This is a genomic window from Actinomadura sp. WAC 06369 (genome assembly GCF_003947565.1).
Lineage (GTDB): Bacteria > Actinomycetota > Actinomycetes > Streptosporangiales > Streptosporangiaceae > Spirillospora > Spirillospora rifamycini.
The window spans coordinates 1-47,926 of record NZ_QHJN01000050.1; the positions used below are offsets into that span (position 1 = coordinate 1).

At 75.6% G+C, this 47,926-nt stretch carries 38 protein-coding genes and 1 pseudogene; 18 read left to right on the forward strand and 21 right to left on the reverse strand.

Annotated elements, in window-relative coordinates; genetic code table 11:
• The 4 genes and pseudogenes from DMH08_RS40150 to DMH08_RS15875 all read left to right on the forward strand — a co-directional run.
• Positions 1-1,262 (forward strand): annotated as a pseudogene (locus DMH08_RS40150) (hypothetical protein); the annotation flags it as partial.
• 147 nt (positions 1,263-1,409) lie between these two features.
• Positions 1,410-1,991: an RNA polymerase sigma factor gene (locus DMH08_RS15865; RefSeq protein ID WP_125615187.1), complete on the forward strand. Its 582-nt coding sequence runs from the start codon at positions 1,410-1,412 to the stop codon at positions 1,989-1,991.
• A gap of 11 nt (positions 1,992-2,002) precedes the next feature.
• Positions 2,003-2,980, forward strand: coding sequence for an LCP family protein (locus tag DMH08_RS15870; RefSeq protein WP_233617629.1), 978 nt, complete (start codon positions 2,003-2,005; stop codon positions 2,978-2,980).
• Between the two features lie 64 nt (positions 2,981-3,044).
• Positions 3,045-3,464, forward strand: a complete 420-nt coding sequence (locus DMH08_RS15875) for a CBS domain-containing protein (RefSeq protein WP_026402363.1) — start codon at positions 3,045-3,047, stop codon at positions 3,462-3,464.
• A gap of 58 nt (positions 3,465-3,522) precedes the next feature.
• Here the strand turns inward: DMH08_RS15875 and DMH08_RS15880 are convergent, their stop codons facing one another.
• Entirely contained in the window at positions 3,523-4,677 is a 1,155-nt protein-coding gene (locus DMH08_RS15880; RefSeq protein ID WP_125615193.1) for an aminotransferase class V-fold PLP-dependent enzyme, read from the reverse strand.
• Positions 4,678-4,803: 126 nt separating this feature from the next.
• On the opposite strand from DMH08_RS15880, the gene DMH08_RS15885 reads away from it, so the two are divergent.
• The 3 genes from DMH08_RS15885 to DMH08_RS15895 all read left to right on the forward strand — a co-directional run bounded on the left by DMH08_RS15885 (position 4,804) and on the right by DMH08_RS15895 (position 9,096).
• Positions 4,804-6,690, forward strand: coding sequence for an ABC transporter ATP-binding protein (locus tag DMH08_RS15885; protein ID WP_125615196.1), 1,887 nt, complete (start codon positions 4,804-4,806; stop codon positions 6,688-6,690).
• A gap of 254 nt (positions 6,691-6,944) precedes the next feature.
• Positions 6,945-8,090 carry a serine hydrolase domain-containing protein gene (locus DMH08_RS15890; protein WP_199747819.1) on the forward strand — a complete coding sequence of 382 codons (1,146 nt, stop codon included), beginning with the start codon at positions 6,945-6,947 and terminating at the stop codon, positions 8,088-8,090.
• A 73-nt stretch (positions 8,091-8,163) separates the two neighbouring features.
• Complete coding sequence (locus DMH08_RS15895) at positions 8,164-9,096, forward strand: DUF5996 family protein (protein ID WP_125615199.1); 933 nt, start codon at positions 8,164-8,166, stop codon at positions 9,094-9,096.
• A 25-nt stretch (positions 9,097-9,121) separates the two neighbouring features.
• Here DMH08_RS15895 and DMH08_RS15900 read toward each other — a convergent pair whose 3' ends face one another.
• From DMH08_RS15900 to DMH08_RS15920, 6 genes are all read right to left on the reverse strand, one after another.
• Positions 9,122-10,873, reverse strand: coding sequence for an ATP-binding cassette domain-containing protein (locus DMH08_RS15900; RefSeq protein ID WP_199747820.1), 1,752 nt, complete (start codon positions 10,871-10,873; stop codon positions 9,122-9,124).
• An 8-nt stretch (positions 10,874-10,881) separates the two neighbouring features.
• Positions 10,882-12,660 (reverse strand): ATP-binding cassette domain-containing protein, encoded by a 1,779-nt coding sequence (locus tag DMH08_RS15905; RefSeq protein ID WP_125615202.1) that lies wholly within the window; start codon positions 12,658-12,660, stop codon positions 10,882-10,884.
• Positions 12,661-12,810: 150 nt separating this feature from the next.
• The gene (locus DMH08_RS41010; RefSeq protein WP_169528823.1) at positions 12,811-12,966 is read right to left on the reverse strand and encodes a VenA family class IV lanthipeptide; all 156 of its coding nucleotides are present in this window, start codon (positions 12,964-12,966) and stop codon (positions 12,811-12,813) included.
• 6 nt (positions 12,967-12,972) lie between these two features.
• The gene (locus DMH08_RS15910; RefSeq protein ID WP_125615205.1) at positions 12,973-14,814 is read right to left on the reverse strand and encodes a S9 family peptidase; all 1,842 of its coding nucleotides are present in this window, start codon (positions 14,812-14,814) and stop codon (positions 12,973-12,975) included.
• Positions 14,811-17,519 carry a class IV lanthionine synthetase LanL gene (gene lanL, locus DMH08_RS15915; protein WP_199747821.1) on the reverse strand — a complete coding sequence of 903 codons (2,709 nt, stop codon included), beginning with the start codon at positions 17,517-17,519 and terminating at the stop codon, positions 14,811-14,813. The genes DMH08_RS15910 and lanL overlap by 4 nt, the downstream gene beginning before the upstream one ends.
• Positions 17,520-18,043: 524 nt before the next feature.
• Positions 18,044-20,869 (reverse strand): helix-turn-helix transcriptional regulator, encoded by a 2,826-nt coding sequence (locus tag DMH08_RS15920; RefSeq protein WP_233617625.1) that lies wholly within the window; start codon positions 20,867-20,869, stop codon positions 18,044-18,046.
• Between the two features lie 202 nt (positions 20,870-21,071).
• Here DMH08_RS15920 and DMH08_RS15925 point away from each other — a divergent pair, with 202 nt between their 5' ends.
• On the forward strand, positions 21,072-22,376 hold the full coding sequence (locus tag DMH08_RS15925) for a PucR family transcriptional regulator (RefSeq protein WP_125615211.1): 1,305 nt from the start codon (positions 21,072-21,074) through the stop codon (positions 22,374-22,376).
• Between the two features lie 17 nt (positions 22,377-22,393).
• Here the strand turns inward: DMH08_RS15925 and DMH08_RS15930 are convergent, their stop codons facing one another.
• From DMH08_RS15930 to DMH08_RS15940, 3 genes are all read right to left on the reverse strand, one after another.
• Positions 22,394-23,233: a dienelactone hydrolase family protein gene (locus DMH08_RS15930; protein WP_233617630.1), complete on the reverse strand. Its 840-nt coding sequence runs from the start codon at positions 23,231-23,233 to the stop codon at positions 22,394-22,396.
• 195 nt (positions 23,234-23,428) lie between these two features.
• On the reverse strand, positions 23,429-24,289 hold the full coding sequence (locus tag DMH08_RS15935; protein ID WP_125615215.1) for a class I SAM-dependent methyltransferase: 861 nt from the start codon (positions 24,287-24,289) through the stop codon (positions 23,429-23,431).
• A gap of 92 nt (positions 24,290-24,381) precedes the next feature.
• The gene (locus tag DMH08_RS15940; RefSeq protein WP_125615218.1) at positions 24,382-25,551 is read right to left on the reverse strand and encodes an FAD-dependent oxidoreductase; all 1,170 of its coding nucleotides are present in this window, start codon (positions 25,549-25,551) and stop codon (positions 24,382-24,384) included.
• 326 nt (positions 25,552-25,877) lie between these two features.
• Between DMH08_RS15940 and DMH08_RS15945 the strand changes: the two genes are divergently transcribed.
• Genes DMH08_RS15945 through DMH08_RS15965 form a run of 5 tightly spaced genes read left to right on the forward strand, consistent with a single transcriptional unit; the run spans position 25,878 to position 30,588 of the window.
• Positions 25,878-27,854, forward strand: a complete 1,977-nt coding sequence (locus tag DMH08_RS15945) for an ATP-binding protein (RefSeq protein WP_125615221.1) — start codon at positions 25,878-25,880, stop codon at positions 27,852-27,854.
• The gene (locus DMH08_RS15950) at positions 27,851-28,270 is read left to right on the forward strand and encodes a roadblock/LC7 domain-containing protein (RefSeq protein ID WP_026402372.1); all 420 of its coding nucleotides are present in this window, start codon (positions 27,851-27,853) and stop codon (positions 28,268-28,270) included. Before DMH08_RS15945 ends, DMH08_RS15950 begins: the two co-directional genes overlap by 4 nt.
• Positions 28,267-28,701 carry a DUF742 domain-containing protein gene (locus tag DMH08_RS15955; RefSeq protein WP_125615224.1) on the forward strand — a complete coding sequence of 145 codons (435 nt, stop codon included), beginning with the start codon at positions 28,267-28,269 and terminating at the stop codon, positions 28,699-28,701. Before DMH08_RS15950 ends, DMH08_RS15955 begins: the two co-directional genes overlap by 4 nt.
• Positions 28,682-29,317, forward strand: coding sequence for a GTP-binding protein (locus tag DMH08_RS15960; RefSeq protein ID WP_125615227.1), 636 nt, complete (start codon positions 28,682-28,684; stop codon positions 29,315-29,317). Before DMH08_RS15955 ends, DMH08_RS15960 begins: the two co-directional genes overlap by 20 nt.
• Positions 29,314-30,588, forward strand: a complete 1,275-nt coding sequence (locus DMH08_RS15965) for a cytochrome P450 (RefSeq protein ID WP_026402375.1) — start codon at positions 29,314-29,316, stop codon at positions 30,586-30,588. Before DMH08_RS15960 ends, DMH08_RS15965 begins: the two co-directional genes overlap by 4 nt.
• On the opposite strand, the gene DMH08_RS15970 is transcribed toward DMH08_RS15965, so the two are convergent.
• The 3 genes from DMH08_RS15970 to DMH08_RS15980 form a co-directional block, all read right to left on the reverse strand.
• Positions 30,572-31,774: a cytochrome P450 gene (locus DMH08_RS15970; RefSeq protein ID WP_125615230.1), complete on the reverse strand. Its 1,203-nt coding sequence runs from the start codon at positions 31,772-31,774 to the stop codon at positions 30,572-30,574. The genes DMH08_RS15965 and DMH08_RS15970 overlap by 17 nt on opposite strands.
• Before the next feature lie 172 nt (positions 31,775-31,946).
• Positions 31,947-32,618 carry an SDR family NAD(P)-dependent oxidoreductase gene (locus DMH08_RS15975; RefSeq protein ID WP_026402377.1) on the reverse strand — a complete coding sequence of 224 codons (672 nt, stop codon included), beginning with the start codon at positions 32,616-32,618 and terminating at the stop codon, positions 31,947-31,949.
• Positions 32,618-33,313 carry an SDR family NAD(P)-dependent oxidoreductase gene (locus DMH08_RS15980; protein ID WP_125615232.1) on the reverse strand — a complete coding sequence of 232 codons (696 nt, stop codon included), beginning with the start codon at positions 33,311-33,313 and terminating at the stop codon, positions 32,618-32,620. Before DMH08_RS15980 ends, DMH08_RS15975 begins: the two co-directional genes overlap by 1 nt.
• Positions 33,314-33,468: 155 nt before the next feature.
• Between DMH08_RS15980 and DMH08_RS15985 the strand changes: the two genes are divergently transcribed.
• The gene (locus DMH08_RS15985; protein ID WP_158642323.1) at positions 33,469-35,094 is read left to right on the forward strand and encodes a family 20 glycosylhydrolase; all 1,626 of its coding nucleotides are present in this window, start codon (positions 33,469-33,471) and stop codon (positions 35,092-35,094) included.
• 43 nt (positions 35,095-35,137) lie between these two features.
• On the opposite strand, the gene DMH08_RS15990 is transcribed toward DMH08_RS15985, so the two are convergent.
• From DMH08_RS15990 to DMH08_RS16005, 5 genes are all read right to left on the reverse strand, one after another.
• Positions 35,138-35,971 (reverse strand): ATP-binding cassette domain-containing protein, encoded by an 834-nt coding sequence (locus tag DMH08_RS15990; RefSeq protein ID WP_233617626.1) that lies wholly within the window; start codon positions 35,969-35,971, stop codon positions 35,138-35,140.
• The gene (locus DMH08_RS41635) at positions 35,968-36,501 is read right to left on the reverse strand and encodes an ATP-binding cassette domain-containing protein (RefSeq protein ID WP_233617627.1); all 534 of its coding nucleotides are present in this window, start codon (positions 36,499-36,501) and stop codon (positions 35,968-35,970) included. The genes DMH08_RS15990 and DMH08_RS41635 overlap by 4 nt, the downstream gene beginning before the upstream one ends.
• Positions 36,498-37,388 (reverse strand): ABC transporter permease, encoded by an 891-nt coding sequence (locus DMH08_RS41640; RefSeq protein WP_233617628.1) that lies wholly within the window; start codon positions 37,386-37,388, stop codon positions 36,498-36,500. Before DMH08_RS41640 ends, DMH08_RS41635 begins: the two co-directional genes overlap by 4 nt.
• Positions 37,385-38,326 carry an ABC transporter permease gene (locus tag DMH08_RS16000; RefSeq protein WP_026402381.1) on the reverse strand — a complete coding sequence of 314 codons (942 nt, stop codon included), beginning with the start codon at positions 38,324-38,326 and terminating at the stop codon, positions 37,385-37,387. The genes DMH08_RS41640 and DMH08_RS16000 overlap by 4 nt, the downstream gene beginning before the upstream one ends.
• A gap of 75 nt (positions 38,327-38,401) precedes the next feature.
• The gene (locus DMH08_RS16005) at positions 38,402-39,934 is read right to left on the reverse strand and encodes an ABC transporter substrate-binding protein (RefSeq protein ID WP_125615240.1); all 1,533 of its coding nucleotides are present in this window, start codon (positions 39,932-39,934) and stop codon (positions 38,402-38,404) included.
• Positions 39,935-40,107: 173 nt separating this feature from the next.
• On the opposite strand from DMH08_RS16005, the gene DMH08_RS16010 reads away from it, so the two are divergent.
• Entirely contained in the window at positions 40,108-40,923 is an 816-nt protein-coding gene (locus tag DMH08_RS16010) for a TetR/AcrR family transcriptional regulator (protein ID WP_125615243.1), read from the forward strand.
• Positions 40,904-43,114: a glycoside hydrolase family 3 C-terminal domain-containing protein gene (locus DMH08_RS16015; RefSeq protein ID WP_026402383.1), complete on the forward strand. Its 2,211-nt coding sequence runs from the start codon at positions 40,904-40,906 to the stop codon at positions 43,112-43,114. The genes DMH08_RS16010 and DMH08_RS16015 overlap by 20 nt, the downstream gene beginning before the upstream one ends.
• 58 nt (positions 43,115-43,172) lie before the next feature.
• Here DMH08_RS16015 and DMH08_RS16020 read toward each other — a convergent pair whose 3' ends face one another.
• Together DMH08_RS16020 and DMH08_RS16025 are read right to left on the reverse strand one after the other, a co-directional pair.
• Entirely contained in the window at positions 43,173-44,333 is a 1,161-nt protein-coding gene (locus DMH08_RS16020; protein ID WP_125615246.1) for a glycoside hydrolase family 1 protein, read from the reverse strand.
• A 57-nt stretch (positions 44,334-44,390) separates the two neighbouring features.
• Positions 44,391-44,969 carry a hypothetical protein gene (locus tag DMH08_RS16025; protein WP_125615249.1) on the reverse strand — a complete coding sequence of 193 codons (579 nt, stop codon included), beginning with the start codon at positions 44,967-44,969 and terminating at the stop codon, positions 44,391-44,393.
• A gap of 176 nt (positions 44,970-45,145) precedes the next feature.
• Between DMH08_RS16025 and DMH08_RS16030 the strand changes: the two genes are divergently transcribed.
• Positions 45,146-46,738: an FAD-binding oxidoreductase gene (locus DMH08_RS16030; protein WP_125615252.1), complete on the forward strand. Its 1,593-nt coding sequence runs from the start codon at positions 45,146-45,148 to the stop codon at positions 46,736-46,738.
• Positions 46,739-46,922: 184 nt separating this feature from the next.
• On the opposite strand, the gene DMH08_RS16035 is transcribed toward DMH08_RS16030, so the two are convergent.
• The gene (locus DMH08_RS16035; RefSeq protein ID WP_125615254.1) at positions 46,923-47,261 is read right to left on the reverse strand and encodes an alpha/beta fold hydrolase; all 339 of its coding nucleotides are present in this window, start codon (positions 47,259-47,261) and stop codon (positions 46,923-46,925) included.
• Here DMH08_RS16035 and DMH08_RS16040 point away from each other — a divergent pair.
• A complete protein-coding gene (locus DMH08_RS16040) occupies positions 47,260-47,865 on the forward strand; it encodes a TetR/AcrR family transcriptional regulator C-terminal domain-containing protein (RefSeq protein WP_125615257.1) in 606 nt (201 codons plus the stop codon). The genes DMH08_RS16035 and DMH08_RS16040 overlap by 2 nt on opposite strands.
• Positions 47,866-47,926 lie beyond the last annotated feature (61 nt).

Sequence of the window (47,926 nt, forward strand, 5' to 3'; positions counted from 1 at the left end):
AGACCGCCCCCGAGCAGCCCAACGACCAGGAAGCCGAACGCCAAGAAGAGGTCGCCCCCACCCCCGAGCCGTCCGAGCCCACCAACGACACCGCACCGACCGACGACCAGCCAAAGCAGTCGGACGAGACCGCAAACCCCAAGGCGGCCCCGCAGGCACCGAGCAAGCCCGAGCAGAGCACCCCCGACACGGCCGCCCCCACCGACGAAACGGCACCGGCCAACGACGAGCCCGGCGACGACACGGGAGCCGCACAGCCCGGCAGCGGCACGGCACCCAGCGCACCCGAGCGACGCACCCACGACACGTCCGGCCCCACCAACGACCAGCCCGACGACAACGCGGCGGCCGCGCGGCATGACGGACCGCCGAAGCGCACGGACGACACCAAGCAGCGCACGGCCAGCACACCCGAGCGGCGCACCCCCGACACGGCCGAACCCGCCGACGGGACGGCGACGCCCAGCGACCGGACGGACGACAACTCGGCCCCCGCACAACGCGAGACCCCGGCACAGGGGCCGGACCAAACCGGGCAACGCACCACCGACACATCCAAACCCGACAACGACACGGCGGGCGCACGGTCCGAAAGCCAGCCGAAACGCGCGGCCGAGACCAGGCAGCGCGCGGCGAGCACTCCCGGTAGCGGCACGGCGCCTCGCGGACCCGAGCGGCGCACCCCCGGCACGGCCGAACCCGCAGACGGGACGGCGACGCCCAGCGACCGGACGGACGACAACTCGGCCCCCGCACAACGCGAGACCCCGGCACAGGGGCCGGACCAAACCGGGCAACGCACCACCGACACGTCCAAACCCGACAACGACGCGGCGCGCGCACGGTCCGACGGCCCGCCAAAGCAGGCGCACGAGACCAAGCAGCGCGCGGCCAGCACGCCCGAAGGCGGCACGGCACCCAGCGGACCCGCACGACGCACCCCCGACACAGCCGAACCCGCAGACGGGACGGCGGCGCCCAGCGGCCGGACGGACGACGACGCGGCCCCCGCACAACGCGAGGCCCCAACGCGGCGGACGGACGAGGGCGGGCAGCGCGGCGCCGGGGCGGCGGACGGCTATGTCGTCGCGGGTCTTCGTGACGTCCGGGACGCGGAACTCGGCCGTGGGCGTGCGGGCGGGCGCGCGGTCGGCCGGTTCGTCGGTCTTGGGCGCGTCCGGGGTGTCGGTCACGAGCCGCTCCTCCTTGAGTTGTGTTCCGGCGTGCGGGCGGAGCGGACGATCGCCGATGCCCCCGTGTAGTCATGAGGATGCCCGGACGAGCCGGAAGGTTCGGACGCGTTACGGATTAGTGATCGAGAACCGTGAACTCCTTTGCGGGGGTGCGGAGAGACGTCGTCGACAGAGCCCCCGCACGGGAAGGCCGGCATACATGTCATGGTTGCCGCGATGACCGCACCTCCAGCGGTTCAGAAGATCGACAGCGAGCTCATCGAGTCTTCGCTCACCGAGCCGGAATCGTTCGCTCTCCTCTTCGACCGCTACTCCGCGATGCTCTACCGGTACGTGTCCCGGCGGCTCGGGCCGCAGGCCGCCGAGGACGTGGTGGGGGAGACGTTCCTGGCCGCGTTCGGCAAGCGGCACCGCTACGACCTGTCGCGGCCGGACGCGCGCCCCTGGCTGTTCGGGATCGCGACGAAGCTGGTCGCGCGGCACCACCGGGCGGAGGCGGCGCGGTACCGGGCGCTGCGGCGGGCGCCGGTGGACGGGCCCGCGGAGGGGCCCGCGGAGCGGGTCGCGGACGGGGTGACGGCGCTGGCGGCGCGGCCGGCGCTGGCGGCGGCGCTGGCCGCGCTGCCGCGCCGGGACCGGGACGTCCTGCTGCTGGTGGCGTGGGGCGATCTCGAGTACGGGCAGGTCGCGCAGGCGCTGGGGGTGCCGGTGGGGACGGTGCGGTCGCGGCTGTTCCGGGCGCGGCGCAAGGTCCGCGCGGCGCTCGGCGACACCAACCCGATGCACGAGGAGGAGTGACCGTGGACGACATGGAGCTGATCCGCGGCCTCGGCCGGGATCTGGAGCACGAGCCGCCGGCGTCGCTGGTGCGGCAGCGGGAGCGGCTGCTGCGGGCCGGGGAGCGGCGGCGGCCGGTCCGGTGGGCGCTGCTCGGCGTGGTGGCGGCGGTGACGGCGGCGGCGGTGCTGGTGCCGGTGCTGTTCCTGCGGGGCGGCGACCCGGCGGCGCCGGCGGCGGAGCCGCCGGGGGCCGGGAAGGGCGCGTTCAACGTCCTGCTGGTCGGGTCGGACGGGCGGGGCGACGGGCGCCCGGCGAGGTCGGACACGCTGATGCTGCTGCACGTGCCGGAGGGGCGCGGCTCGGCGCGGGTCGTGAGTTTCCCGCGCGACATGCTGGTGGATCTCCCGCAGTGCGCCGGGGGCGCGCGGGGGCTGATCAACACGGCGTTCGGCGCCGGGGGCGCGGCGTGCAGCCGGCGGACGGTCGAGGAGCTGGCGGGCGTCCGGATCGACCGGACCGCGACGGTCGGGTTCGACGGGTTCCGGACGCTCGTGGACGCGCTCGGCGGCGTCGAGATGGTGATCCCGCGGGCGGTCGAGGACCCGAAGGCGGGGCTGTCGCTGCGGGCGGGCAGGCAGAAGCTGGGCGGACGGGACGCGCTCGCGTACGTCCGGTCCCGGTACGCCTTCGGGGACGGCTCGGACCTGCAGCGGATCGAGCGGCAGCAGGCGTTCCTGAAGGCGATGGCGGGGCAGGTGGCGGAGCTGCGGAAGGACCCGGTGCGGCTCGCGCGGTTCCTGGCGGCGGTCGCGGGCGCGGTCGAGACGGAGCCGCGGCTGGACGTCCGGGGCCTGGTGGGGCTCGCGGACAGCATGGCCGGGATCGGGGCGGACGACGTCGTGTTCGGCACGGTTCCGGTGGCGGCGGCGCCCGGCGATCCGGCCCGGGTGGTCGCGGACGGGGAGCGGGCGGAGCGGCTGTTCGCCCAGCTCAGGCCCGATGAGTGAGCCCGGTTCTTGCGGGTAGGGGCCGAATCGTCCCGGATACGCGCGAGGTTCGAGGAGTAGAGGGATGGCCAGGAAGATTCGCGACATCATGACCGGTTCGCCGACCTCGGTGTCGCCGGAGCTCGACATCGTCACCGTGGCCCGTGCGATGCGCGACGAGGACATCGGCGCCGTGCTGGTCGCGGAGGGCGACGAGATGAAGGGCCTCGTCACCGACCGCGACCTGGTGGTCCGGGGGCTCGCCGCGGGCGGCGACCCGCGGGAGATGAAGATCGGCGGGCTGGCGAGCAGCGCCACCGCGACGATCGGCCCGGACGACTCGGTCGACAAGGCCGCGCAGATCATGCGGGAGCGGGCGGTCCGGCGGCTGCCCGTCGTCGAGGACGGCCGGCCGGTGGGCATCGTGTCCATCGGCGACCTGGCCGTGGAGAAGGACACCGACTCGGCGCTCGCCGACATCAGCGCGGCGCGGCCGAACACCTGAGGCCGGGGAGTCGCGCGCCCGGCGGGAGGCGGAAGGCCACCGCCGGGCGCGTCCCTGTTCAGGGGAGGGCCGCGAGCAGGCGGTCCAGGTCGTCTTCGGTGTTGTAGTAGTGCACGGACGCCCGGACGGCGGCGGGGACGGCGGCCGGGTCGTAGCCGTGCGCGGCGGGGCTGGTGACGTTCACGTTGACCCCGCGCTCCCGGGCGGCCCGCATGATGGCGTCCGGTTCGTGCCCGTCCACGGTGAAGGTCACGATCCCTGACCGGTGCGTTCCCCGGTCCAGGACGGACGTGCCGGGGCGGGCGGCCAGCTCGCCGCGGAGCGCCGCCGCGAGCGCGACGACGCGCTTCTCGATCTCGTCCGGGCCGAGCGCGGCCGCGTAGTCGGCTGCGGCGGCGAGCCCGACCTGCCCGGCGACGAACCGCTCCCAGGTCTCGAAGCGGCGGGCGTCCGGGCGGGGCTCGTAGTCGGGGGCGCGCCACTCGGCGGCCCGGAGGTCCAGGAACGGGGGCTCCAGGGTGGTGACGATCTCCCGCCGGACGTACAGGAAGCCGGTGCCGCGGGGGCCGCGCAGGAACTTGCGGCCGGTCGCCGACAGCATGTCGCACCCGATCTCGCGGACGTCCACGGCGAGCTGCCCCACCGACTGGCAGGCGTCCAGCAGGTAGAGGACGCCGTGCTCGCCGCACAGCCGCCCCACCTCGGCGGCCGGGTTGACCAGCCCGTTGTGGGTGGGGACGTGGTTGAGCGACACGAGCCGGACGCCGCCCTTCGCCAGTTCGGCTTCGAGGGCCGCCAGGGAGATCGCGCCGTCCGGGCCGTCGGGGACGACCTCGACCCGCGCGCCCTTCGCGGCGGCGACCTGCCGGTAGGCGATCGCGTTGCTGGAGTACTCGCCGACGGTGGTGAGGATGCGGTCGCCTTCGGCGAACGGGATCGCGTAGAACGCCATGTCCCAGGCGCGGGTGGCGTTCTCCACGTACGCGATCTCGTCCGCGCGCGCGCCGATGAGGCCGGAGACGGCGCCGTAGAAGTGCTCGATGGCGGCGGCCTCGCGCTCCGCGGCCTCGTAGCCGCCGATCGCGGCCTCCAGTGCGAGGTGTCCGTTCACCGCCTCGATCACCGGGCGCGGCGGCAGCGCGGCGCCGGCGTTGTTGAGGTGCGTCACCTCCGCGCAGCCCGGTGTGTCGGCCCGCAGCCTCGCGACGTCCATGAACCGTCCCTCCGCGAAATGTCGGACCTCCGCGCGACACTGGACGCGGCGGCCGAGCTTGACCTCAACCTTTGTCGAGGTCTGATGATGTTCCGCAACGGAGCATCTCAGACGACGGGATAACACATGGACATGGAAGTCACCGCGTGGATGTCGCTGCACCACGCGGCCCACGCCGAGGACCGCAGGCCCTTCAACCGGGCGACGCTGCGCCGCATCGCCGCGTTCGCCGGCCCCCACCGCCGCACCCTCACCGCTTTCCTGCTGCTCAGCGTGGTCCTCGCGGTCCTCGCGGTGGCGACGCCCGTGCTCGCCGGGCGGGTCGTGGACGCGATCACCGAACAGGCGGGCACGTCCACCGTGGTGTGGCTCGCGGTGCTGATCGCCGTGCTGGCCGTCGCCGAGGGCGCCCTCGGGCTCGCCAACCGGTGGCTGTCGGCCCGCATCGGCGAGGGCCTCATCCTCGATCTGCGCACCTCGGTCTTCGACCACGTCCAGCGGATGCCGGTCGCGTTCTTCACCCGCACCCGGACGGGCGCGCTGGTCAGCCGACTCAACAACGACGTCATCGGCGCGCAGCGCGCGTTCAGCGACACGCTGTCGGGCGTCGTCAGCAACCTGGTGATGGTCGCGCTGACGTTCGGGGTGATGGTCGGGATCTCGTGGCAGATCACGCTGCTCGCGCTGGTGCTGCTGCCGCTGTTCCTGCTGCCCGCGCGCCGGATGGGCTCCCGCCTCGCCCGGCTGGAGCGCGAGGCCGTCGCGCACGACTCGGCGATGAGCACCCAGATGACCGAGCGGTTCTCCGCCCCCGGCGCCACCCTGATCAAGCTGTTCGGACGGCCGTCGCGGGAGTCCGCCGAGTTCGCCGCGCGGGCCCGCCGCGTCCGCGACATCGGCGTCCGCACCGCGATGGTGCAGCACGTGTTCATCACCGCCCTGACGATGGTGTCCGCGCTGGCGCTCGCGCTCGTCTACGGGCTGGGCGGCTACCTGTCGCTGCGGGGGAGCCTGGACGCCGGCGCCGTCGTCGCCCTCGCGCTGCTGCTGACCCGCCTGTACGCGCCGCTGACCGCCCTCGCCAGCGCCCGCGTCGAGGTGATGAGCGCGCTGGTCAGCTTCGAGCGGGTCTTCGAGGTGCTGGACCTGAAGCCGCTCGTCGCCGAGAAGCCCGCCGCGCGGGACGTCCCCGACGGGCCCGCCGCGATCGAGTTCGACGACGTCCGGTTCTCCTACCCGTCGCCCGACAAGGTGTCGCTCGCCTCGCTGGAGGAGGTCGCGACCCTCGACACCCGCGGCGGCGAGGAGGTCCTGCACGGCGTCTCGTTCAAGGCCGAACCGGGGCAGATGGTCGCGCTCGTCGGCTCGTCCGGCGCCGGCAAGTCCACGATCGCGCAGCTCCTCCCGCGCCTGTACGACGTCGACTCGGGCGCCGTCCGGCTCGGCGGCGTCGACGTCCGCGACCTGTCGTTCGCCGCGATCCGCGCGACGCTCGGCATGGTCACCCAGGACGGGCACCTGTTCCACGAGTCGATCCGGGAGAACCTGCTGCTCGCCCGCCCCGAGGCCACCGAGGACGACCTGTGGGACGTCCTGCGCCGCGCCCGGCTCGACGCGCTGATCGAGGGCCTGCCGGACGGGCTCGACACGATCGTCGGCGAGCGCGGCTACCGGCTGTCGGGCGGCGAGCGGCAGCGGCTCACCATCGCGCGGCTGCTGCTGGCCCGGCAGCGGGTCGTGATCCTCGACGAGGCGACCGCCCACCTCGACTCCACGTCCGAGGCCGCCGTGCAGGAGGCCCTCGCCGAGGCGCTGGACGGCCGCACCGCCGTGGTCATCGCGCACCGGCTGTCGACCGTCCGCGCCGCCGACCTGATCCTCGTGGTCGAGGGCGGCACGATCGTCGAGCGCGGCACCCACGACGAGCTGCTCGCCGCCGGCGGCCGCTACGCCGACCTCTACCGCACCCAGTTCAGCGACGACGCCCCGCCGACCCTGGAGCCCGTCGCCTGACCGGCGCGCGAGGGCCCGGACGGGGACGGGCGGCGGCGAGACGTCTCGCCGCCGCCCGTCCCGTCCTGTCCGGCGGTCCTGCCGGGGGTGACGGTGAACGGCTTGCGAAGCCGTCGGTGAAGCGGGCCGGCCCGGCGAACACCCGCCCGCCGCGGGCGGGTGTCGCGGTGGCGGCTGCGGTTATCGATATGCCCGGGACCGGGAGGGTATCGGCGGTGCGATGAGTTCCGCGCCGCCGGACGATCCGTATACGCATGGACGAACGAAGGGAGACGGACATGCGGGACGCGGTGCGCCGGACGCTGGACGGGCACGTCGCGGCGGGGCTCGTGCCGGGCCTGGTCGCGCTCGTCCGGCGGGGCGGGGAGACGGGCGCGGTCGTGCTCGGCTCGACGGCGGTGGACGGCGGCGCGCCGATGCGGCGGGACGCGCTGTTCCGCGTCGCGTCGCTCACCAAACCGGTCGTCGCGGCGGCCGCGATGATGCTCGTCGAGGACGGCCGGCTGCGGCTCGACGACCCGGTGGACGGGCTGCTCCCCGAGCTGGCGGCGCCGCGCGTGCTGCGCCGCCCCGGCGGGCCGCTGGACGACACCGTCCCGGCAGAGCGCGCGATCACCGTCCGCGACCTGCTGACCTTCCGGCTGGGGACCGGGGCGGTGCCCGAGGACGCGCCGATCGGGCGGGCGATGGCGGCGGCGGGCGTCGCACCGGGGCCGGACGTGTCGCCGCTGCCGCCGGACACGTGGCTCGCGCGGCTCGCGGCGCTGCCGCTCGTCCACCAGCCGGGCGCCCGATGGCTGTACCACACCGGCTCCGACGTGCTCGGGGTGCTGATCGCCCGGGCGTCGGGGCGTCCGCTGGGCGACGTCCTGCGGGAGCGGATCTTCGAGCCGCTCGGGATGCGCGACACCGCGTTCCACGTCGCACCCGGCGACGCCGCCCGGCTCGTGCCGTCCTACCGGCCGGACGGCGCCGGCGGCCTGGCCGTGCGCGACGACCCGCGCGACCGCCCGCCCGGGTTCCCGTCCGGCGGCGGCGGGCTGGTGGGCACCGCCGACGACTTCCTCGCCTTCTTCGGGACGCTGCTCGGCGGGGGCGGCCCGATCCTGTCCCGGGAGTCGGTCCGGCTGATGACGTCCGACCGGATCACCGCCGCGCAGCGGGCGGCCGCCGCGCCGCTGCTCACGACCGGCTGGGGCTTTGGCGTCGGGGTCGACGTCCGCGACGACCCGCCGGAGTCCCGCCCCGGACGGTTCGGCTGGATGGGCGGCCTCGGGACGACCGCGTTCGCCGACCCGTCCGCGGACCTGGCGGGCGTGCTGTTCACGCAGGTCGCGGTGTGGACGCCCGGAGTGGGCGAGCTGCTGACCGAGTTCTGGCGGTCGCCGTACGCCGAGTGACCGCCGCCCGGCCGGGCATGATGGCGGAGCGTCATGGGACCGACCGGACCGGTTCCGGCCGAGGAGGACTGCGATGGCACGGCAGGGGTGGCCGCGGCTGCGGGTGGCGGACTGGCACGCGACCCGCGACACGCTGCACATGTGGACGCAGATCGTGGGGAAGGTGCGGCTGGTGCACGCGCCGCTCGTGAACCACTGGTGGAACGTGACGCTGTACGTGAGCCCGCGCGGGCTGACGACGTCCGCGGTCCCGTACGGGACCGGCGCGTTCGACGTCGAGTTCGACTTCGTCGAGCACCGGCTGCGGCTGCGCGCCGACGACGGGACGGACGAGGGGTTCGCGCTCGCGCCGATGACGGTCGCGGAGTTCCACGAGCGGACGATGCGCGCCCTCGGCCGCCTCGGCGTCGAGGCGGCCATCCAGGGGCACCCGAACGAGGTGGACCCGGCGATCCCGTTCGCGGAGGACGACCGGCACGCGTCCTACGACCCGGACGCGGCGCACCTGTTCTGGCGCCAGCTCCTCCAGGCGTCGCGGGTGATGGGCGAGTTCCGGTCGCGGTTCGCGGGGAAGGTCAGCCCGGTGCACTTCTTCTGGGGCGCGATGGACCTCGCGTGCACCCGCTTCTCCGGGCGGACCGCGCCCGAGCATCCCGGCGGCGCCCCGAACTGCGGCGACTGGGTGATGGTCGAGGGGTACTCGCGGGAGCTGAGCAGCTGCGGGTTCTGGCCGGGCGGCGGCGAGGAGGGCGCGTTCTACGCCTACGCCTACCCGGAGCCGCACGGGTTCTCGGCCCGTCCCGTGCGGCCGGCCGCCGCCTTCTACAGCACGGAGAACGGGCAGTACCTGCTCCCGTACGAGGCGGTCGCCGACGACCCCGACCCCGACCGGGCGCTGCTGGACTTCCTCCAGGACACCTACGAGGCCGCCGCCGACCCGGCCGGCTGGGACCGGGAGACGCTGGAGGTCGACCCGGCCCGCTGGGCCCACAAGACGCGGGCCTGAGGGGGCCGCGAACGGCCGCCCGCCCTCACGTCCGCCAGTGGCCGACCAGCTCCGCGTAGAGCGGGCTGAGGCCGAGAAGGGTGCGGTGCGTGCCGGCGAGCGGGCCCGAGGCGTCGAGCAGCAGGACCCGGTGGGCCCGCTCCGCGGAGCTGATCCGGTGGGCGATGACGATGAGGGTCCGGCCGCGGTCGGCCAGCGCCCGCTCGGCGCGGGCCTCGGCGGCGGGGGGCAGGTGGCACGTCGCCTCGTCGAGGATGAGGACGGGCGCGGCGGACAGGTACGCGCGGGCGAGCGTGACGAGCTGGCGCTCCCCGTGCGACAGCGTCCCGCCGCCGGGCGGGACGGCGGCGTCGTAGCCGCCGAACCGGCGCAGCGTCTCCTCCAGTCCCACGGCGGCGGCGGCCTCGTCGAGCCGGGCGGTGGTGGCGCCCGGGCGGAGGTAGGCGAGGTTCTCCCGCAGGGTCCCGGCGAAGATGTAGCTCTCCTGCGGGACGAGCGTCACGGCGGCCCGGAGCAGGTCCCCGTCGAGGTCGGGCAGCGGCACCTTGCCGAGCGTGACGGTGCCCCGCTGGGGACGGACGAGACCGGTGAGGACGTTCGCGAGCGTCGACTTGCCCGTGCCGCTGGGACCGACGACGGCCAGGTGGGTGCCCTCGGGGACGTGCAGGCTCAGGCCGGTGAGGACGGGCGCGGCCCGCGACGAGTAGGCGAACGTGACGTCCTCCAGTTCGATGTCGGCCGAGGCGGGGACGAGCGCCGGTCCGGACGGGCGAACCGCACCCGTGCCCGCGCCCGTACTCGCGCCTGTACCCGTGCCCGCACCCGCGCCCGTCTCGGCGAGGCGGCCGAGGATCACGGCGAGGCTGAGCAGCAGGGTGCCGCCCGCGTCGACCAGCAGGACGATGCCCGGCTGCAGCCCGGTGACGAGGTAGCCCGCCGCGCCCGCCACCTCCCCGGTCGTGAGCCGCCCGCCGTCGATCAGGGCGGGGGACAGCGCGAGCAGCACGAGGAGCGGCAGGTGCACGCCGAGCGCCAGCACCGGGAGCCGGACGAGGCGGGAGCGGGCGAACGCGCGCAGCGCCGCCGCCTGCGCGTCGACGGACGCGCCGACCGCGGCGGCCGCACGGTCCTCGGCGGCGCACGCGACGACGTCCCGCACCCCCTCGACGATGGCGGCACCGGACTGCCCGATCCGTTCGGCGTGCCGCACGACGTCCCGGTACCGGCGGACCTGGACGCCCAGGAACGCGGCGAACACGCCCAGGGCGAGGGCGACCGACAGGGCGATGGCCAGGGCGAGCGGCGGGGACAGCAGCGCGAGCCCGACCAGTGCGGCGAGCCCGGCCGTGAGCAGCTGCCGGACGTTGCGCAGCGCGGTGCCGAGCAGCGCCCGGACGGCCTCGGCCTGCTCGGCGACCTGCGCGACGCCCGTGCCCGCCGCGTCGTCCGCCGTGCCGCCCGTCCGGGCCAGGGAGGCGGTGACGACGTCGGTGACCAGGGAGTCGCGGAGCGGCTCGACGGTGGCGGCCAGCCGGGGGTAGACGCGCCGGGTCGCCTCGGCGCCGCACAGGTACAGGACCGCCAGCACCGCGAGCCAGGCCAGGCCGGTGCCGGGGCGCCCGGCGAGGAACCCGCGGTCGATGGCGCGGGCGAGCAGCAGACCCGCGGCGAACACGGGCACGCCCTCGACGGCGGACCACGCGGCGAGCCGGCGCAGCGCCGGCCCCCGCCCGCGCAGGTGGCGGCGCAGCAGCCGGGCCGCGGGCGGGACGGTCACGCGCCGACTCACGCGCCGGCCCGCGGCGCGGCGCCGAACACGGCCCGGTACTCGGGGTCCTGCCACAGGTCGGCGTGGGGCGCGAGCGCGCGGATCCGGCCGCCGTCGAGCCAGGCGACCAGGTCCGCGCGGGCCGCGGTGGCGGGCCGCCGCGCCACCACCAGGCTGGTGCGGCGGGCCAGCAGCCGCCGGAGCGCCCGGGTCACCTTCACCTCCGTGGCGGTGTCGAGGCTGCTGGTGGCGTCGTCGAGGACGAGGACCCGGGCGTCGGCCAGCGCCGCGCGGGCGAGCCCGAGGCGCTGCAGTTCGCCGCCCGACAGCGGCGCCCGGTCGAGCGGGGTGTCGTAGCCGTCCGGCAGCGCCCGGACGAAGTCGTCGGCGGCGGCCGTCCGGGCGGCCCGGCGGACCTCCGCGCGGGTGGCCCCGGGACGCGCGTAGGCGATCATGTCGTGCACCGTCGATCCGAGCAGCGCCGGACGCTCGAAGGCGTAGGCGACGGCCCGGCGCAGTTCCGGCGGCGCGACGGCGGTGACCGGGACGCCGTCGAGCTCGACGCGTCCCTCCTGGGGGTCGAGGAGCCGCCCGGCCAGCGACACCAGCACGCTCTTGCCCGTCCCCGACGCGCCGACGACGGCGACGCCGGCCCCGGCCGGGACCGCCAGGTCGAGCCGGTCGAGGACGGTGCGGTCACCGATCCGGACGGTCACGCCGCGCAGGTCGAGCCGTCCGGGGCCGTCCGGCAGCGCGACCGGGCGCGGCGGCGGCGCGACGGCCGGGGCGGTGTCGAGCACCTCCTGGACCCGTCCGGCGCTCACCTCGCAGTTCAGCAGCGCGACGAAGGTGTCGAAGAGCGCGACGGCGCCGACGGCCAGGGCGGTGTAGGACACCGCCGCGACGAGCCCGCCGGGGGTGATCGCGCCGGTGGCGAGCCGCAGCCCGGCGACGCCGACGACCACGACCTGCAGCAGCGGCGCCAGCAGCGACAGCCGCCAGCCGACCCGGCCCTGCGCGGCCCAGGTGCGGTGCCCCGCCTCGCGCAGCAGCGGGAGCGGCCGCAGGACCCGGGCGGCCTCGCGGGCCGCGGTGCCGCAGGCGCGGATCGTCCGGATCCCCTGGTGCGCGTCCAGCAGCCGGGTCGCGATCGACGCCTGGTGGCGCTGGTAGTCCGCGAACGGCTCGCCCGCCTGGGCGACGAAGGCGCGCAGCACCACGACGGCGGGCGGCACGCCGAGCGCGAACGCCGCCGCGAGCGTCCAGTCGATGAGGGCCAGCGCGAGCACGGCGCCCGCGGTCGTCGCCAGGGTCGCCGCGACCGACACGAGCTGGACGGGGAACGCGGCGGGGCCGCTCGCGCTCTCGGTGAGCCGGGCCAGCACGTCCCCGGTGGGGAAGCGGCGGCGGCCGGGCACCCCGAGTTCCAGGACCCGCCCGATCAGGCGGTGCCGGAGCCACGCGGTGATGCGGCTGCCGCAGTAGGAGCCCGCCAGGTCCTCCCCGGCGTCGGCCAGGGCGGCGACGGCGAGGACGGACGCCAGCCGGGCCAGGGGGGCGCCCAGCGGTTCGCCGGTGTGGACGGCGTCGATCGCCTGGGCGAGCATGACGGGCGTCGCGAGCGTCGCCAGGACGCGCAGCAGGGTGCACAGCACCAGCAGGCCGAGCAGGGCGCGCGTGCGGCCCAGCGCCGCGCGCAGCAGCCGCCGCCCTCCGGCGCGCAGCACGGCGGGGGAAGGGCGCGCTTCGGCGGCGGGTGCGGCCTCGTCGCCGCCGGTGGGCTCGGTCCGGACCACGCGGGTCGGCTCCCTTCCCTCCCGGCGGGGATTGGTTACAGTGGCGAGTGGGTCCGGTCACGGATCGGCCGGTTCAGCCGACCGATCCGTGACCGGTGTCTACGGGCCGGGGTCAAGCTTTGGTCCCGAACCGTGTCCGGGTGATCGGTGCTACGCGCAGGAGACGCCGACGCACACGGTGTTCAGCAGCGTCAGCAGACCGGCGCACGTGCACGTGCCGCCGAGCTGGACGCCGTCGATCTCGATCGGGTCGGTCTCGGGCAGGTCCTGCAGCTCCGCCACCAGGTCACCGTCGAAGATGTCCATCTGTTCTCACCTCCTCTCCTTTGCCGGAACCAAGGTCCGCCCCGCGCCGAGGCAGAAGCGGACCACAGCCGTCCGCAGGTCCGCGGGCCATGCCTGGACGACCGTTGTGTGGTCGCCGTCGACTTCGCGGTAGTCGAAGTCGGGCCCTTCGGTCCTGCCGAGTTCGAGGAGGCGCCGGCGCAGCGCGCGCGACTGCCCGACCGGGACGACCTCGTCCCGGGTGCCGTGCGCCACGAGCAGCGGCGCGGTGAGCGCGCCGCACAGGGCCAGGACGTCGCGCCGCGCGTCCCGTCCGGGGCCGCCCGGCCGGTGCAGGCGCGCCACCCGGTCCCGGACCGGGGCGGCGGCGTCGCGGTACAGGCTCGCGGCGGAGGTGAACGGCGCCAGCGCGACGCACGCCGCCCACAGGCCGGGGCTGCGGCAGGCCGCCAGCAGCGCCAGCCAGGCCCCGTAGCTGACGCCCAGGAGGATCGGGTCCCGCGCTCCGCCGGGGACGGCGCGGCGGCGGTCGGCGATGCCGCGGCCCAGGTGGACGACGTCCTCCAGGTCGGGGCCGCCCCAGTCGCCGACGACCGCCCGCAGATGCCGCTCGCCGTAGCCGGTGCTGCCCCGGTGGTTGGGCGCGACGACGGCGATGCCCGCGGCGGCGAGATGCTGGAACAGCGGGTCGAACTCCAGCCGCCACGCCGCCAGCGGACCGCCGTGCAGGGCGAGGACCACGCGGTCGCTCTCGTGCCAGCGGGGGCCGCCGTAGACGATCGCCTCGATGGGCCCCGCCGGGCCCGGCAGCTCGACCGGCTCGGCGCCCGCCCAGCTCGTCGCGGTGCCGGCCGGCCCGCGCGCGAGCGACCAGCCGGCGCGGTGCACGGTCGCGAGCGTCGGCGGCCGGTGCGGCGCCGAGAAGCGCAGGTGGATCCGCCCGCCGGTCCAGCAGGCGGGCGGCGACAGGACGCCCCGCGGCCCGGCCACCGGTTCGACACGGTCGTCCGCCGCGGTGTGGATCAGGAGGCGGGACGCGGCCCCGGCGTCCTCGCGGACCAGCAGGCGCTCGCCGCCGAGGTCGAGGGCCAGCGGGACGCGGGCGCGGCCGGGCCGGTTGAGGGCCGCGGGGAACCGCACCCGGCCGCCGCCCGGCGACCACAGCCCGATCCCGGGGACCGCGCGCCCGGGGCCGCCGGTCGTCACGACCAGCCGCCCGGAGGGGCGGTCGCAGGCGACGATGCGGTCGGTCGACGTGCCGGAGACCGTCCAGACCCGGCGCCAGGCGCGGTCCCGCAGGTCCACGACGATCCCGTCCGTCCCGTGCCCGGCGCCGGCGTGGTCGAGCGCGAGCGTGCGCCCGTCGTCGAGCCAGACGCCGCCCGACAGCACGCCCGGGATCCGCACCACCGGCTCCGGCGGCGCCCCGGAGTCCGGCAGGACCCAGACGCGGGAGTGCCGCTCGTCCTCGATGGCCACGAGGACCAGGGTCTGCGGCGACCCCGGGCCGGCCAGCGGGTATCCGGCGAGCATCGGGGCGATCCGCCACGACCGGGCGGGGGCCGCGGTGCCGCCGCCCGGACGCACCGCGGTCACCGTCCCGTGGCCCGCGGGCGCCCCGCCGGCGCCGACCGCGGGCCGCGCCACCAGGACGCCGCCGTCGTCGAGCGGGATGGGGCGGCTCGACCGGTCGACGGCCGCGCCGGCGGCGGCGACCGTCCGGCAGGACGGCGCCGGGGCGGTCAGGTCCCAGCGCTCCAGGGCCACGCGGTCCTGGACGGCGCTCAGGCAGGTGGCCCACCGGCCGTCGCCCGAGAACGCGAAGCCGAACCGGGACGGGACGGCGGGAAGGGCGGGGACGGCGGTCATGACGCCCCGCTCGCGGCGGTCGCCCCGGTCGCCCCGCGCCGCTCGCCCGCGGCGGCGTCGACCGTCCAGAGGCGCGGCGACCCGTACCGCAGCCGCAGCAGGAAGCCGAGCATCCCGCTCATGCCGTCGCCCCAGGTCACCGAGACCTCGCCCTGCTCGTCGGGGAGGACGAACCGGCCGTCGCGGTGCGCGCGCGACGCGACGATCGTCCGGCCGAGCCGCCACGCGGCCGCCCGGTACCGGTCGTCGCCGGTCAGGTCGGCCATGTCGAGCAGGAAGTCGCCGTTGCCCGACAGGCCGTGGCACTGGCCGAGCACCGAGCGCCAGGCGTGGTCGGTCACGGCCCGGGCGGAGAGGCCGGCGGCCTCCCGGAAGCACGCCTCGCCGGTGGCCGCGCCGAGCCGGAGCAGGAAGCCGCCGATGCCCGACGCGCCGTGGCACCAGTACGGGGCGGTCGGCGCGTCGCCGGTCCCGGCGCCCCACATCGCCGCGCCCCGCTCGATGACCACCGCGTCCAGGAGCTCCTCCCCGACGCGGCGGGCGAGCGCCCGGCAGTCGCCGCGCCCGGTCGCCTCCGCGCAGGCGAGCAGAAAGGAGCCGACGCCCGCGATGCCGTGCGCGAACCCGTGGTAGGACCGGCCCGCCAGCTTGGAGTCGACGTCGGCGGGAGTGCTCCACGCGAGCCGCCCGGCGCGCTCCTGGACCGTCCCGAGGAGCGCGTCGGCGGCGGCGTCCGCGCGCCGGGCGAACCGCTCCGCACCGGTGCGGGCCCACAGGTGCAGGGCGGTCAGGCCGAGACCGGCCGTCCCGTGGGTGACGTCGGGGCTGGCGACCGCGGCCGGGAGCCCGTCGGCCACGGCGACGGCGGCGTCGGCCAGGCGCTCGTCGCCGAGCGCGAGACCCGCGTCCAGCAGCGACCACGCGACCCCGGCGGTGCCGAAGTACAGGCCGGGCGGACGGCTCGTCCCGTCCGCCAGCCGCGCGCGGATCCACCGGGACGCCGCGCCGATCGCGTCCGGAAGGCGCGGATCGGCGGTCAGCTCCCAGTACCGGACGAGGGCGCCCAGGCATCCGGCGGCACCGTGCTGCAGGGTGCAGGGGTCGGGCGCGCCGTGGACGCACGACACCGGCCACAGCGCGTGCGGCGCGTCCGGGGCCATGGACGCGAGCAGCTCGCCGACGATCCCGTCGATGACGCGGTCGACCGTCTCCCGCAGCCACGGGGTCTCGGCGGCGTCGCGGGGCCGGGTCCCGCGCGGGGCCCGGGCCGCGAGCGCGTCGCGCGCCCGGTCCGTCGTCCAGCGGCGCTCCGGGGCGTCCGCCATCAGCCCGGTGAGCATCGCCCTCAGGTGCCCGGGGAGGTTCAGGCCCTGGGTCCGGGCCGCCAGCCACTCCTCCAGCCGGTCCCCCGGCGGCCTGCTCTCCGGCTCCTCGTCCAGGAGGTAGGGCGGGCTGCCGGTGAACAGGTAGCAGAGCGTCGCTCCGAGGCTGTAGTGGTCGGCCGACGCGTGCGGCGGCGCGCCGGCCAGCTGCTCGGGGGCGCCGAACGCGGGCGTGCCCGCCCGCAGCGGGCCGTCCTCCCCGTCGGCCACCGCGAGTTCGAGGTCGATGAGCACGGGGGCGCCGTCCGGGCGGACCATGACGTTGTTGGGGTTGAAGTCGCGGACGAGGAGGCCGGCGGCGTGCGCGCCGGCCATCAGGTCGACGAGTCGCCGCGCCATGTCCGTCGCGGCCGGGAGGTGGCCGCCCCAGCCCGCCTCGACGATCCGGTCGGCCGCCCACTCCCGCAGCGGGACGCCCTCGACCATCTCCTGCGCGAGGAACAGGTGCCCGCCCTGCGGGAACAGGTCGATGAGGCGCGGGGCCAGCCCGCGGCCGTCCAGCCGCTCCAGCGCCCGGGCCTCGGCGCGCAGCCGGTCCCGGGTGTCGCGCCCCGCCAGGTCGGCGGCGACGTGCGGGCGCGCCTCCTTGACCACGACGGGGTCGCCGGTGCGGCGGTCCACCGCGCGATAAACGCCGCCCTTGTTGGAGTGGCGGATCGCTTCCCGCACCCGGAACCGTTCCCCGAGCACTATTTCGCCGGATTCACGTGTCCGCCGGGTGCCGTTCAGGCCGTTGTCAGGGAAGGGAGATGTCACCCAGGAGGGAGGCGTATACGTGCCGACCCGCCGGTCTTCCACCGGCTTCCCGTCCGGGTCGAGGATCGTCCATGTGTAGAAGCCGTCGTTGGTGAGCCGCCGCTCTTCGACGAACGCGCCATAGCGGTAATGGACGAGACTGCCCGGCGCGTACGGCCGGTCGGAGAGGATCCGCGGCCCCGCCAGCCCTTTCGTCGCCTCGTGCAGGTCGCCCGCGAGGCGTACGGCCTCCGCGTCGCTCTCGGGATAAATCGTAATAAATTTCCCCGCATGCCCGCGGGAGGTGTTGCGCGCGTTCAGCGCGGCGACGACGTCGACGCTCGCGGCGAACTTGAACGCCGAGCCGGCCTCCAGCAGCACCCGCAGCGCCCGTCCGAGCACCTCGTCCGCGGACGCCGGCGTGGCGGAGACGTGCAGCTTCCAGCCCTGCGGGCGCCGCGCCGCCTCCTCCGGGGCGACCGAGCACCAGATTCCGGAGCGGCCGACCCGCCACCGTCCCGGCGCGACCGCCACGGCGCGCGTGAGGGTGTCGACCAGAGGGGTCTCTTCGGCATCCGCGGCCGTCACGGCCGTGAAAATGCTGAATTTGAAATCCGCCATGGAGATCTCCGCCGCCCACATCTGTCGGTGAATCACTTACTGGAAGATCGAAAGTGCTTCGATCCGTCGGTCCACCTCAAGCAGGCACAATGTAACCACGGACCGTGTGCGGAATCTACAGATCATTTTCTGTCGCCATGTCCACATCAGGACTGCCGCCGATGTTGACGCGAACCCGGATCTTGACATCCGAGTAAGATCAACTCGACAAGCGCCGACTCGGAGATGAGGGCGATGAGCTCGCCTTTCTCCATGCGATCAGGGATGGCGTGACCGATGGCTCCGGCGCCGGGCCGGTTCGCCCGCTACTCGAAATTCTGAGTTTTGTCCATATATGCGCAGAAAGTGTGTTGAGTGGCAGGAAGGACATGGTCGTGTCGATCGAGCGGATCGACCGCGCGCGCGTCACCTCGCCCGGGGGCGCATTGCCGGGGCGGAGCGCGGCGTCCCGCCCTCCGGCGTCCCGCCCTCCGGCGTCCCGCCCTCCGGCGTCAGCGGATCATGCGGGCGAGTTCCACGCGGGAGCGGATCCCGAGGCGGGTGAAGACGTTGCGCAGGTGGTGGTCGATCGTGCGGGGGCTCAGCAGCAGGCGGGCGGCGATCTCCCGGTTGGTGGCGCCCTCGGCGACGAGCCGGGCGATGTGCGCCTGCTGCGGGGTGAGGTCGCCGAAGCCGCCCGCCGGGACGGGACGCGGCGGGCGGGCCGGCGTTCCCGGGACGGCCGGGGGCTCGGCGGGCGGCGGGACGGGCAGCGGCGCCACGGTCTCGCCGGCGGCGCGCAGCTCGGCGCGGGCCCGGTCGGTCCAGGGACGGGCGTCGTAGCGTTCGAAGATCCGCAGGGCGGTGCGCAGGTGCTCGCGGGCGGCGCGGGGACGGCGGGCGCGGCGCAGCCGGTGCCCGTACAGCAGCTCGGTGCGGCCCTGCTCGAACACGGCGCCCGCGGTCTCGTGCAGGCGCAGGGCCGACTCGAAGTGGTCGGCCGCGTCGGCGGGGGCGTCGGCGAGGAGCGCGCGGCAGCGGTGCGCGAGCGCCCGGTGGACGGGCGACCCGGTGGCCTCCGACCAGCGCCGGAAGGCGTCGGCGGCGGCCGCGGCGCGGGCCCGGTCGCCGCCGCGGGCGAGCGCCTCGACGAGGTGCGGGGCGGCCGCCAGGGACGCGCGGGGATGCGCGACGCCCGCGCCGCCGGGCAGCCGCAGCCGCGCGACCGCGTCCGCCGGCCGGTCGGCGGCGAGGTCGAGGCAGGCGCGCGCCCACGTGCCGAGCGCGGCGGCGCGGACGAGCCCGCGGCGCCCCGCGGACTCGGCGAGCCGGTCGAGGTGCCGTCCCGCCGCGCCGGCGTCGCCGTCGAACGCCGCGCCGAGCGCGAGGGTCGCGAGCTGCTCGGCGGCATGCCCGTGCAGCCGGGTGGCCCGCGCGAGGCGGAGCCCGTCGTGGCCCGCGGCGACCGGCGCGGGCGGGCGGCCCAGCAGGACCTCGCAGCGGGCGGCGACGGCCAGCGCGTGCGACTCCAGCGGGACGACCCCGGCCCGCCGCGCGGCCGCGACGGCGGCGGACGCGAGCGCGGGCGCGAGGCCCGCGTCGCCGAGCGCGAGCGCGGACCGCGCGGCCCACGCCAGCGCGGCCGGGTCGGTGACGGACGAGCCGAGCCGGGCGGCGCGCGCGAGGCGTTCGGCGGCCTCGGCGTACCGGCCGGCGTGCAGGGCGGCGGTGCCGGCGAGGTGGTCGAGGACGAGCCGGGTGCGGGCGTCGCACCACGGCTCGTCCGGGACGGCCAGGGACGCGGCGCGCTCGGCGATCTCGGCGAGGGCGCGCACGTCGCCGGCGGCGTCGGCGGCCTCGGCGGCCCACCCGAGGGTCTCGACGGCGAGGCACGCGTCGGCGCCGGCGAACAGCTCGGCGGCGTCCCGCAGCAGGGGGACGGCGGCGGCCGGGTCCCCGGCGGCGGCGGCGATCTCGCCGCGCAGCCGGTCCGCGCGGGCCAGCCGGGTCCCCTCGCAGCGGAACGCGGCGAGCCGCCGCAGCATGGCGCGGGCGCGGCGGGGGCGGCCGCTGGCCCACGCGTCGGCGGCGGCGGACAGCAGCCGGTCGGCTGCGAGGGTCCGGTCGGCGGTCAGCGCCGACGCCCGCCGCCACATCCGCCACGAGTCGGCGTACCGGCCGGACGCCTGGGACGCGACGGCGGCGCGGGCGAGTTCGGCGGCGGCGCCGTCGTCCGGGCCGCCCGACACCGCCGCCCGGTGCCAGATCCGCCCGGTGTACTGCCAGTCGTGGACGAGCACCTCGGCGAGCAGCGCGTGCGCGGCGGTGCGCTCGGCGCGGGTCGCGTCCGCCCACAGCGATGACCGGACGAGCCGGTCCCGGACGGTGACCGCGTCCGTCTCGAACCGCAGCAGCCCCGACTCGCGGGCGGCCTCGACGTCGGACGCGCCGATCCCGGCGGCGCCCGCCGCCCGGTCGAGCGTGCCCGCGCCGACCCACTCGTCCGCGACGACGAGCAGCACGAGGCGCCGCGCCCCCGGCGGGAGCCGCAGGTAGCGGCTCCGGTGCAGCGCCCGCAGCGGGCTGCCGGGCGGCAGCGCCCGCGGCGGCGCGGCGGCACCGGACAGCTGACCGGGGGTGAGCGCGGCGGCGAGGTCGCGGATCGCGCGGGGGCGGCCGTCGGCCAGGTCGGCGACCGCGTCGGCGAGGGGCCCGCCGACCGCGTCGCCGATCGCGTCGCGCAGCACCCGCAGGCTCGCGTCCTCGTCGAGCGGTCCGAGCCGCAGCAGGGGGATACCGGCGAGCCGGTCCGCGACCCCGCGGTCGTCGCGGGCGGCGAGCAGCACCGCGACCGGCACGTCCTGCACGCGGCGCGCCGCGAACGCCAGCGCGTCCAGCGACACCTCGTCGAGCCACTGCACGTCGTCGACCCGGCACAGCAGCGGCCCGTCCCGGGACGCGAGGGCGAGCAGCTCGCACAGCGCGGCGTAGAGGGCGAACGGCTCGGCGCGGCCCGGCGCGCCCCGCACGACGGCGAGCGCCGCGCGGTGCTCGTCCGGGAGCCGCTCCAGGTCGTCCGCCAGCGGTCGCAGCAGCCGGTGCAGTCCCGCGTACGGGACGGCCGACTCGCGGGCGACGCCGGACGCGCCGATCGTCCGGACGTCCGGTCCGGCGCGGCGCGCGGCCTCGTCGAGCAGCGCGGTCCGGCCGAGGCCGGCGTCCGCGACGACCGCGAGGGCGCCGCCGCGCCCGTCGCGGGCGCGGGCGAGCAGGTCCCCGATGGCGGCCAGCTCGGGTACGCGTCCGTGCAACGGCTCTCGTCCCTGTGACACTGTCATGCCGGTTCTCCCTCTGGGCGGGGGCCCATAGGTCAACATGGAGTGACGGGACGGGTCCAGAGCGGCGTTCTGTTACAGGGCGCGGGCGCAATCCGGCGAGCTTCGCATTGTGCAATGGCACAGTCCGCGCGCACCATTGTGGTTTCGCGTGCGTTACGGATGGGACCATGATGCCCCCCGTTCGGTCCTGGAGGTGACTCCCATGACGGCGGACGCCGACGGAGCCATCCTGCGCAAGGCCGTGCTCCGTATGGAGGACCGGCTGCCCGAGCTCGCCGACCGGCTCGCCGCCGAGATCCTCTCCGGCGAGGACGGCCGCGACCGCCCCGAAGCCGTCATCGGCGACATGTGGGAGGTGTGCCACACCGGGCTGGGGCACGGCTTCGAGGCCATCCTGGAGCCCGGCGGCGGCCGCGCCGACCTCGACTGGGCGCGCCGGCTCGGCGAGCGCCGCGCCCGGCAGGGCGAGCCGCTGGAGCACGTGCTGCGCGGCTACCGGCTCGCCGGGCGCGTGTTCTGGGAGGCGGTCGTGGAGGCCGTGGGCCGCCACGACCCCGAGCACATCCCGGCGCTCGTCCGGCAGGCCACCCGCACCTGGGACACCATCGACCAGCAGTCGGACGCCGCCGCCGACGCCTACCACCGCACCGAGTTCGCGCTGGCCCGCCGCAGCGAGGAGCGCGTCCACGCCATCGTGGACGCGCTGCTCGACGGGCAGGGCGCCGACGGCGGGCTGCTCGGCACCGCCACGACCGTCCTCGGCCTGCCGGTGAACGGCCGCTACGCCGTCGCGATGGTGCGCGCGGACGGCGGGTTCACCGGCGACGTGGACCCGCGGCCCCGCGAGACCGGCGGCATGCGGTTCCTGTGGCGGATGCGCGCGGACGCGCAGGTGGCGCTGGTCGCGCTCGGCGCCGCCGGCCTCGACGACCTGGTCGGCGCGCTGGCGCCCTGCACGCGCGGGCACGCCGGGGTCAGCCCCGTCGCGGAGAGCCTCGCCGACCTCGGCACCGCCCGCTGGCTCGCCGAGCTGGCGCTGCGCACCTGCCACGGGCCCGGACCGCAGATCGCGCGGCTGGACCGCCGGCTCCCGGACGCGCTGGTGCTGTCCCAGCCGCGCCTCGCGGGGCGGCTCGGGGAGGTCGCGCTCGGCGGCCTCGAGAACGTGGACCCCGCGTACCGGGAGGTGCTGCTCGGCACCCTCGACACCTGGCTCGACTGCGGCGGTTCCGCGGCCCGCGCCGCCGAGCGGCTGTTCTGCCACCGCAACACCGTCCTCAACCGGCTCCGCAAGATCGAGCAACTCACGCGGCGGCGGCTCGCCCGCCCCGCCGACCTGGTGGAGCTCGTGCTCGCGCTCAGCGCCGTCCGCCTGCACGGCGCCGGGACGGACGCCGCCCCGGGCGCGGGCCCGTCCGGCCCGTCCGGCCCGTCCGTTTTCACCGCCCCGCCCGGGACGCACAGGGCGGGGCCGCCCGCGCGGGGAGGCGGGCGGCCCCTGAGGTAGGTCGGGGAGCGGTCGGGTCACATGGGGCAGGTGCTGCGGTACTCGGAGATGTCCGAGAACAGGCCCGTGTCGGGGCCGGGGCAGAGGAACTGCGTGTAGCGGGTGTCGTTGTCGACGTAGCGCTTGAGCCACGCGATGCTGTACTTCGCGATCGGGGTGTTCGAGGTGTTCGGCGCGAAGTGCGAGGCGCCGTCGAGCTCGACGTACGCCTTCTCCGGCGGGAGGCTCTCGTAGAACGGCTCGGAGTGCGAGGACACCGAGGCGATCGTGTCGTTCTCGGCGCCGACGACGAGGGTCGGCACCCGGCTGGCGGACCAGTTCTTGCGCAGGTTCCAGCCGGTCAGCGGGATGGCGGCTTTCAGCGACGGCCGGTCCACCGACGCCTCCAGCGTGCCGCCGCCGCCCATCGAGTGGCCCATCACGGCGAGCCGGTCCGGGTCGATCAGGTCGGCGACGTCGCTGTCCTCGACCAGGTAGTCGAGGGCGGCGAGGAGCTGGTCGCCGCGGCTGTCGGGCTGGTCGAGGCGGGTGTTGGTGTCGATCGTCATGACGACGAAGCCGCGCGAGGCGAGCCGCGGCCCGTACCAGGCCATGCTGCTCTGGCCGGCGGTGAAGCCGGGCGCGATGGCGACCGCGCCGAACGTCTCGTCGGTGTCCTCGGGGTAGTAGATCGTGCCGCCGCCGAAGCCGCGGACGGCCAGGCTGGACACGCTGTCCTCGCCGACGTCGTAGGAGCCGCGCAGCGCCTCGATGCTCTGCTCCGTGGGGTCGGGCCCGCGCTCGTAGGGGTTCTCCTGAGCGAGTGCGGTCTGGGGAACGGCGCAGAGGCCGGCGGCGAGTGCGGCGCCCGCCAGCATCTGCACCGCACGTCTGGTTGCCTTCACGTCGATTCGCTCCTGTTCCGGGGGGAGGAGCCCGAACGGCTCCCGGATGACGATCATTGTCCGCACCCGCCCGCCGTCCCCACATCGGCGAAATCACCCGTCGTCCGCCCTCGTGCGCCCGGCGTGCGCGCCCGTCCCCCCGGCGTGACGTCCCGTGGAGGGACGCTCTCAACCGGTCACGGTGGCTCTGGCCAGGCGGAAGAAATCGAACGGGTGCAGCGCGTCGGCGCGGTCCCACGTCTCCGGGGGGACGGCGTCCGCGAGGCGGACGTTCGCGACGACGTCCAGCCCGTGTTCGCGCAGCAGCCCGTCGACCTCGGCGGGCGCGAGCGTCGTCCGGTACGGCTCGCCGGCGTCCCCGACGACCCGCTCCGCGATCTCCGCGTACGCGCGGCCCCCGGCGTCCCGCAGTCCGGGCGGCAGCGCGTAGTCCATGACCAGCTCGGATCCGGCGGCGAGCGCGCCGACCCCGGCGAGGACGGCCGCGATCGCCTCCCGCGTCAGGAAGTAGCTCACCCCGAGCCAGCTCACCAGCGCGGGGCGCGCGGCGTCGAACCCGGCGTCGCACAGCCGCGCGAACACGCCGTCCGTCCCGGTGTCCGTCCCGGCGGCGGCCTCGAAATCGGCGGGGACGAAGACCAGTCCGTCCGGGACGGGAATGCCGCCGTCCCGGATGAGGCCCTTCTTCCATTCCTGGGTCGCCGGAGCGTCGACCTCGAACACGCGCACGCCGGGAGCGGCCCGCAGCCCGTAGGTGTCGAGCCCGGCGCCCAGCACGACGTACTGCGGGAACCCGGCCGCCCGCTCCTCGGCGTACCGGGCGCGGACGGCGGTGACGGTGCGGGTCCCGGCGAGGACGAGGTGCTCGCCGTGCGTCCGGTGGTACCCGACGGCCTCGTCGGCGAGGCCGCCGAGCAGCCGCCGGACGAGCGGGTCCGCGAAGATGAGCGGCGGTGCGTCCACGATCGCGTGCGCCGTGCGCGCCGCCGCGGCGGAGAGCGCCGTCCGGCTCGGCCGTGCTTCGTTCATCGACCATTCCTCCTTCGTCGGGAAGGAGCCTAACGGCCGATCTCTCGATCATAACAGGGCGAAATAAATTATCGATATACGGAGCATTCCGATCAGTTTCCGATGCGCCGGGACGGAAGGGCGGCGCGAAGGGCGCCTTCGGCGGCGCGCAGGGCGCTGTTCATCGAGATCTCGCCGCGCATGCCGGGCGCCGCGACCATGTCGCCCGCGAGGAACACGCCGTCGCCGCGGTCGATCGCGGGACGGTCCCGCCAGGTGCGGCCCGGCAGGTCGAGCGCGCCCGTGCGGCCCCGGGCCGTCGCGGTGCGCGACCAGGTCGTCCGCTCCCGGCGGCCGGGGACGGCGGCGTCGGCGAGGGCGTCGAGGCGGCGCAGCGCGTCGGCGCGGCGCTCGCCCGCGCGGACCGGCACCCCGAGCTGGAACAGCGACTCGCCCGCCGGGGCCGTGCTCGGGTCCTGCATGGAGTACGACTCGTGGAAGCCGCCCTCGTCCAGGTCGAACACGATGAACGCGTCGCGGCGGTCGTCGCGGACGGCGAGGTCGAGCATCGCGTAGTGGCCGCTCTCCCAGGTCAGCGACGGGTCGCCGAGCAGGGCGCGGGCGGCCGCCAGCTCGGTCGCGACGATCGTGGGGGTGCCCGGCAGTGCCGTGACGCGGGAGCCGAGTTCGATGCGGACGCCCAGCTCGCGGGCGTGCGCGGCGAGCCGGTCCAGGACCGCCTGCCAGCCGCCGACCGGCCAGCGGACGGCCGGCCGCTTCGGCGCGAACACGCGGCCGATCAGCTCCCAGACGAACGCGGCCGACAGCCGTCCGGTGTCGCCGTCGTAGGTGACGACGGAGATCGCGCTCGCGGCCTGCTCGGCGGTGCGCTCGCCGAACCGCTCGGACGCCCACGAGCGGAAGTCGCGGTCCGCGGGCGCCCGCAGGAAGGGCGTCCGCGCGGCCATCCGCAGGAACCCGGCGGGCGGGACGCGCCGCAGCCGCCCGTCCGCGCGGAAGAAGGTGTGGGTCATCATGCGCGGGCTGTACCTGCCGAGGGGGCCGGCGAGCCCGCGGTCGGTGAGCCACGTCCAGTGCGGCCCGTCGGCGTAGAAGACGTGCGCGCCCTCGTGCGCGACGTAGGGCGCGGCCGTCGCGCGGCCCCGGCCGCCGAGGGTGCGGTGCGCCTCGTGCAGGGTGACGGACGCGCCGCCCTCCGCGCACGCGACGGCGGCGACGAGCCCAGCCAGCCCGCCCCCGACCACGGTGATCTCGTTGTTCATCTGGACCTCCGCCGTGCGGTCGTCCGGGTTCTCCGGACGTCGCCCGAACGACGGGACGGGCGGCGCTGCCGTGACATCGCCCGGATGTGGGCCCGGTCACACGCTCTCGACACGCTCGTCGAGGCGAGTAAGGCATCTTGTCGTATATGTCGGGCAAATGCCGTCAAATGCAATTCTGCTGCCGGGTTCTTCGTGGAATTTTCCCGACCGACCCTTCATGCAAAGCATTCTCCTGCATCATGGTGGCCACCTCCCCCCGAGGGCCGCACACGGCGGGTCCTCTCCCGGTCCGGTCCCATCAGCCGCCTCGAAAAAGGACATGATGGATGGCATTTCACGCAGACCGTTCCCGCATTGAACGCGCCGCGCTCGACCGCGCGCTCCAGGTCTGGCTCGCCGCGGTCCTCATCGCCGGCGCGGGCTGGCTCGCGGCCGTCCTGGCCGTCGCGCCCGACGACCGCGCGCTGGTCGCCGCGGGCGGCGGCGCGCTCGCCCTGGCGCTGTGCGTCGCCGTCGCGGCCGCCGCCCACTTCGCCGGCCTCGCCCGCCGCCTCGACGGTCACCTGGCCGTCGCCGAGGGCGAGGACGAGCGGCTGGAGCGGCGCCTCCGCGAGCTGGTCGACGGGCCGCTGCCGCTGCTCATCGCCGGGGTCCGCGACGGCGTCGCGCCCGAGTCCGTCCTCGCCGACCTGCCCGAGACCCCCGACCCCGTCCTGGCCCGGCTGCTGCGCGTCGTCGTCGAGGGCGTCGCGGAGGCCCGCGCCGACGCCGACCGCGCGCGGGCCGAGACCGCCGCGCTCGAGGCCGACGCCGCCTGGCTGACCGGCACGGTCCTCCCGGAGCTGCGCGCCCGGATGCCCGAACGGGTCGACTTCGTCCACGAGATCCTCGCCGAACTCGACCGGCCCGCCACCGGCGCGTTCGCCCGCCTCGCGCACGAGGTCGGCCTCGCGATCGCCCACCAGCGGCGCTGGCAGTGGGGCGTCACCGCGAACTGCGCGCTCACCGCCGCGCGCCTCCAGGCCGCCGTCCGGCGCGTCCTCAAGCAGCTGTACGAGATGGAGTTCCGCTACGACGAGACCGACGTGTTCTGGGAAATCATGGACCTGGACCACCAGGTCTCCCAGATGGGGCGCCTCGCCGACAGCATCGCGACGATGTGCGACGGCCGGTCCGGGCGGCGCTGGCACAAGCCGATCCCGATGGAGCGGATCGTCCGCGCCGCGATGGGGCGCTGCGACGACTTCCGCCGCGTCCGCTACATCACCGACCACGACCGCGCCGTCCACGGCCCGCACGCCGAGGGCGTCATCCAGGCGCTCGCCGAGCTCATCGACAACGCGCTGATGTTCTCGCTGGACGACACACCCGTGCACGTCTACGTCGAGAAGGAGATCACCGGCGTCGTCATCACGGTCGAGGACGCGGGCATGGGGATGCGGCACCGGGAGCTGGCGCACGCCGAGTACCTGGTCGCCCGCCCGGACGACCGGACCGCCTGGACGGGCGAGGCCGTCGGCCTCGCGGTCGTCGGGATGCTCGCGAAGAAGCACAACCTGAAGGTGAGCTTCCGGCCGTCGTCGCGCGGCGGCGTCGCCGCGGTGCTGCTCGTCCCCGCCGAGATCGTCACCCGGCCGGTGGAGCGCTGGCCGTGGTCGGACGAGGGCGCGCCGGGCACCGAGGACGAGGTGCCGAGCGACCGGCGCACCGCCGGGCTGGCGGGCATGCCGCCGATCCCGGACGGACGGACGGTCCTAGCGCGCGAGCGCGAAAAGGAGCACGCGCGCGAGCGCGAGAAGCAGCACGCGCGCGAGCGCGAGAAGCAGCACGCGCGCGAGCGCGAGAAGCGGCAGGCGCGGGAGCGGGAGAAGGCGCAGGTGCGGGAGTGCGAGCTGGCGCGGGAGCGGGAGCTCGCGCGCGGCGGCGCCGTCGCGACCGCCCCCGCACCGGCGCCCGCACCGGCCCCCGTGCCCGCCGAACCGTCCGCCCAGGCGTCCGCCGAGCCGTCCGCCGGGGGGAGCGAGGCGCACGCGGACGAGGCGCACGCGGACGAGGCGCACGAGGTCGTCGTCTGGGGCGGCACCGAACTGCCGAAGCGCCGCCGCGGCGCCACGATCACGCCGGAGGAGTGGGCGCTGATGGGCCTGCGGGCGCCGGAGCCCGAGAAGGAGGACGAGGGGGAGGCGTTCGCCGCCTTCATGGGCCCGTCCGGCGGCGGCACCCCGCTCCACGACGGCGGGCCCGACGACGGCGCGGCCGCTCGCAGCGAGATGTCCGATGAGCCCGATGGAGGGGAACGATGACACCCGAGACGCGCGGCCTCGTCTGGCTCCTGGACGCACTGAAGGACAAGGTCCGCGGGGTCCGGCACGTCCTCGTCCTGTCCAGGGACGGCCTGCGGATCAGCCACACGCACGAGCTCGACGACGACCGGGCCGACCAGCTCGCCGCGCTCGCGTCGGGGGTGCAGAGCCTGTCGCTGAGCGCGTCCGCCGAGTTCGGCGACGGCGGCGGCGTCGCGGCGGGCCGGTCGATGGTCGAGTTCCACGGCGGCGTGCTGCTGATCATCCCGGCCGGGCAGGGCGCCCATCTGGCCGTGGTGACCGAGCCGAACACCGACGTGGGGCTCGCCGGGCGGCGGATGGAGGAGCTGGCCCGGCAGATCCGCGGCGAGCTGTACGCCGCGCCGCGCCGGCCCGAGCACGGCGCGCGGGCATGAGCGCGCCACCGGACGCCGGCGATCCCGACCGGCTCTTCGCGGTCGCCCGCGGCCGCGGCCGGACCGGCGGCGACCCGCCCGGCCGGCGGCCGCCGCCCGGCCCGGGCGGCCCGCCGCCCCGCCCGCCCGGCCGCGCCGCCGAACCGGACGTCCTCGACGTCGTCGCGCTGATCGTCGCGGAGGACGACCCGGGCGGCGGCCTGTCGGCCGAGGAGGTCGCGGTCCTGCGGATGTGCCGCGGCCGCCCGGTCGCGCTGGTGGAGCTCGCCGCCCGCCTCGAGATGCCCGTGCACGTCGCGCGGATCCTGCTGCGCGACATGCGCGACACCGGGCGGGTCACCGTCCGGCACCCGTCCACGGCCGTCGCCCCCTCGCGCGCGGCCGACCTCGAGACACTGAAGCAGGTCCTCGTTGGACTCGAACACCTTTGATCCCCCCGCCGGGGGCGTCCCGCCCGTCGAGGCGCCGCTGCGGCGCACCGCCCGGGACGCCCTGAAGATCGTGATCGTGGGCGGTTTCGGCGCCGGCAAGACCACGCTGGTCGGGTCGGTCAGCGAGATCCGGCCGCTGAGCACCGAAGAGGTCATGACGGAGGCCGGGGAGGGCGTCGACGACCTCACCGGCGTCCACGCCAAGCGCGCGACCACGGTCGCGTTCGACTTCGGCCGCATCTCGCTGGACGAGAGCCGCGTGCTGTACCTGTTCGGCATGCCCGGCCAGGAGCGGTTCCGGTTCCTGTGGGAGCGGCTGTTCACCGGCAGCCTCGGCGCGGTCGCGCTCGTCGACACGCGCCGCCTCGCCGACTCGTTCCACTGCATCGACCGGCTGGAGGCGCAGGCCATGCCGTTCGTCGTGGCGGTCAACCGGTTCCCCGGGGCGCGGCCGCCGCTGGACCGCGTCCGCGACGCGCTCTGCCTGGACGAGCGCGTCCCGCTGGTCGAGTGCGACGCGCGCGCCCGCGAGTCGTCCAAGGGCGTGCTGATCGCGCTCGTCCGGTACCTGACCCGTCTCCGCGAGGACCCCGACGTCCGGGAGGGCACGCGATGATCGAAACGTCCGGGGCCGCCGCGCCCGCACCGGGCCCGCCCGAGGCCGCCGACCTGCTCGCCCGCAAGGCGGTCGTGCGGGTGACGGGCGCCGACGCCGCCGACCCGGCGGAGTTCTATCGGTGGCTGCACCGCGAGCACGGGCCCGTCGTCCCGGTGCTGCTGGACGGCGGCGTCCCCGCCTGGTTCGTCATCGGCTACCGGGAGCTGCACCAGGTCACCGCGAACGACGGCCGGTTCGCCCGCGACTGCCGCCGCTGGAACGCGTGGCACCTCGTCCCGGACGACTGGCCGCTGATGCCGTACGTCGGCTGGACCCCGTCGCTGATGTTCGCCGAGGGCGACGCGCACCGGCGGCGGGCGGGGGCGGTCGGCGACGCGCTCGGCGCCGTCGACCCGCCCGTCCTCGCCGGGCTGTGCGCGCGCGAGTGCGACGGGCTCGTCGACGCGTTCGCCGGGGACGGCGCGGCCGACCTCGTGGAGCAGTACTCGCACCGCGCCCCGCTGCACGTCATCGCCCGGCTGTTCGGGCTGCCCGGCGACGAGATCCCCGACCTGGTGCGGGACGTCGCCGAGTCGCTCGACGCGGACGAGCGGGCCGCCCGCGCGCACGAGCGCATCCACGCGCGGATGCGGGGGCTCGTCGGCCGCCGCGAGCGCCGCCGCGCGCAGGACGTCCCGTCCGTGCTGCTGTCGCACGCGGCCGGGCTCACCCCGGACGAGATCACCATCGACCTGCTGGTGGTGCTGGCGGCGGCGCAGCAGCCCACGGGGAACTGGATCGCGAACGCGCTGCGGCTGATCCTGGAGGACGACCGGCTCAGCTCGTCCGTGCAGGGCGGGCGGCTCAGCGTCGACCAGGCGCTCCAGCGGGTGCTGTGGGACGACACGCCGACGCAGAACTTCATCGGCCGCTGGGCCGTGCAGGGCTGCGACCTGGGCGGGCAGCGGATCGGCGCGGGCGACCTGCTGGTGCTGGGGCTGGCCGCCGCGAACCGGGACCCGCGGGCGCGGCCCGCGGGCGGCCGGCGGGAACCGGCCACCCGCGCCTACCTGTCGTTCGGGCACGGCGAGCACGGCTGCCCGTACCCGTGCCCGCGGCTCGCGCTGATGATCGCCCGGACCGCGATCGAGGTGCTGCTCGACCGGCTGCCGGGCGTCGCGCTGGCCGTCCCGCCGGACGAGCTGCGGTGGCGGCCCTCGTTCTGGATGCGGGGGCTCCGGGAGCTGCCGGTCGTCTTCGACCCGGCGGGGGTCACGCCGCCGGGGTGAAGGCCATCCGCACCGCCGCCGGGCCGCGGGTGAACAGGCCCCGCTCGACGGGCGCGAACCCGGCGGCGGGCCGCAGTTCGGGCAGCGCGTCGAGGAGCAGGTTCGCGCCGACCTCGACCTCCGTCTTGGCGAGCAGCGCGCCGACGCAGAAGTGCCGGCCGAGCGCGAACGCCAGGTGGTCGGCGGCCGCGGAGAACGCGCTGGTGGTGGACAGGTCGTCCCGGAAGATGTCGAACCGGTCGGGACGGGCGTAGCGGTCGGGGTCGCGGTTCGCGGCCCCGATCAGGCACGTGACGGTGCTGCCCGCCGGGATCGTCCCGCCGCTCACCCGCACGTCCGCCGCGGGCTGCCGCATGATCATGTGGACGGGCGGGGTGTACCGGAGCGTCTCGGCGAGCGCGCGGGGGAGCAGGCTCCGGTCGTTCCGGACGGCGGTGAGCTGGGCGGGGTGCGTGAGGAGGTTCGCGAACAGCGCGGAGATCGCCTTGTCGGTCGTCTCGCCGCCTGCCGCGAGCAGCAGGCTGACGAACGCCTTGACGTCCTCGTCGCTCATCCGCGTCCCGTCGACCTCCGCGAGGCACAGCTTCGACAGCAGGTCGTCGCCGGGTTCGGCGCGGCGCCGCGCGATGATCGGCAGCAGGTGGTCGGCGAGTTCGGCGCGCGTCCGCAGCCCGGCCTCGGCGACGTCCGGGTCCTGGGCGAGGTTGCCGAGGAACGCGATGATCGAGGTGTACCAGCGCTGGAACAGCGCGTGGTCGGCGCGGTCGAGGCCGAGCATGTCGACGATGACGTTGATCGGGAAATGCGTGCTGAACTGTCCGACCAGTTCGACCGTTCCGGCCGTCCGGAATGCGTCGATCAGTTCGCGGGCGTTCCGTTCGATGATCGGCAGGAATCGGTCGCGCAGTTCGGTGCCGCGGAACGCGGGCGCCACCAGTCCCCGGCGGACGGCGTGCTCGCGCCCGCTGAGCTGGAGGATCGTCCGTCCGTGCACCGGTTCGAGCTGCCAGTCGTAGTTCGCGGTGGTGAACGCCGGGTCGCGGAAGGCGCGCTCGACGTCGGCGTACCGCGAGATCAGGTAGCTCTGCGTGGGTTCGTGCCAGAAGAGCGGCGCTTCCTCCCGCAGTGCGCGGTACCCGGTGTAGGGATCGGCGGCGAATTCGGGCGACAGGATGTCGGGAATCATGGTCGCTCCCGGTGCGCGGTCGTGGACGTTCCCGAGCTTAGGAAGCGGAATTCGCGCGGTCCAGGTGAATTGCCGACATTAATGGAAATATCAATGCCGAGCGATCATTTCATCGCCGCCGTCGGAGCCGGGAGGGACGGGCGGTGGCCGCCCCGCGGGCGCCCGGAGCGGGTCAGGCGCGGGCGCGGGTGCGGCCGCCCGTCAGGTTCAGCGTCTGGCCGACCATGGTCGGCACCCGGGGGTCGGCGAGGAACGCGACGGACGCGGCGACCTCCGCGGCGGTCGGGGCGGGCCCGAGCGGCGTCGGCTCGTCCGCGGGCGCGACCGCGTTCACCGCGACGCCGAACGGCGCCAGCTCCCGGCCCAGCGACTTCGCCAGCGCGATCACGCCCGCGTGCGCCGCCGAGCACGCCGTGGCGTCCGCCCGGCCGGCCATGCCCGCCTCCGACGCCAGCAGCACGATCCGCCCGCCGCCCCGCTCCGCCATCCCCGGCAGGACGGCCTGCGCGCAGGCGAACGCCCCGCCGAGCGCGGTGTCGACGACGTGCCACCAGTCGTCCAGGTCGTGCTTGGGCAGCGGCGCGGTCGTCCGGCGGGCGGCCGCCGCGACCAGCACGCCGACGTGCTCGCCCGCCGCGCGCTCCAGCCGGTCGAGGATCGCGTGCACGCCGTCCGGGTGCGTGACGTCGCCCGGCGCGGCGAAACCGCCGATCTCCGCGGCGAGCCCGCGCAGGTCGACGTCCGGGAGGTCGTTCACCGCGACCCGGTGGCCGTCCGCGGCGAGCCGCCGCGCGATCGCGGTGCCGTACCCGCCGCCCGCCCCGGTCACGAGTGCGAGCGCCATCAGATCACCGCCCCGGCGTTCGGCGACAGGACCTCGCCGGTGCACGCCGTCGCGTCCTCGAGCAGGTACGCCGCCGCGAGCGCGACCTCCCGCGGCGACGTCAGCCGCGCCGCGGGCACCGACTGCAGGTGCGCGGGCCGCCGCAGCGCCGAGTCGTCCGGGACCAGCGGCGTGTCGGTGGGGCCCGGCGCGACCGCGTTCACCCGGACGCCGAACGGTGCGACCTCGGCGGCCAGCGACCGGACGAGCCCGAGGACCGCGCCCTTCGCCGCCGCGTAGTGCGCCTGCGCGTCCGCCCCGCCGACCGCCGACGCCGCCGACACCGCCACCACGGACCCGCGCCCCCGGTTCGCCATGTCGGGCGCGACCGTCCGGCACACGTTCACGACGCCGCCGAGGTGCACCCGCAGCATCCGCCGCCAGTCGTCCCAGTGCACGTCCGGTACGGGGACGATCGCGTGGTGCCCGGCCGCGCACAGCGCGGCCTCGACGGGCCCGAGCGTCCGCTCGATCCGGCCGACCGCCGCGCTCACCTGCGCGGGGTCGGACACGTCCGCCACGATCGGCAGGTCCGCGCCCGGTGCCGGGCGCAGGTCCAGCCCCGCGGTCGTCCAGCCGCGGTTCGCCAGCTCGTCCACCACGGCGCTTCCGATCCCGCCGGCCGCCCCGGTGACGAGCGCGACTCTTCGATGCATCGCACCTCCTCCAAAGCCCAAACGCCCAGAGAAACCGACAAAACACCAGGTCGCAAGGGATATGACGGAATTTTGAACCGCGGATGACCTTCGGTTCGTTTACTTACCATGTGGTAGAAATTGGTCCAGGCCATGACGAGACCCTGGAGGGGCACGTGCCGGCACCCATCCCGCTCCCGCAGCATCTGACGCCCCTCGACGGCCCGCCCGGACGCTTCGGGCCCCGGCTCCGCATCGCCGTCCCGTCCGAGTCCCTGCGCCCCCTCGGCGAGACGGTCGCCGAACTCCTCGCGCGCCTCCACGGCGCCGACGCCGCCGTCACCGCCGGCACCGACGGCGACCTCCGCCTCGCCCTCGGCGCCCCCGCCGGCCCCGGCCCCATCGCCCCGCCGCAGGGCACGGACCCCCGCACCGCCGCCCTCCGCCCCGCCCGCCCGGGCGGCGGACGGGAAGCGTACGGGCTGGTCGCGGACGGCGGCGGCGGATGCACCGTCACCGCCGGGGACGCCGAGGGACTGTTCCGGGGCGCGGTGACGTTCGCGCAGCTCCTCCGGCGGGACGGCGGCGGATTCGCCGTCCCCCCGGTGCGGATCGCGGACGGCCCCGCGTACGCGTGGCGGGGCCTGTCCCTCGACGTGGTGCGGCGCTTCTTCACCGTCGACCAGGTGAAGAAGGTCATCGACCTCCTCGCCCTCTACAAGTTCAACGTCCTGCACCTGCACCTCAGCGACAGCCAAGCGTGGCGGCTCGAAATCGGGGCGTGGCCGCGCCTCACGGACCCGGAGACCTGGCCGGGGCGGCAGACGAACGCCGACGAGGGCGTCCGGCCCTGCTACACGCAGGACGACTACCGCGAGATCGTCGCGTATGCGGAGGCCCGGTTCGTCACCGTCGTGCCCGAGCTCGACATGCCGGGCCACGTGCTCGCGGCCGTCCGCGCGTACCCCGAACTGCAGGGACCGGACGAGCCGATGCACAAGCTGCTCGCCTACCTGCATCCGCGCGGCGACGCGACGTTCCGGTTCGTCGAGGACGTCCTCGGCGAGGTCGCCGCCCTCACGCCGGGGCCGTTCCTGCACCTCGGCGGCGACGAGGCGTTCGGCATGCCGGACGAGCTGTACCGCGAGTTCGTCGCGCGGGCCCTCGAGATCGGCCGCGCCACCGGCAAGCGGGTCGTCGCGTGGCAGGAGGCGGCGCGGTCGGGCGCGCTGACCCCGGCGGACGTCGTCCAGGAGTGGGTGGGCGCGGGCGACGAGTTCGACCCCGACGCGGCCCGCGAGCGGATCCCCGCCGAGTACCACGCGCTCGTCGACGCGATGGCGGCGGCGTTCGCCGAGTCGGCGCGCGACGTGCCCGCCGCCGTCGCCGCCGGGACGCCGGTGCTCGCGTCGGCCAGCAGCGTGATGTACCTCGACCGCCGGTACGCCGAGGACTCGCGGGACGCGGCGCAGACCGCGCGGCGCACGCGGGTCGGGCACGAGTCGTACGAGCCGCGCACCTGCCGCGAGCTGTTCGACTGGACGCCGGGCACGCTCCCCGAGATCCCGGATGGCGCGGCCGTCGCGGGCGTCGAGGCGGCGGTCTGGTGCGAGACCGTCGAGAGCTTCGACGACCTCGCGTTCCTCGTCCTGCCGCGGCTCCCCGGCATCGCCGAGAAGGCGTGGACGCCCGCCCGCACCGGGTGGGACGGGTACCGGGGCCGCCTCGCGCCGCATCCCGCGTGGTGGGAGGCCCTCGGCTGGCACGACCACTACCGCTCCACGACCGCCTTCCCCGGGTAGCGGGCGCCCGCGCCGGGGCACCGGCCCCGCCCGGGGACGGGCGTCACGGCGCGGCGCGTTCGCGTTCGAAGCGCTCGCGGCGGACGCGCTGCTCGGCGACGTCCGCGACCGGCGCCGCCAGCAGCAGGCTCCGCGTGTACGGGTGCCGCGGGTCGCCGGTGACCCGCGCCGCGTCGCCCGTCTCGACGATCTCGCCCCGGTGCAGGACGGCGACGCGGTGGCTCATGGACCGGACGACCGCGAGGTCGTGCGAGACGAACAGGTAGGCGACGTCCGTCCGCTCCTGGATCTCGAGGAGGAGGTCGAGGACGGTGCGCTGCGTGGTGAGGTCGAGCGCCGAGACGGGCTCGTCGCACACGATCAGCTTCGGGCCGATCGCGAGGGCGCGGGCGATCGCGACGCGCTGCCGCTGGCCGCCGGAGAACTCGCGGGGCAGCCGGGCGGCGGCGTCGGCCGGCAGGTGCACCCGGTCGAGCAGGTCGCCGACGCGGCGGCGGGCGTCGCGGCGTCCCGTGCCCTGCGCGAGCAGCGGCTCGGCGAGGGTGTCGCCGACGGCGCGGGACGGGTTCAGCGAGGTGTACGGGTCCTGGAAGACGACCTGGAGGTCGCGGGCGAGCCGCCGCCGCTGCCGGGCCGTGGCCCGCTCGATGCGCTCGCCGGCGAACGTGATCGTGCCCGACCGGACGGGCGCGAGCCCGAGGACCGCGCGTCCGATCGTCGTCTTCCCGGACCCGGAGCCGCCGACCAGGCCGAGCGTCTCGCCGGGCCGCACCTCCAGCGAGACGCCCTTCAGCACCTCGGTGCGCGGCGCCCGGAAGCCCTTGCCCGGGAACGAGACCCGCAGGTCCTCGACGGTGAGCAGTGCGTCGTCCTTCACGCCGTCTCCTTCTGGGCGGGGCGCCACGGTGCGCGGGCGGGGACGCCGTCCAGGACGGCCCCGAGCAGGCGGCGCGTGTACGGTTCGGCGGGCTCGCCCAGGACCCGCTCGACGGGCCCCGACTCGACGATGCGCCCGTCGTGCATCACGGCGACGCGGTCGCACAGGTCGGCGACGACGCCGAGGTTGTGGGTGACGAGCAGGACGCCGAGGCCCCGCTCGGCTTGCAGGCGGCGGAGCAGCCCGAGGATCTCCGCCTGCACCATGACGTCGAGGGCGGTGGTCGGCTCGTCCGCGATGAGCAGGTCCGGGTCGCACGACATCGCGCCCGCGATGAGGACGCGCTGCGCCATCCCGCCGGAGATCTCGTGCGGGTACGACCCGAACGTCCGCTCGGGGTCGGGGATCTCGACCTGCCGCAGCAGGTCGAGGGCGCGCCGCTTCGCCTCCGCCTTGGAGACGCCCAGCTTGTACCGCATCGGCTCGACGAGCTGGGCGCCGACCGTGAACGACGGGTCGAGGTTGCTCATCGGCTCCTGCGGGACGTACGCGACGACGCCGCCGCGCAGCGCCCGGTGCTCCCGCTCGGGCTGACCAGCGCGTCGCTCGTGCTGCTCGCGAGCGCGAGGCCCGGCCACACGATCATGGTGGGGGCCTGCTCCATGTTCTGGAACGCCTCGTTCAGCATCGCGCCCCAGGTCGGGGTGTCGCCGCTGCCGATGCCGAGGAACTCCAGCCCGGCCTGCAGCCCGATCGCGAGCCCGGCGACGAGCGCGACCTGGATGATGATCGGGGCGCGGACGACGATGAGCACGTGGCGGGCGACGATCCGCGGGTCGGTGAGGCCCGACACCTTCGCCGCGTCCACGTACAGCTCGCCGCGGACGCCCGCGACGATGCCGCGCACCAGCCGGAAGAAGCTCGGCGCCACCAGCACGCCGAGGACGACCATCAGCACCCACACCGTGTTGCCGAGGATCGCGCGGGACGCGAGCAGCACGACCATCGCGGGCAGCGCCATGACGAGGTCGACGGTCCAGCTCGCGGCGGCGTCGAACCGTCCGCCCCGGTACCCGGCGAGCAGGCCGGCCGGGACGCCGAGCGCGAGCGCGACGGCCAGCGCGATGACCGCGCCGCCGAGCGTGAAGCGGCCGCCGTGCAGCAGCCGCGACAGCAGGTCGCGCCCGGCGGAGTCGAACCCGAGGGGGTGGCCGGGGGCGGCGCCGCCGAACGAGTCGGCGAGGTCGGCGGTGTTCGGGTCCTGCGGGCTGAGGACGGGCGCGAGCAGCACCGCGACGACGATCGCCGCGAGCAGCGCGGCCGGGACCAGGCCGAGCGGGTTGCGCAGCAGCCGCCGCAGCGCGCCGCCCGGCCGCCGGGCGGCCGCGGCCGGGGCCTTCTCGACGGTTCCGCTCACGAGACCCTCGCCTTCGGGTTGAGCCAGCCGATCAGGACGTCCACCAGCAGGTTGATCGCGATGACGCCGACCACGGTGACCATCACGATCGCCATGATCATCGGGATGTCGCCGCGGGTGGTGTAGGTGACGGTCATGCTGCCGATGCCCGGCAGGCCGAAGATCTGCTCGACCAGCACCGCGCCGCCGAGCATCCCGACGAACTGCAGGCCGAGGACCGTCAGCGGCGGGGCCGCCGCGTTGCGCAGCACGTGCCGGAACAGGATCCGGCCGGGCGGGAGGCCGCGGGCGCGCAGCGTCCGCACGTAGTCCTGCCGGAGCACGTCGATGACGGCGCCGCGCACCTGCTGGGACACGCCCGCGACGGCCGCGACCGACAGCGACGCGACCGGCAGCGTGATCGTCGACAGCCAGCCGGACGGCGACTCGGAGAACCCGGTGTAGCCGATGGCGGGGAACCAGTCCAGCCGCACCGCGAACACCACGACGATCACGAGCGTGACCAGGAAGCCGGGCAGCGCGTACCCGACCACGCCCAGGATCTGGACGAACCGGTCGATCGCGCCGCGCCGCACGCCGGCCCACACGCCGAGCAGCAGCGACAGGACGGCGCTGACCAGCGTCACCCCGGCCATCAGGCTGAGGGTGACGGGCAGCCGAGTGGTGATGGACCGCAGGACGTCCTCGCCGGTGAACCAGGACGTGCCGAAGTCGCCGCGCAGCGCGTGCGCGAGCCAGTCGGCGTACTGGGCGGGCACGGGGCGGTCGAGGCCCAGCTCGGCGTTCTTGGCGTCCACCAGATCCTGCGCGGCGCGATTGCCGAGCAGTTGGCGGCCCACGTCGTTGTCGGGGATCGACAGCAGCAGGTAGGAGAGGGCGGAGATCACGAACAGGAGCACGACCCCCGCCGCGGTCCTGCGCAGTACGAAGCTCAGCATCTGACTCGGCTTCTGTGGTGGGGAGGGCTGGTCCGGGGGCGCCGGACGGGAGCGGGCCGTCCGGCGCCCGCGCCGTCATCCGGCCGGCGCGTAGTTGTAGATCGACGGCAGGGCCATGCCGGACTGCGGCTCGATCGTCACGCCGCCGTCCGACACGTGCAGGTACGACAGCCGGTAGAACGGGACGAACCACGCCTCCTCGACGAGGTGCCGGTTCAGTTCGTGCAGCTGCGCCTCGGCCTGCTCCGGCTGGACGGCGCCGATCCGCGGCAGCAGTTCCCGCACGGTCGCGTCGGTGGTGCCGAAGAAGTTGAACGTGCCGGGGAGCACGAGCTCGCCGATCGCGACCCAGTCGTTGGCCGACTGGCCCATGTTCATGACCATGCCGGAGTACTCGCGGTCGGTGAAGATGCGCCGGACGGCCGACTGGTCCATGTCGTCCCAGGTCAGTTCGACGCCGATCGCCTTGAAGTACGTCTGCAGGGAGGCGGCGAGGGCGTCGGGGACGATCGCGGAGATGCGCGGCAGCTTCAGGTCGAAGCCGTCCGCGTACCCGGCCTCCTTGAGGAGCCGCTTGGCCTTCGCCGGGTCGTAGGAGTAGTAGGAATCGAGTTCCTCCTGGTAGGCGACGCTCTCGGTGCCGAACACCTGGCTCGTCGCCTCGCCGCGGCCCTGCTGGATCTTGGCGAGCATCGTCGGGCGGTCGATGGCGTGGTTGAGGGCCTGCCGCACCTTCGGCTCGGCGAGCGCGGGCGTGATCTTCCCGCCGCGGTCGAACAGCAGGATGCCCTGGAAGTCGAACTCCTGCTTCCGCGTCTCGACGCCGGGGTCCTTCTCGATGCGGGCCTGCGCGTTGGCGGTCTGCAGGACGGCCGCGTTCACCTGCCCGGTCTTGAGCCCGTTGACGATCGCGGTCTCGTTGTCGAAGTACTGGAACGTGAGCTGCTTGTAGGGCAGTTCCGTGCCCCAGTAGCCGGTGTCGGCGGTGTAGACCCACTTCGTGCCGATGGCCGTCCGGCCGGAGTCGAGGTCGTACGGGCCGGTGCCGTCCGGCTTCGTCTTCAGCGGGTCGCCCGCGTCGTCGAACTTCGCCGGGTTGGCCATGAGCCCGGCGGCGTCGCTGAGGTAGAACAGCATCGCCGGGTTCGGCTGCTTCAGGTGCAGGACGACGTGCGTCGCGTCGGTGACCTCGATCTCCTCGACGTCCGCGAGCGTCTTGGCCATCCCGCCGCCGCCCGCGGCGAACCGCTCCATGTTCGCCTTGACGGCGGCCCCGTCGAACGGCGTGCCGTCGTCGAACTTCACGTCGCCGCGCAGGGTGAGCGTCAGCTCGGTGCGGTCGCCGTTGTACTCCCACTTCGTGGCGAGCATCGGGCTGTAGGTCCCGTCCGGTTCGCGCTTGACGAGCGTGTCGTAGGCCGCCTGGAAGAACGGCATCGCGCTGCCCGCCGCGTCCTTGGGGTCGAGGCTCTGCGGCAGGGTCATGGTCGCGACGGTGAGGGAGTCGGACGAGCCGCCCCCTTCGCCCGAGCCGCCGCACGCGCTCAGCGCGGCCGCCGCCGCGGCGCAGGCCGCGAGCGCCGCGACCCCCCTCGTGATCTTCTGCATCGTTACTCCGTTCTCCGAGCACAACGGCTGTTCCACGCACGGGCGGTCGGAGCTCCCGCCGGGGTGTCGGCGAGCATACACGCGGAACTAACCACGTGGTAGGTTTTGCTCGGTCGAAGGATGCGCTGAAGGATGAACCCGCCCAGCCCGCCATCCCAGGAAGGCCCGCACCCATGAGCGAACAGACCCCGCGCCGCGCGCCCGGCGGCACGTCCGGCCGCACGTCCGGCCGCGAGGGACCGACGGGTCGCAAGGGGCCGACGGGTCGCAAGGGACCGACGAAGGGCGAGCGCACCCGCGCGACGATCCTCGACTCGGCCACCGAGCTGTTCTCCCGGTCCGGGTTCCACGCCGTCTCCCTGCGCGACATCGCCGCGCACGCCGGGCTCACCCACGCGGGCCTGCTGCACCACTTCCCCGGCAAGGAGGACGTGCTGATCAAGGTGCTCGGCCGCCGCGACCGCGCCGACGCCGCGCTGATGTTCGCCCCGGGCACCGACGAGCGCCCCGAGGCGCTGCTGGACGCGACCGTCCGGATCGTCCACCGCAACATGCGGACGCCCGGCATGGTCGGCCTCTACGTCAAGATCTCCGGCGAGGCCGCCGACCCCGAGCACCCCGCGCACGACTACTTCGTCCAGCGCTACCGGCTGCTCCGCGAGCGGCTCACCGCCGCGTTCGCCGAGCTGTTCGCGCAGCCCGACCCGCCCCTGCACCACGACGCGGGCATCGTCGCCGGCCAGTTCCTCGCCCTCATGGACGGCCTGCAGACGCAGTGGCTCCTGGAACCCGAGGCCGTCGACATGCACGCGTCCGTCGTCGCGTTCCTCCGCCAGCTCGGGCTCGCCCTCGAACTGTCCCCGGAGCCCGCGCCGCCGACGCCCGCGGCGTCCGCGACGGCCGCGGCGTCCGGCCCGTCCTCGCCCGATACCGGCTCCGCCGACCCGTCCCCGCCCGCGAAGGAACCGCATGACACAGACCGACCGTGACCCCGCGCGCCTCTCCCTGGAGGAGCGGGCGTCGCTCACCTCGGGCCGCGACACCTGGCACACCGAGGCCGTGCGGGACGTCCCCGCGATCACCCTCGCGGACGGCCCGCACGGCGTCCGCCGCCAGACCCGCGGGTCCGGCGACGCGCTCGGGCTGACCGACAGCGTGCCCGCGACGTGCTTCCCCCCGGCCGTCGCGCTCGGCTCCTCCTGGGACCCCGGCCTGGCCCGGCGCGTCGGCGAGGCCCTCGCCCGCGAGGCGGCCGCGCTCGGCGCCGACGTCCTGCTCGGTCCCGGCGTCAACATCAAGCGGTCCCCGCTGTGCGGCCGCAACTTCGAGTACTTCTCCGAGGACCCGCACGTCAGCGGCGTCATGGGGGCCGCGCTCGTCGCCGGGATCCAGTCCCGCGGCATCGGCGCGTGCGTCAAGCACTTCGCGGTCAACAACCAGGAGACCGACCGCATGCGGATCAGCGCGGACGTCGACGAGCGGACGCTCCGCGAGATCTACCTGCCCGCGTTCGAGCACATCGTCCGCGAGGCGTCTCCGTACCTGGTGATGTGCTCCTACAACAAGATCAACGGCGTGTACGCGAGCGAGAACCGGTGGCTGCTCACCGAGGTCCTGCGCGAGCAGTGGGGCTTCGACGGCGTCGTCGTGTCCGACTGGGGGGCCGTCAACGACCGCGTCGCCGCGCTCGCCGCCGGCCTCGACCTCGAGATGCCGCCCACCCGCACCGACCGCGAGATCGTCGACGCCGTCCGCGCGGGCCGCCTCGACGAGGACGCCGTCACCCGCGCCGCCGACCGCGTCGCCGCCCTCGCCGACCGCGTCGGCCGGGCCGAGCGGGCCGACGGCTGGGACGTCGACGCGCACCACGAGCTCGCCCGCGAGGCCGCGCGCGGCTCGATCGTCCTGCTGAAGAACGACGGCGTCCTCCCGCTGGCCGCCGGGCGGCGCGTCGCCGTCGTCGGCGAACTCGCCCGCACCCCCCGCTACCAGGGGCACGGCAGCTCCCACGTCGTCCCCACCCGCCTCGACAACGCGTGGGACGCCCTCCGCGCGGAGACCGGCGGGACGTTCGCCGCGGGCTACCGGCTGGACGGCGAACCCGACGAGGCGCTCGCCGCCGAGGCCGTCGCCGCCGCCGCGGCCGCCGACGTCGCCGTCGTCTTCCTCGGCCTGCCCGACCAGGCCGAGTCCGAGGGCTTCGACCGCACGAGCATCGACCTGCCCGCCGTCCAGACCGCGCTGCTGCGCCGCGTCGCCGCCGCGTGCCCCGAGGTCGCCGTCGTCCTCGCCAACGGCGGCGTCGTGTCCGTCGCCGAGTGGCAGGACGCCGCCGGCGCCGTCCTGGAGGGCTGGCTGCCCGGCCAGGCGGGCGGCTCCGCCATCGCCGACCTGCTGCTCGGCGTGCACAGCCCGTCCGGACGGCTCACCGAGACGATCCCGAACCGGCTCGCCGACGTCCCGTCCCACCTGCACTTCCCCGGCGCGGACGGCCACGTCGCCTACGGCGAGGGACGGTACGTCGGCTACCGCCACTACGACACGCTCGGCCGCGACGTCGCCTACCCGTTCGGCCACGGCCTGTCCTACACGCGGTTCGCCTACTCCGGCCTCGACGTCCGCGAGACCGGGACGAACGCGTGGACCGTCGAGGCCACGGTCACGAACACCGGCGAGCGCGCGGCGCACGAGGTCGTCCAGCTGTACGTGGCGTTCGACGAGGAGATCCCGACGCGTCCCCGGCACGAGCTGCGCGGCTTCGCGAAGGTCGGGACGGCGCCGGGGGAGAGCGTCCGCGTCCGGTTCGACCTCACCGCCCGCGACATCGCGCGGTGGTCGCCGTCCCTCGGCGACTGGCGCGTCGACCCCGGCGCGTTCACGGTCGAGGTCGGCGCGTCGTCCCGCGACATCCGCCTCCGCGCCGAGCTGTCCACGCCCGGGGACGGCCGCACCGCCGGGCTGGACCGCATGTCCACGCTCGGCGAGTGGCTGGACCACCCGGTCGGCTCGCGCGTGCTGAAGTCGCGGCTGCGCCGGGCGGACGGCCTCGCCTCGGCGGGGTCGCCCGCGCTGCTGGCGCTCGCCCGGGGGATCCCGCTGGCGAAGTTCGGCACCTTCGGCATCGGCCTGACCGGCGACGTCGTGGACGAGCTCGTCGCCGCCGTCCGCGCGGAGTCCTGAGACCGGTGGCCTGAGACCGGGGGCCGGCCGCACCGCGCCGCGGCCGGCCCCCTTCGCGTCAGCCCAGGACGCCCGTGCGGGCGACCTCGCCGAGCCACCGGGCGCTCGGCTTCACCGTGCGGGCGAACGTGTCCCGGTCGACCGCGACGAGCCCGAACGTCGGCGCGTACGTCCCCCACTCGTAGTTGTCGAGCAGCGACCAGTGCAGGTACCCGCGGACGTCGGCGCCGCCGGCCATCGCGTCCCGCAGGCCCGCGAGCGCGCCCCGCGTGTACTCGATCCGCTCGGCGTCGTCCCGGGTCGCGACGCCGTTCTCCGTCACGAGGATCGGCACCCCCGGGATCCGCGCCGCCGTGTGCCGGACCGCGCCGCCGAGCGCCGCCGGGTAGAACTCCCAGCCGGTGAGGGTGCGGCGCGCGCCGTCCGGCTCGGGCAGCGCCCCGTCCCTACCGATCCGCACCCGCGTGTACGCCTGCACGCCGATGAAGTCGTCGTCCGCGGCGGCGTCGAGGAACCGGTCCTCGCGCGACAGCGCCCACGCGTCGCGCTCGGCCTCCGCGCCGCCGGCGGCCTCGAAGTTCTGGTTCGCGACCGTCCACCCCGACTTCAGCGGACCGAGTTCCTCCCGCGCGGCGCGGTGCGCCTCCGTCAGCGCGTCGGCGACGGCCGGGTCGGGCGGGGGCATCGCGCCGGCGACGTTCTCGCTGCGCTCCCCGCGCCGCACCATGGCCGCCATCATCGCGAGCATGTTCGGCTCGTTGATCGTGCACACCCACGGGACGCCGTCCAGGATCGGCCGCACCGCCCGCACGTACCGCCGGAACCGCTCGACCGCGCCGGGGTCCGTCCAGCCGCCCGCCTTCGCGAACCACAGCGGGCTCGTGAAGTGGTGCAGCGTCACGACCGGGGTCAGCCCCCGCTCCAGGCAGCCCTCGACGACGCGCCGGTAGTGCGCCAGCGCGGCCCGCGACACCCGGCCCTCGACCGGCTCGATCCGCGCCCATTCGAGCCCGAACCGGTAGGCGTTCAGTCCGAGGCCGCGGACGATGTCGAGGTCCTCGGGCCACCGGTGGTAGGAGTCGCACGCGTCGCCGCTCCGCTCCGGCAGGAAGCCGTCCGGCCGGTTCTCCAGCGCCCAGAAGTCGCTCGCGACGTTGTTCCCCTCCGTCTGGTGGGCGCTGGTCGCCGCACCCCACAGGAACCCGTCCGGAAAGCCCACGTTCGTCCTCCTCGTTCGCGCTGACGAAGAGAACTTACCACCTGGTTAGTTTTTGTTTCAGGCCCAGAAGCCGCTGCCCATCACCGACCAGACGACGTACACGGCGACCCCGGCGGACACGGCCAGCCCGAGGGCGACGCCCACCGGCCGCCACACGCCCGACTCGCGGCGCACCAGCGCCCGCCGCGCCGCGAACCCGAGCACCGCGACCCCGGCGACGCCGAGCCCGGCCGCGCTCACGCCCTTCGCCCGGACGTTCGCGCGCCCCGTCGCGTCCGCCCGCGCGAACCCGTCGGCGCCCGGCCCGTCCAGCAGCCGCGCCGGGAACGACTCCCCGACCCGCACGCCCTCCGCGTCGTGGCTGTTCGGGAGCGACACGTGCTCCCGCACGAGCCGTCCGTCGTCCGAGCGGAACGAGCCGCCGCAGTAGGTCTTCCCCCGGCGCTCGGCGCACTGCGCCAGCGTGAACGACCCCGGCGCCCCCTCCTCCAGGGCCTTCGCCGGTTCCAGGTAGTTGCTGCCGAACATCGTCCAGGCCAGCAGCAGCAGGAGCGCGCCGCCGCCCGCGGTGATCAGTGCCCGCTTCGCCGGGTTCTCGGTCCGCTGCGGGCCGCTCACCTGATTCTTCTCGCTCATATCCGCCATATCGTCGTGACCGATTTTCCGGTCTTCGACGGCCTCGCGGCACGCTCGGTTCCGGACGGTGCGCGGATCGTGAGCGGCCCGCGCCCCCTTGATCCGCCGCCCCCGCCACGGCAGCGTGTCCGGCGACGCGGCACGGGCGAGTGCGGCACGGGCGAGGAGGACGGGCGATGGCGGAGCGGTCGTGGTGGGGCTGGGGCAACGTCGCGGACGCGGTGACGGGCCGGGAAGCCGAGGCGCTGACCGGGCGGGTGGCGACGCTCCTGCCGGACGCCGACCTGACCGAGCACCGGCCGCCCGCGATCGGCGACCTCGGCGTCCCCCGCCCGCGGGTGCGGGCCCCGCGGACGCTGGAGCACCTCGCGTCCGGCGCGCCGGCGGACCGGGCGGCGCACAGCCACGGGCAGGCGTTCCGCGACGTCGTCCGGTGCCTGCTCGGCCGCCTCGACCGCTTCGTCGACCTGGTGGTGCGGCCCCGCACCGAGCAGGACGTCGCGGACGTCCTGGACTGGGCCGCCGGCGCCGGGATCGCGGTCATCCCGTTCGGCGGCGGCACCTCGGTCGTCGGCGGCGTCGAACCCCGCGACCTGGACGACCGCCCCGGCGTCGTCTCCCTCGACCTCACCGGACTCGACCGCGTGCTCGAGGTCGACCGCACCAGCCGCGCGGCGCGCGTCCAGGCCGGGATCCTGGGGCCCGCGCTGGAAGGGGCGCTGCGCCCGGACGGGCTGACGCTGCGGCACTTCCCGCAGTCGTTCGAGTTCTCGACGCTCGGCGGCTGGCTGGCGACCCGCGCGGGCGGCCACTTCGCGACCGTCTACACCCACATCGACGACCTGGTGGAGTCGATGCGGGTCGTCACCCCGGCCGGGACCGGGGAGTCGCTGCGGCTGCCCGGCTCGGGCGCGGGCCCCTCGCCGGACCGTATGTTCCTCGGCTCGGAGGGCGCGCTCGGCGTCATCACCGAGGCGTGGATGCGGCTGCGCGAGCGCCCGCGGTGGCGGACCGGCGCGGCCGTCGAGTTCGACGATCATGACGCGGCCGTCGCCGCGACCCGCGTCATCGCCCAGTCCGGGCTGTTCCCGGCGAACTGCCGGCTGCTCGACCCCGCCGAGGCGTTCCTCAACGCGGGCTCGCGCGCGCCCGGCGGCGTCCTGGTCCTCGCGTTCGAGTCGGCCGACCATCCGGTCGACGCGCCGATGGAGCGGGCGGCGGAGATCTGCCGCGACCACGGCGGCCGCATCCCGGACGGCGCGGCGCGCGGGGCGGGCCCGGGGACGGCGGAGCGGTGGCGCTCGGCGTTCCTGCGGATGCCCTACCAGCGGGACGCGCTGGCCGCCCGGTCGATGATCGTGGAGACGTTCGAGACCGCCTGCACCTGGGACCGCTTCGACGCCCTCCGCGACGCCGTCCGCACCGCCGCCGAGCGGGCCCTCGCGTCCGTCGCCGCGACCGGCGTCGTGACCTGCCGGTTCACGCACGTCTACCCGGACGGCCCGGCCCCGTACTTCGGCGTCTACGCGTCCGGTGCCCGGGGGCGGACGGTCGAGCAGTGGGACGAGGTCAAGGCGGCCGTCTCGGACGCGATCGCGGCCCACGGCGGCACGATCACCCACCACCACGCGGTCGGCCGCGACCACCGCCCCTGGTACGACCGGCAGCGCCCCGAGCCGTTCGCCCTCGCGCTCCGCGCGGCCAAGGCGGCCCTCGACCCCGCGGGCGTCCTCAACCCCGGCGTCCTGCTCGACCCCCCGCCCCGCTGACCGCGGCGGGGCCGGGGCAGGCCGTCCGGGCGCCGGCACGGGTGGTGGGCCCGAGGCCGCGCGGTCCGGCCGGGCCGTCGACGATCTCCGGCCGGGCGGCCTCGCGCGGCGGGCGCTCGCGGTCGGCGGGCACCGCGACCCGGGACGCCCGGCGGCCGTGCCCCCTTCGGGCGGCGGTGCCGGTCTAGTGGCCCGGGGTGCGTGCGGCGGTCGTCCACAGGGTGCGGAGCTGCTCGTTGACGGCGTCCGGACGCTCCGTGTGCGGGTAGTGGGCGGCGCCGTCGATCCGGACGAGACGTGCGCCGATGCGGTCGGCGGTCACCTCGGCGCACGCTCTCAGCGGCCCGCCGCCGCGCTCCCGGTACAGGGCGGGCGCGGTCTCCCACGTGCCGCCGAGGACGAGCTTCGGGAAGGGGGCGGCGGCCAGCTCGGCGACCGGGATCGGCGCCTCCCAGCACACGCGCTCGCGCAGGGCCGCGCCGGCGGCGCGGAGGCGCGCGGGGGTCGGGTCGAGCGGCGGCATGCCGACGGACTCGGTCGCGGCCCGGAACGCGTCCGCGCTCGGCGAGGCCGGGCCGGCGGCGCTGGCCCGCGCGGGGTTCACCGGGCCGGACGGCGACGCCGCCCTCGCCGCCGTCAACGACCAGGTCGTCGGGTCGGTGGTCGCCGAGACGGCCTGGCGCGCGTCGCTGCGGCACGCCGGGGACGCGGACGAGCGGGACGTCGGCGAGCACGTCCGCCGGGTCGCGCGGGAGCACCCGCACCTCGCCGCGCGGGCGGAGGCGCCGGGCCCGGTCGACGTCGACGCCGAGTGCGAGCGCCGCTTCGCGTTCGCGCTGGACTGCCTGCTCGACGTCCTCGCCGCCCGCCGCGCCTGGCCTGCCCGCCGCCGGCGGACGGGCGGCGATCGGAAAAGCGGATCCCGCGACCCGCCGTCATTCGCGAGAGCGATGGCCGATCGCAAGAGAGGCCCTTTCCGGTCGCTGAATTGCGCTGATTGTGGGCGACCAAAATGGCGGTTACCCAGATGTGGTCGTGGTCACGCTGTCACCTGGCGTCCCTGGCGACCATTTTGTTCCGTTTTGGACACTATTGCCGTATATCGCGTTGTATGTTCCGATATTTAGCGCACTGTCCAGATCTTGGACGGACCCGATCCGACCCCCGGCCACCCACCCCCCGCAGCAC

Excerpts from the sequence above, each read along its gene's own strand:
- DMH08_RS15965 (WP_026402375.1), top strand. The coding sequence starts at position 29,314 with ATGATCGAAACGTCCGGGGCCGCCGCGCCCGCACCGGGCCCGCCCGAG.
- DMH08_RS15940 (WP_125615218.1), bottom strand. The coding sequence starts at position 25,551 with ATGAACAACGAGATCACCGTGGTCGGGGGCGGGCTGGCTGGGCTCGTC.
- DMH08_RS16025 (WP_125615249.1), bottom strand. The coding sequence starts at position 44,969 with ATGAGCGAGAAGAATCAGGTGAGCGGCCCGCAGCGGACCGAGAACCCG.
- DMH08_RS15950 (WP_026402372.1), top strand. The coding sequence starts at position 27,851 with ATGACACCCGAGACGCGCGGCCTCGTCTGGCTCCTGGACGCACTGAAG.
- DMH08_RS15880 (WP_125615193.1), bottom strand. The coding sequence starts at position 4,677 with ATGGACGTCGCGAGGCTGCGGGCCGACACACCGGGCTGCGCGGAGGTG.
- DMH08_RS41010 (WP_169528823.1), bottom strand. The coding sequence starts at position 12,966 with ATGGACATCTTCGACGGTGACCTGGTGGCGGAGCTGCAGGACCTGCCC.
- DMH08_RS16040 (WP_125615257.1), top strand. The coding sequence starts at position 47,260 with ATGCCGACGGACTCGGTCGCGGCCCGGAACGCGTCCGCGCTCGGCGAG.
- DMH08_RS15980 (WP_125615232.1), bottom strand. The coding sequence starts at position 33,313 with ATGCATCGAAGAGTCGCGCTCGTCACCGGGGCGGCCGGCGGGATCGGA.
- DMH08_RS16030 (WP_125615252.1), top strand. The coding sequence starts at position 45,146 with ATGGCGGAGCGGTCGTGGTGGGGCTGGGGCAACGTCGCGGACGCGGTG.
- DMH08_RS15865 (WP_125615187.1), top strand. The coding sequence starts at position 1,410 with ATGACCGCACCTCCAGCGGTTCAGAAGATCGACAGCGAGCTCATCGAG.
- DMH08_RS15910 (WP_125615205.1), bottom strand. The coding sequence starts at position 14,814 with ATGACCGCCGTCCCCGCCCTTCCCGCCGTCCCGTCCCGGTTCGGCTTC.
- DMH08_RS16000 (WP_026402381.1), bottom strand. The coding sequence starts at position 38,326 with ATGCTGAGCTTCGTACTGCGCAGGACCGCGGCGGGGGTCGTGCTCCTG.
- DMH08_RS15920 (WP_233617625.1), bottom strand. The coding sequence starts at position 20,869 with ATGACAGTGTCACAGGGACGAGAGCCGTTGCACGGACGCGTACCCGAG.
- DMH08_RS16010 (WP_125615243.1), top strand. The coding sequence starts at position 40,108 with ATGAGCGAACAGACCCCGCGCCGCGCGCCCGGCGGCACGTCCGGCCGC.
- DMH08_RS41635 (WP_233617627.1), bottom strand. The coding sequence starts at position 36,501 with ATGAGCAACCTCGACCCGTCGTTCACGGTCGGCGCCCAGCTCGTCGAG.
- DMH08_RS15925 (WP_125615211.1), top strand. The coding sequence starts at position 21,072 with ATGACGGCGGACGCCGACGGAGCCATCCTGCGCAAGGCCGTGCTCCGT.
- DMH08_RS15945 (WP_125615221.1), top strand. The coding sequence starts at position 25,878 with ATGGCATTTCACGCAGACCGTTCCCGCATTGAACGCGCCGCGCTCGAC.
- DMH08_RS15895 (WP_125615199.1), top strand. The coding sequence starts at position 8,164 with ATGGCACGGCAGGGGTGGCCGCGGCTGCGGGTGGCGGACTGGCACGCG.
- DMH08_RS16005 (WP_125615240.1), bottom strand. The coding sequence starts at position 39,934 with ATGCAGAAGATCACGAGGGGGGTCGCGGCGCTCGCGGCCTGCGCCGCG.
- DMH08_RS15930 (WP_233617630.1), bottom strand. The coding sequence starts at position 23,233 with ATGCTGGCGGGCGCCGCACTCGCCGCCGGCCTCTGCGCCGTTCCCCAG.
- DMH08_RS15955 (WP_125615224.1), top strand. The coding sequence starts at position 28,267 with ATGAGCGCGCCACCGGACGCCGGCGATCCCGACCGGCTCTTCGCGGTC.
- DMH08_RS15975 (WP_026402377.1), bottom strand. The coding sequence starts at position 32,618 with ATGGCGCTCGCACTCGTGACCGGGGCGGGCGGCGGGTACGGCACCGCG.
- DMH08_RS15885 (WP_125615196.1), top strand. The coding sequence starts at position 4,804 with ATGGACATGGAAGTCACCGCGTGGATGTCGCTGCACCACGCGGCCCAC.
- DMH08_RS15970 (WP_125615230.1), bottom strand. The coding sequence starts at position 31,774 with ATGATTCCCGACATCCTGTCGCCCGAATTCGCCGCCGATCCCTACACC.
- DMH08_RS15935 (WP_125615215.1), bottom strand. The coding sequence starts at position 24,289 with ATGAACGAAGCACGGCCGAGCCGGACGGCGCTCTCCGCCGCGGCGGCG.
- DMH08_RS16015 (WP_026402383.1), top strand. The coding sequence starts at position 40,904 with ATGACACAGACCGACCGTGACCCCGCGCGCCTCTCCCTGGAGGAGCGG.
- DMH08_RS15890 (WP_199747819.1), top strand. The coding sequence starts at position 6,945 with ATGGACGAACGAAGGGAGACGGACATGCGGGACGCGGTGCGCCGGACG.
- DMH08_RS15870 (WP_233617629.1), top strand. The coding sequence starts at position 2,003 with ATGGAGCTGATCCGCGGCCTCGGCCGGGATCTGGAGCACGAGCCGCCG.
- DMH08_RS16035 (WP_125615254.1), bottom strand. The coding sequence starts at position 47,261 with ATGCCGCCGCTCGACCCGACCCCCGCGCGCCTCCGCGCCGCCGGCGCG.
- DMH08_RS15875 (WP_026402363.1), top strand. The coding sequence starts at position 3,045 with ATGGCCAGGAAGATTCGCGACATCATGACCGGTTCGCCGACCTCGGTG.